This is a genomic window from Nocardia anaemiae NBRC 100462 (assembly GCF_001612725.1).
GTDB classification, from domain to species: domain Bacteria; phylum Actinomycetota; class Actinomycetes; order Mycobacteriales; family Mycobacteriaceae; genus Nocardia; species Nocardia anaemiae.
On record NZ_BDAZ01000056.1, the window covers coordinates 1 to 56,538 of the forward strand.

Genomic DNA, 56,538 nt, shown 5'->3' on the forward strand with positions numbered 1-56,538 from the left:
CTGAACGCGCAGCCCGCCGGGAGCCCGAGTTTCCGCAGAAGTGTTGCGGCAGGACAGAATCCGATGACGCTGGCCTGGAGTTGGTTGGCTCCCGCGAACGCGGTCAGCAGGAGGAACCAGGGCGAGATCAGCACCGCGAGTGTCAGGCCGAGCAGGGTGATGGTGCCTGCGAGGGCGAGCACGGCTCGATCGATATTCATGTGGGACACACCTACTTTCCGAGGATTCGGAGCAGCCAGCTGCTTCGTTCGACATCCGGATGGCCTGGACACCATTGATCGGCGGGGACTGTGGCCTTGAACTGGGCGATGTGTTGTCCACAGCCGGACCAGGTGGTTTTGGCGCAAGTTTTGCATCGGATGAGTCGGCACACCGATGGCTCCTCTTTCCTCGAATCAGGCGGGGTTCTCGCCCGCGTCGACGGCCGCGGCGAATTCGGAGAAGGCCTCGTAGGCGCGGGCACCGTGGATGGTCGCTGGTCCCCCGTGCATCAGGAAGGTGACGCCGATGGCCTCGGCGGCCTCCTGCCGGGTCGCCCCGGCGCGTGCTGCGGCTTGGCCGTGCGAAGCGATGCAGCCGTCGCAGCCTTCGACGACGCCGATCGCGAAGGCGATGAGTTCCTTGGTTTTGCGGTCGAGTGCGCCGGAGGCGAACGCGGCCTTGCTCAGTTCGCCGAAGCCTTGGTACACCTCGGGGATGGCCTTGCGCAGGTCGCGGTGCAGTGGAGTCAGTTCGCGGAGCACTTGTTTGCCGTGGCTGATGGTGTGTTCGGTCGTTGTCATCGGATTCCTTTCGATTCAGCCGTGCGAGAAGTGGATGGTGGGCAGGATTCGGCGCAGCCAGGCGGGCGTGGCCCAAGCGGCGCGCCCGGCCAGCCGGAGCGTCACCGGCAGCAGGACCAGCCGGACGAGGAAGGCGTCGAGCAGGACAGCGACGCCGAGGATCACGCCCATCTCCTTGGGGGGCAGCGGGCCAGAGAGGGCGAAGGTGAAGAACACCGCGACCATGACGCCACCGGCGGCGAAGATGACCCGCCCGGAGTGTGCGACAGCGCCGATCATGGCCTCGCGGGGATCGCCGGAGCGTTCCCAGTGCTCCTTGGCCGAGGCGAGCAGGAAGACGGTGTAGTCCATGGCGATCGCGAAGATCATCGCGAAAAAGAACACCGGCGCCCAGGCGTCCAGGAAGCCCTGGTGCTCGAAGCCGAGTATGCCGGATCCGATTCCGTCCTGGAACACCAGCCGGGCGATGCCGAAGGCGGCGGCAGTGGAGAGCAGGCTGGTCAAGGTACCGAGCAGCGCGATCAGTGGTGCCTGCAATGCGAACAGCAGCAGCGCGAATCCCAGGACGAGCACCACGCCGATCACGATCGGGGTGGAGCGATCCAGTTGGTGCTTCAGGTCGATGTTCTCCACGGCCGCCCCGCCGACCTGTGCGGATGTCGGTAGCTCGGCCCGCAGGCGAGCCACGGTGGCGGTGAGCGCCGGGTCGGACGGGTCGACCGTTGGGACCGCCTCGATCATGCGGTAGTCGCTGCCGTCGGCGGCGGGCATAATCGGCATCACTGCACCGATATCCTTGTCGGCCGCCAGTATTCGGCTCGTGGCCTGGGCATCCTGTGAGTTGGTCACCACCTGCAGCATGCCCGGCGCGCCGGGTCCGAAGGCCTGCTGTACCAGCGAGTACCCGACCCGGGCGCTCGCCTTGTCGGGCAGTACCTTGATCGACGGCATCGCTGTCTTCAACCCGACGATCGGCGCGGCCAGCGCCACCAGCACGATCAGCGATCCCAGACCCCACACGACCGGTCGGCGCCATAGCCGTTCGCCCCAGCGGGCGAAGGCGGGCGACCGGTGCTCACCGGTGTGCACCCAGGGCAGCGATAGCTTGTTGATCCGACTTCCCAGCTTGAACAGCACGACCGGCAGCAGGGTCAGGGTCGCGGCGAGGACGAAGACGACCGAGAGCATGATGCCGCCAGCCATGGACCGGAATGACGGCGAGGGCACGAGCATCACCGCCGACAGCGACACCAGGACGGTGGCGCCGGACAGTAGTACCGCCTTGCCGGCGGTGTCCATGGTTTCCGCGACGGCTTCGCGTGGTGACTCGTGCCGGGCCATCAGCGCCGCACGGAACCGGACCACCAGGAAGAGTGCGTAGTCGATACCGAGCGCGAGTGAGAACATCATCGCGAAGTTCATCGCCCAGATGGATACCGGCACGAAGTGGTTGATCAGCACGAGTGAGCCGGCCGAGGCCATCAGTCCGGCGAGGGTCAGCAGCAGGGGGAGACCGGCGGCGACCAGCGCCCCGAACGCCAGCACCAGGATCGCCAAAGTGACCGGCCACGAGAACATTTCGGACTTCATCATCGCGTCGAGGTTGGCCGCGTTGAAGTCCGACCACAACAGTGACGATCCGGTCGGATTTACCTGCACCGTGTCGGTCGACAACCCCTGCAACCGGCCCTTCAGATCGGTTGCGGCCCGCACCATCTCGTTGGTATCGGCGCCCGCACCGGCGAGCACTACTGCCGTGCGATGGTCCGGCGACAGGCTCGTGCCGGGCGTGGGCGGAATCACCTGTGCGATCCGCGAGTCGCTTTGGACCACCCGCGTGACCGCTGCGATTACCGCCTGGCCGTCACCGGTGTCGAGCGGACCGGCGGTACTGTGCACCACCACTTGGATCGCGTGACTGGCGTTACCGCCGAAGTGGTCCTGCGCCAACTTCCGTACGGCGACCGACTGCGAGCCCTCGGCCTGCCAACCTGCCCCCGACAGGTTCTTCTCCACCATGGGCGCGAAGGCGCCCAAGCTGATCACCAGTAGCACCCATGCCGCTGTAACTAGCCTCCGATGGTCGATCACCCATGTTCCGAGCCGTCCTAACGGACCGAACCGCCCTGCTGACACGGGCGTTGTACCGCCGGTTTCCTTCACCGTCTGTACCACGTCTCGCCGCCTTCCTTCATATCCCCCCGGGGGGATGTTTCCACCGACGATAGCATCCCCCCAGGGGGATATACACTGGCGAGTGACGAAGCCGCCGACCACGGCAGGCTGGATCGGTGCGCACGCCGGGCGCAGCCGATCGGCGCTAGTGAAGGAGACCGCAATGCAGCTGGAACCCGAGGCCGTGAAGGCCGTGACCCTCCGCATGAAGCGAGCCCACGGGCATCTGGCAAGCGTCATCCGCATGCTGGAAGAAGGCGCGGAATGCGAGGACGTCATCACCCAGCTCGCGGCCGTCAACAAGGCTCTCAGCCGCAGCGGCTACGCACTTGTCGCCACTGGACTACAGCAGTGCCTCACCACCGGCGGCCCCGACAGCGTCGACACCAAGAAGATGGAGAAACTCTTCCTCTCCCTGGCCTGAACTGTCGGCAACCGCTTCCGCGCTCCGGCCGACTTCTTCGATCGCCCTCGGCGTCTGGCCTTTGCCGCGGAGGCCGAGAAGCACCCGCGCGAGTCCGTCCCGGAATGGCTCCGGCGCCGCCTGGCCACGGACTAACGGGACAGGGTCGTGGCAGATCAGCCAGCCACTGGTCGCGTCGAGGCGGTTCGACCCGACGCAGTCTGCTCTTCGCGCACGAGGGCATGGTCGGGGCGCGGCACCTGGAGGGCCAGACCGAGCAGGCGTCGTGCCTCACGCTCGTCACGAACGCCGTGGTCACGTGGACGACCGAGTACTACGGCCTGGCCGTCGAGCAGATGCGCGCGGCCGGGCGCCGCATCGACGACGAGGTTCTGGCCCACATTTCCCCGGCCCATTCGGAGAACATCCAATTTCTTCGGCGCGCTCGAGGTCGGCATCGACGGCGAGCTGGCCCAGCTCGGCCCGACCGGGTACCGGCCGTTGCGGGTGCGCGACACGCTCTTCTGACGCCAGCTCCTTCGCTGGCATCACCCGCTTGAACCGAGGACTTGCTCCGAATCCGAAGCCAGGTTAGCTTCATGGTGTCGCGAAAAACGATGTCCTGCGGCGTTGCTCGCCGGACATCGCGCACACATCGATGCAGGACGGTTCCGATCGGTGAGCGTCTCCGTGCCGAGATCGGGCGTCCCGCCCGCTCCCGGTGTCGACCGCAACCGAGGAGCGCACCATGCAGAAGACCGTCACCATCGTCGGAGCGGGACTGGGCGGGCTGACGCTCGCCCGGGTGCTCCAAGCCCACGGCGTCGCCGCTACGATCTACGAGGGTGAGGCGTCGGCGACGGCGCGCGCCCAGGGTGGCCTGCTCGACATCCACGAAGAGACCGGGCAGGTCGCGCTCCGCGCGGCGGGCTTGTATGACGAGTTCCGCGCCCTGGTCCGGCCAGGCGAGGACGCCAAGCGCGTCGTCGACCGCCACGGCACGATCCTGCTCGACCGGCCCACGGACCCCCGTTCGGCCCGTCCCGAGGTGGATCGCGGCGAACTCCGGCGCCTGCTCATCGACTCGCTCGCCCCCGGGACCATCCAGTGGGGCCACAAGCTCACCGCGCTCCGGCACTACCCGACGGGCGGCTTCGACCTCACCTTCACGGCGGGTTCCACCGTACGCGCCGACGTCGTCGTCGGCGCGGACGGCGCCTGGTCGAAGGTCCGGCCGCTGCTCACCCAGGCCGAGCCGCGCTACAGCGGCACCTGCTTCGTCGAGATCGCCCTCGCCTCGGGCGGCCGGGACCACCGGGCGAGCGTGGCCACGATCGGCAGCGGCACACTGATGGCGGTCGCGCCGGGCCAGGGCATCATCGTCCACCGCGACGCGGACGGCGGTGTGCGCGGTTACGTAGCGCTGAACAAGCCCGAGGAGTGGATGCGGTCGATCGACTTCGGTGACCCGACCGCCGGTCTCCGCCGCCTCGCCCACGAGTTCGATGGCTGGTCGCCGCTGCTCACCGCGTTCGTGACAGGCAGCGACGCGGAGCCGTGGCTCCGGCCGATCCACGCACTCCCTGTCGGGCTCAGCTGGGACCGGGTGCCGGGCGTGACGCTCGTCGGCGACGCCGCGCACCTGATGTCGCCCTTCGCCGGCGAAGGCGCCAACCTCGCCATGTACGACGGCGCCGACCTGGCGCGCGAGCTGGCCGGGCACCCCGACGTCGAGACTGCGCTCGCCGCCTACGAGAAGCGGCTTTTCCCCCGCAGCCGCGAGGTCGCCGCCCACTCGGCGCACAATCTCGAGACCTTCTTCGGGCAGGAGGCGCCGAACAGCGTGGTCACGCTGTTCGGTCGCTCTTGAGGGCGGATCCGGGACCTGCGCTCACAAGCAGGGCTCGGCGACCACCGCCAACTGAACTTGAATCCGATTTGTCGTCAAACGGTCGTTTGCCGACTGGCAGTCCCAGGTCGTCACTGGTTCCGGCCGCGCAGACCCATCCGGAGTACACGGCTACGAATTCGATCGGTAATCCGCATGACCCGCACCGGCGAGTGGTGCTCAGGATGGGCCGCTGCCCACGAGTCCGGCAGCAGGATGACGGTACGGTGCAATGCCGATGTTGGCGTCGGATAGTAGTTCGGCCAGGCCGACATCCAGGTGTTCGGCGGTCCTCCGCAGACCGATCGCTACCGTTCGCGCGGGGGTGTCCGCGCTGCTTTCTAGTCGGATCGGGGCGATGGCCATTCCATCGATATCGATGCGACAGATGTATGCGGAATCCTCCGCCGACTGGTCTGGGCAGGGCCTCCCGATCGTGACGAGGACCCGCTTGCCACCAACGGCGAGGGTTCTGGTGGCCAAGACCGAACCGCTCCCGGATGTCATAGCGCCACACTATGGCCGTCCGGTGGATTGCCAGCTATTCGACAGCGTGGCGACACGCCCGAGCCCGATCAGCGCCTAGTGCTGGGCCTGGTTCCGCGATCCAGGCGCTCATCCCCATGGCTTGGCCCGACGGAGGCGGCATCGAATTAGATGTCCAAGGCCAACTCGTACCAGTCGCGGTGTCCTCGACGCAGATCTACATCAGGCGCGACCGGCCGGGACCGCAGTGGGACTCATCTGCCACGCCTGTGCCAGCGCGTCCTTCAATTGGCGCTTCTGCCCGCGCACACTGACGCTATCGGTCCGCCGTGGGGCCAGGGCCTCGTCGAGCATCTGCAGGAACCGTCGACGGGTCGCGCCGAAGGTCACCAGCAGCTCCGCGGCGGTGGCGCCACCGAACGGAGCCCATCGGATCGCGAAGGTGATCAGGGATTTCGCCGCTGTATCGAGGGCCTTCGAGCTCGCCATGAGTTCACACTGGCGCAGCGATGTCCGCACCCACCACGCGTCGAAGCGATGCTCGACCTCGCGACGATGTGTCGAGCGCACCTCGATCGAAACATTCCTGTGCTGTGGCGCGGGCGTGACGTCGCCATCCGAATCGGACTCCGTCGGGCAGACAGTGAACACCGGAAAACGATCCACCCGAGGATGGGGCTCGAATCGCACCCGGACCGGCTGATCCGAAATTGGTGTCACGTCCCCTTCGATCGTCGCGTACACCCACGGACCCTCGTCGAGTTCCACGATGGCGATCGTCAGCGGCACCACTTGGGCGTGCGGGCGGCCCACATTCCGGTGTACGAGCCGCCACGACACGACCGAACCGAGACCCGACGATGGCGACCATTCCAGATCCCAGGACCGACACGACGAACATTCGGCGGTCAGCGGGGGGAACAACTTGTTACAGGGCCCGCAGCGCCGAATCATCATGGTGTTTTCGGTGCCGACGGGTTTGTGGTTGCTGGACTCGTATCTGTGCTCGGACATGGGAACCTCGGTGTGATAGCCATGAATGCTGTCCCCACCAAGCGTCTAGTCCGCGGCGTCGGAATACCACGGTAGAACTACCCTGGGTATACCCATTTTTGCCGGGAGGGCCGTACCCATGGATATCGTTCGCCCTGCTCGAGCGGCTATCGCAGGCGGTGCGTGCGCGCGGTCCATGCGGCTATCTGGGCCCGGGACGAGTAGCCGAGTTTGCAGAGGATGTTTTCCAGATGCCGGTCGATGGTGCGCGGCGACAGCACCAGCCGTGCGGCGATCTGTCGGTTGCTCAGACCCTGCGTGACGAGCTCGGCCACCTGCCGCTCACGGGCGGTGAGCATGGTGTCCTCCTGCGCGTCCGGCTCCTGGACGGTCTGGCTCGGGTCGAGTGCGTAGTTGATCGCCTGCGCGAGGTCCAGCGCCGCGCCGCGCGCTCTTTCCGCGCGCTGGTCCGTCGGCCGCAGCGATTGGGCGAGGGTGCGCTCGCACGCCGAGTGCTGTGCACCGAAGTGCGGTCCGAACGCCGCGAGCGATCCGCCGATCCGCCGCCACACCGATTCGATCGCACCCATCAGTCGCGCCGCTTGCCGGTATTCGCCGCGAGCGGCGGCGATCCAGGCCAGCACCTCCATGATCAGCGGCGCGCCCACATGGTCATTGAATTCGCGCTGGATCTCGAGTGCGGCGCGTTCCGATTCGGTCGCGCTGTCGTATTCACCACAGACATACTGGTGGTAGCCGAGGGCCCAGAGTGCAAGCGATTTGGTATACCGCTCGCCCCGCTGGTCGGACAGCTCGATGCCCTGACGGGCCGTCGCGCCCGCGCTGCGGTCACTGGCGTGCGCTTGGGCACTGGCGAGCTGGAACAGGGTCATGCGGACCACTTCGTCATCGTCGGCGTAGTCATCGAGGGTCTGCTCGAAGGCGGCGATGGCCGGTGCGAGATTTCCGCGGAACAATTCCGCTGTGCCGCGCAGGGAGCTCACCCAGGCCAGTGCGTGGCGGTCACCCACTGCCGGCGCGCCCGCCGCGCATTCGTCGAGTGCCTCGTTGGCTGCCTCGTATTCGCCCTGTAGAAATCGCACCCACCCCGCGACCCATAGCGCGGAGACCCGCCCCGGACAGGTGTCGTCCGTGACGCGCAGTGCCTTATCGATCCACCGCCGTCCCTCACCGAGGTATCCGTCGGCGGTCCAGTGATAGCGCAGGGCGGTGACAAGTGCCAGCGCTTCGTGGCAGGCGCTCGGCGTGCTCGTCGCCCAGTCCAGGGCTGCCTGCAGATTGTCGCGTTCGGCACGCAACTCGGCCAGCCCGGCGGCTTGGCTAGGGCCGCTCCAGGCTTCGGCGATCTGCTCGGCGAGTGCGAGGTAGTAGTCGCAATGTCGCTTGCACAGGGCGCCGGTCTCGTCGCGTTCGGCCAGTCGTTGCCAACCGTATTCCCGGATCGTTTCCAGCATCCGATACCGCGGCGGGCCGCCGGTCGGTACCGGGGCCAGGATCGATTGCGCGACCAAGTGATCGACCAGATCCAGAATTTGTTCACGGGGCAGATCGGGACCAGCGCATACGCCCTCGGCCGCGCCGAGGGTGAAGCCGCCGGTGAAGACCGATAGCCGCTCCCACAGCAGCCTTTCGGTCGGGCGGCACAGCTCATAGCTCCAGTCGATCAGTGCCCGCAGCGTTCGCTGCCGTGGCACAGCTGCTCGGATAGACCCGGCCAACAGCATGAACCGGTCCTCGAGTCGGTCAAGGACCGCCGGTAGCGACAGCGACCGCAGCCGGGATGCGGCGAGTTCGATGGCGAGCGGAATCCCGTCCAGACGCTCGCAGACCCGCACCAGCACATCCGCATCACGTTCGGTCAGCGTCAAGTCCGGGCGCACTGCCCGAGCGCGCTCTACCAGCATCGTCGGCGCATCGTAGGCGGCCAGCGCGCCGAGTGTCACCGGATCGTACGGGCTCGGCATCGACAGCGTCGGAACCGTGTACACATGCTCGCCCGCGACGCCGAGCAACTCGCGACTTGTGGTCAGAATCCGGAGCCCGGCACAGGATCGCAGCAGCAGATTGCACAGTGCACTGCACGCGTCGAGCAGGTGTTCGCAGTTGTCCAGCACTATCAACGCCTGCAGATCGGCCAAGTGCTCGACGAGCTTTTCCTCGATGGACTGGTTCGACACGTCGACGATCGCCAGGGTGGTTAGCACCGTTTGAGCCACCAGATCGGGATCGCCGACGGCGGACAGGTCCACCAGCCAAACCCCATCCGGGAACGATCGGCCGGAAGCGGCCGCGACCTCGCTGGCGAGCCGAGTCTTTCCGACACCGCCCACACCGGTGAGCGTGACCAACCGTGCCGACGCGAGCAGTTCTCGGACCTCGCGGATCTCCCGTTGCCGTCCGACGAAACTTGTCACCGCGAATGGCAGGTTACCGACCACGCGAGTGGGCCCACTTCGCCCCATGAGACCTAATCTAACCGTGCCAGGGGCTGCGCGAGGGCCCTGTTTGCGAAGGTCGTCCACCAAGCGACTGCTACCCGCCCGTCCCGACACGCCGGGCGCGGTTTGCGGCCCGAGCGTGCGCGAGCTGCGTATTTGGGTGGTCGAGTGGGTGTTTCTACCCATGTCTGCGCGTGCCGGATCTGTGAGGCTCAGCCAAGCAGTTGCGAGCAGGAGGTCGACCTTGACATCTCACCGAGCGTGCCCGATCGATGAGGGTCGCGAAAGGCACGAGCTACATCCACGACAACCGGGGGTCGGCAATGGATAACGTATGTCGAACCGAAGCCGACGGTCTGCGCGTGACGTGGCGGTTGATCCAGAATCGGCTGATCTCGATTCTCGCCGTGCACGACGCATCCGATGCCTCGCCGGTTCTCTCCTTCGGACCCGCCACTTATCCGGATCTCGTGCAAGCACGAGAACTGCATCCGGGACTGACCGAGCTGTGGGACGCGGTGCGCCGCGACTTCTGGAACACCCTTATTCCGCCTCGTCGGAATAAGGCCAGACAATGGCAACGGTCGTGACGGCTGTTGCGCGCCCCGAACCCTCCTCGCCGTTCATCGAAACATCCAACCAGGCAAGTATCGGAACTCGGATCGCCCATCCGCTGCTGCGCGGCACAGTCGGGCTCGGGTTGGCTGCCCTGGCGTGGATCGCCGACTGCGATCAGCTCGATCATCTGCTCTTACTCTGCCGTCTCCTCGAAATACCGGCTGCCGCGCTCGTCCCCCCGAACGGCACTCGACGCTGGTCTGTTCGGATGCGAAACTTCCGCGCCGAATGGTTGTGGCACAACGAAATTGCCGACCCGCGGCAACGCCAAGATTCGGCACTGCTGTACTTCCACGGCGGCGGCTATTTCTGTTGCGGCCTGAACACCCACCGACGTCTGGTCGCCAAGATCGGACGTGCCAGCGGGATGCCCGCATTCAATGTCGACTACCGACAGTTACCCGGCGCGCATTTCACCGACAGTCTCGACGACGCCGTCCAGTCCTATGAATACCTGCTCGAGCAGGGATTCCGACCCGAGCGCATCGTCGTCTCCGGTGACTCGGCAGGCGGCGGGCTCGCCTTCCGGCTGGCGCTGGCGACCAGGGAGCGTGGCTTGCCGATGCCTGGTGGTATCTCCGCGATCGCACCCTGGGCCGACTTCGACTCGACGACTCGCAACGCCCACCCCAACCGGCACAGCGATTCCTACATCCCCGCTCGGGGCATCGAAATGATCACGCGGCGCGGCGTTGCCCGCGACGGCGAACTCGACCCGGCATGGTCGCCGGTCAATCACGACTTCACCGGTCTACCACCGGTCCTGATCCAGGTCGGCTCCACCGAATGCCTACTGCCCGACGCCGAGATGCTGGCGCTACGTTGCGTCGAAGCGGACGTCCCGGTTCGGCTGCAGGTCTGGGATCGCGCGCCGCATGTGCACCACATGGCCTCGGATCTGCTCTCCGATGCCCGAGCCGCGATTCGCGACCTGGGTCGGTTTCACCGCGAGGTGATCGCCGACTCCTGAGACACGGTCCAGCGAACAGTCCCACAGGGCTCGATCCAGCAATTACCGTGCTGTCATGACGAACCCGGAAGAGTCGAGTGCTCGTCGATCGCGGGTGCGGGTCTGGCTCGCACCGGCGATTGTGGTGTCGCTGCTGATGGCCTTGCTGGCCACCATGTATCTCGCGTATGTGGTCGATCCGGCGAAGCATCTGCACGGCTTTCCGATCGCGCTGGTCGATCAGGACAGCGGGGATGTGATCGGCGGTAAGCCGACCAATGTGGGCAAGCAGATCAGTGATGCGCTGGTGCGGCAGACTCCGAGCGACAAGATCGATCTGCGGGTGCTCGGCATCAGCGAAGCTCAGCAGCAACTGAATTCGGGCAATGTGTACGGCGCGATCGTCATTCCGAGCGACTTCACCAAGCGGCTCGGCATTTTCGCCGCGGCCAGCGTGGTGCCCGGCGATGTCACCCAGCCGATCATCACGGTGTACACCAATCCGCGTACCGGGTCGTTCTCGCCGCAGGTGGTGCAGACGGTGGCCGGGAACGCACTCACGCAGGCGAATCAGACGGTCGGCAAACAGCTCACCGAAACCGTGCAGACCCAGCTGCAATCGTCTGGATCGGCGCCGGAATTGGTCGGCCTGAGTCGTCTTATGCTGGCCAAGCCGATCGATGTGGTCCTCACTCCGTTCCATCCACTGCCATCGGGTACGGGCGGCGGTCTGACGGCCTTCTTCTACACGATGATGGTGCTGTTGGCCGGATTCACCGGCGCCATGGTGATCAATGGCATGGTCGATTCATCGCTCGGTTTCGCACCGACCGAATTCGGTCCCTGGTATGTGCACTATCCGCCGACGCCGATTTCCCGATTGGGAACGCTGCTGCTGAAGTGGGGCGTGATCACCGGTACCGCACCGGTTGTGGCCGGGATATTCATGGCGGTCGGGCATTGGCTCGGTATGCCTATCGAGCGGCCGCTGCTGCTGTTCCTCTACAGCACCTTGGCGATCATCGCGGTCGGCGTCACGGCGCTGTCGATCGTGTCGGCGCTGGGCACCGCCGGTCTGCTGGTCAACCTGATCCTGTTCATCGTGCTCGGCCTACCCTCCTCCGGCGGCACCATTCCGATCGAAGCGATCCCGAAATCCGTTGCCTGGCTTGCCGATTTCGAACCGATGCATCAGGTGTACCTCGGTATCAGGGCCATCCTGTACTTCGATGCCGACGGTTCCGCCGGGCTGAGCCGTGCGATCTGGATGACGCTGCTCGGCTTGGTCATCGGACTTGTCCTCGGCGGCGTCGTCACTCGGTACTACGACCGGAAGGAACTGCACCGCGCACCGGCACCGAGCTGATGATCGTCAGTACCAGTGGTGTTGCTGCCAGAATGCCCAGGCGCCGTCCGGGCTGCCGTAGCGCGCGTTCATGTAGTCGTAGGTCCAGCGGATTTGGGTGAGCGGGTTGAAGCGCCAGTCGGCGCCGTGGGTTTGCATCTTTTCGGCGGGCAGTGCTTGACCGAGGCCGTAAGCGCCGCTTTCCGGGTTGATGGCGAAGACGTCCCAGCCGCTTTCGTGGGTGATGACGGCGTCGAAGGCCGGGAACTGGTGGAGTGGGACCACTGTCAGGGCCAAGGCTCTGGTGCCCAAGCGGATCAGCGAGAGCGTGAGTCCGGCAGGGGTTGCGCCCGTGTCGTATTGGCCGGCCGCGGGCGTGACGGCGTCGTCGGTGTCTTCGGCGGACGTAGCGGCGTTGTCGGTGCCTTCTTCGACGGACGTCGCAGGCAGGTCATTAAGTCCGTCGGCGGACGTGGTGCCGCTCTCGCTCAGACCATCTGCCGAAGTAGGTGGATCGGCGAATGGAGAGATGCTGTCATTCCGCCCGTCGGCGGGCATAGTGCCGCTCTCGCCCAGACCATCCGCGGATGTCGCGGCACCGTTGTTCGGAGCATCGGCTGACGTGGTGTCGTTCAATCCGTCGGTGGCGGCAGTGTCACTCTCGCCCAGACCGTCAGCGAACGTCGCACCGTCGTTCGGAGCATTGGCGAACGTGACGACGTTGTCGCCCAACCCCTCGGCAACGGCTGGACCGGCACAAACCATTAGTGCACCGACCGCGATGGCGGCCGCGACAACGCGCAGCATCGATTCCGCTCCTTAGATGTGTTTGCCTTCCGTATCGATGGGTGTCATGGGCTCGCGTGGATCAGCTTGTTCGAATGGTCAAACCCGGATTGTCTTGCAGCACAGCGCTGATCGGCTGGCCGAGGAGCAGCGGGACGTGGCCGCAGCCGAGATCGAACGAGGAGCTCGCGGTGACGATTGCGCTGCTGAGGCCGAGTGCCTTGGTGCCCGCGACGATCGGTCCGCCGCTGTCGCCACGCTGGCCGCACAGTGCGGCATAGAACATATTCTCGATCTTGACCGGTTGGTCGCCGTGGCCGGGGACACCGCGCAGAAGGCCCCGCTGCCCCGCCACCAGCACTGTCCCGCAGGAGTATCCGGACGTGAAGCCGGTTTTGCAGACGGCCGCTCCGACCACTGGTTCGGTGGTTCCGTCGATGCGCAGGACATCCGCACCAGCGGCTCGCGACTGTCCCGTACTGCTTGCGGGCGTATTCACGTCGGGCGCCTGCGCCGGTGCATCCATTTTCTGGGTGGACACCAGGTTGTTGCGGAAGCGCGGCGCGAACTTCTCGTTGATACGCACGATCGCATAGTCCTTCGGCGCGAACTGGGAGACCGCGAATTCACCGATCTCGGTGCCGAGCTGCCCATTCTTGAATTCGTAGACCCGTTGCGGCTCAGTGGTTTTCGTCGACGGCTCGACGAGGTTGTTCGGGTCGCAGTGCCCGGCGGTGATATTCAGGGTTTCGCCGCGTGCGTCGGTGGCGTTGAAGCCGAACGAGCACCTGTGCGCCTTTCCGTCGACCTTCATGCCGAAGGGCTGGCCACCGATGATGTCTCCATCGGCCTCGATACCCGCGATCGCCTGGATGCCGACGGCGGAGTCCTCGGGTCGGGCCTCCGGCAGTACCGCCGTCACCGACTGGATCGGTCCGACATCGGTCGGCAACTGCACGTCATCGGCGAGGCGAACGGCGAAACTATTGGTCACCACGTCGATGCCGTAACCGACGATCGACTCGACGACGGTGCTCGGCTGTTCGGATAGCCAACGTTCGAAGGCGATGCGGCGGGCATCGAGGGTGTGCTCACTGTTGGCCACTGTTTCCACCGTGAATCCGGCCTTCTCGGCGGCGGATCTGGCGTCCGCGGCGCGCTCGCCCTCGGTGAAGGAGACGATGGGGCGGTCGTCGTTCATCCGGATTCCGGCGAATATGTCCGGGTACGCGGCACGGGCCTGCGGTGCGAATTCGGCCAGCCGCCGGGCGCTTTCGGCGCGTGCGAGATATTCGTGGGCACTGATGCCGAGGTCGCTCTCGACGGCCGCGATCAGTCCGGGCGGCAGCGGGGCGCTGGCGGGCCGCGGCGCGGCCGCGGCCGGATACGCGATCGAGCCCGCCATGGCCAATGCCGCACAGCAGCCGAGCGCCGACCGCCGTCCGCGAATACCCGACACCATCGAGCCGCCTCCTGACTACGCGCCGAATTACTCGATGACGCTATGTCACATGCGTCACAAAACGGACTATTTGGATCCGTAGCGTGTCGGTGTCCGCGCTGGTCAGCGGCCGATGGCTGCGCCGGGCAACTACGCACCGCTACGTCAAGCCGAGTCCGTGCGCGAGCACCGGCCAGGATTGCTTCAATTCGTCTTCCCAATAACCCCAGGAGTGCGTGCCCTGATCGAAGTTATAGGTGGCCGGAATACCGAGCGATATCAGCTTCGCCTGCAAATTCCTCATGCAGTAATTGGCGGCTGCCTCGATCGCGCCGCCGAGCAGCACCTGATTTGTCAGTCCATCGATGCCGGGTTCGACATGCGCTCCGTTCAGCGTGTCATATTTTCCGGGCAGGCCATTGCCCGAAGAAAGATAGAGATCGATGCCGCGCAATTTATCGGCGTGCAGGAATGGATCGTTTTCCATCCATTCGGGCGAACCGACCGGGCCCCACATGTTTTCGGCGTTTCCGCCGCCCCAGGCGATCACGAGCTCGCGGAACCCGGAACCGATCGGATCGCTCGTCTGCGCGCATCCGCTGAATGCTGCGGCCGCCCGGTAGAGGTCGGGTCTGGCGATGGGCAGTGCCAATACCGTGGCGGTGGAAGCGGAAATTCCCGCGATCGCATTGATGCCATTGGTGCCCAGTGCGGAATTGATCAGCGGTGGCAATTCGTCGGTCAGGTAGGTCTTCCATTTATTGCGACCAAGTACCGGATCGTCCTCGCGCCAGTCGGTGTAATAGCTGAACCTGCCACCGATCGGCTGGACCAGGTTGACATTCTTATCCGACATGAACTGCCGCGCGTCGCTCTGTGCCTGCCACGACGCGTCGTCCTGGCCGCCGCCCGCGCCGTTCAGCAGATACAAAGTCGGTCGGGGAACCGAGCCGTCCGCGGGACGTTGGATCTCCACCGGGAATTCGGCGTCCATCGCCGCGGAATAAACCTGAAGTCGGATATTTCGCTCGTCGATGTACTCGACGTCGGTTATGTGCGAACCATCCTCCGATACCGTGTCCGTGGAAATCGTCGCGGACGTGGTGACCTGGTCGGCAAATGCCGTGGGCGCACCTAGCGCCGTGCCGACGAGCATCCCCACCAACGCGATGCCGACTACCGATCTGGATACCCCTCTGATTTCACCCCTGTTCATACCCAAGCTTTTAGCATCGAGATTCCGTCCGGTCCCGCACCGACACGTTGCCGACCGGTCCGAATCCAGGTACGGCCGCGATGGACCGGCGATAATATGTCAAGCGCGCCACATCGCCCGGATGGCTGGTTGTGTGCGTGGCATTGGGAAGCACCACCTCTGTGTCGGTGCCGCATCAAGAGTCGGCGACGCGGACCGCGTGACCAGCTCTTCCACGAGTGGTCGGGGACCTGGTGGCTGGAGAAATGCCATGACCCAAACAATGAGTTCCGACTTCCGAGCACTGCGATCCGCGATGGGCGGGCCGGTATTCGCTCCTGCCGATGCGGGTTATGACCATGCCCGCGCCATCTGGAACGGGGCCATCGATCGGCGGCCCGCGGTGATCGCGCAGTGCCTGTCCCCCGAGGACGTGGCCGCGGCCTTGGCTTTCGCCAGGGAGCACGATCTCGAGGTGGCCGTGCGTGGCGGTGCGCACGCCTACAGCGGCACGGCGGTCTGCGACGGCGGCATCATGATCAATCTCGGCGTGATGAACACCGTGGTGGTGGATCCGGCGACCAGTAGTGCCCGGGTCGGTGGCGGCGCGACCATGGCGGATATGGACGCCGCGACCCAGGCGTTCGGACTGGCCGTGCCCGGCGGGGTGATCAGCGATACCGGGGTCGGCGGTCTCACTCTCGGCGGTGGCATGGGTTGGCTGACCCGGGTCGCCGGGCTCTCGATCGACAATCTCCTCTCGGCGCAGGTCGTACTTGCCGACAGCCACATCGTGCGGGCATCCGCCAGCGAGAATTCGGACCTGTTCTGGGCGCTGCGCGGTGGTGGTGGGAACTTCGGGGTCGTCACCGAATTCGAATATCGCGCACATCAAATCGGGCCCGAAGTGCACGTCGGGATCTTCTTCTGGCCGCTGACGGATGGGCCCGCGGCACTACGGCTGATTCGTGAGTTCATCCCGACGATGCCGCCCAGGTCGGGTGTGTTGGTCTGCGTCGGGTTATCCGCCCCGCCGGAGCATTTCGTGCCGGATCAGTACCACTTCGTGCCGGGTCATGCCCTTATCGTCGCCGGTTACGGCACCGCCGAAGAACATGCCGAGATGGTGGCGCCGATCCGCGATGCGCTCACCCCGCTCTTCGAATTCATTACCCCGGCGCCCTTTACCGGATTGCAGTCGATGCTCGATGCGGCGCTGCCGTGGGGCATCCACGGGTATGAGAAGGCGCTCGATCTCGACGACTTCTCCGATGAAGTGATCGCGGTGCTGGCCGAGCAGGCCGGAAAGAAGACATCGCCGCTGTCGTTCATGCCGATCTTCGCACTCGACGGCGCCTTCACCGCTGTCGGCGAGGAGGACACCGCTTTCGGCGGCGCGCGCTCGGCACACTACGTCTGCAATATCGAAGCCGCGGCCCCTGATGCCGAGATTTTGGCCGCCGACCGGGCGTGGGTGCGCTCGACCTGGGAAGCGCTGTGCCCCTTCGCCTCCAACCAGGGCGGGTACGTCAACTTCATGGCGGAAGCGGGTGAGGACCGGGTTCGCGCGTCTTATGGGCCCGCCAAATACGCGAAACTGGCCGATATCAAGACCGAATACGACCCCGAGAACGTCTTCCACCGCAACGCCAATATCAAGCCGGGCTGATCCGGCGGGGAGTTTGGCCCGGGGTGCTCGGGCAATTACCGGTGAAGTCACCGCTGCTGACCGGTGACCTTCGGGGGCGACGAGAAGGGAGCCGGACGATGGGTTTTGCCGAGCAACAGCAGGATGTCCCAGGTGTGCAGACGCTGATGAAACCGGTGCCGGACTGCGGTGAACGCAGTTATCGCGGCAGCGGCAAGTTGACCGGGAAGGCGGCGGTCATCACCGGCGCGGACAGCGGCATCGGCCGGGCGGTGGCGATCGCATTCGCCCGTGAAGGCGCCGACGTCGTGATTTCGTACCTCAACGAGCATGACGACGCGCGCGAGGTCGCCGAATTCGTCCGGGAGGCCGGGCGCCGCGTCGTCACGATCGCGGGAGACGTATCCGAGCCCGAACACTGCCGAGCGGTGATCGATGCCGCGGTCGCGGAATTCGGGAAGGTGGATGTCCTGGTGAGCAACGCCGCGTATCAGATGACCCACCAGACGGTGGAGGAGGTCAGCGACGAGGAATTCGACTACACCTTCCGCGTGAACGTGAGCGCCTACTTCGCCCTGGTGAAGGCCGCATTGCCGCATATGGCGCCGGGATCGTCGATCATCGGCAGTTCCTCGGTGAATTCCGATATGCCCTCGCCGACACTGGCGCCCTACGCCGCGACCAAGGCCGCCATCGCGAATCTGTCGGCCAGTCTGGCACAGCTGTTGGGCCCCAAGGGAATTCGGGTGAACAGTGTGGCGCCGGGCCCGATCTGGACGCCGTTGATCCCGTCGACGATGCCGCCGGAGAAGGTGGCGAACTTCGGTGACGACACCCCACTCGGCCGGGCCGGACAGCCCGCCGAACTCGCCCCGACCTATGTGCTGCTCGCCAGCGACGACGGAAGCTACATCTCCGGAGCGCGCATCGCGGTCACCGGTGGTCGTCCGATTCTGTGAGCTCGATGCGGGCGGCAGCGGTTTTGAACAGCGGTTGTTTGGAGGCGGGATCCCATTCGGTGCGGGTCAATTCGTTTGCGGCGCGGTCATGTTCGTTGCCCGAGGTGTCCCAGTATCCGTAATGGAACGGAACGAAAATGACGCCAGGCCGGATTTCGGTCCGGCGGGCGCGGGCCACGATGCTTCCGCGTGGCGTGGTGATGCGCACCAGGTCCGAGTCGTCGATGTCGGCGGCTTTGGCATCGGCCGCGGATATTTCGACCCAGACCTCGGGTGCGGCCTGCTGCAATTGTGGGGTGCGGCCGGTCTTGGTGCGGGTGTGGAAGTGATAGATGGTGCGTCCGGTGATCAGGGCGAGCGGATATTCCGGTGAGGGCGCTTCCGGGGGCGGCTGATACGGGGCCGGTTTGATCATGGCCTTGCCGTCGGGGTTGAAGTCCCGGTATCGGTCTTCATCCCACGGATCACCGCTGACCAGGTCTTTCCCGTAGTTCTCGCAGTAATCCGGTGCCGCGTAGAAGCGCCCGTCCTGGTAGAGGCGTTCGGTGCCGTCGGGTCGATCGGGCGGGCACGGCCACTGGATGCCGCCGTCGCGTAACCGCTGGTAGCTGATGCCGCGGTAGTCGCAGGGACGGCCCGCGCCGCACTGTTGCCAGGCGCGGAACGCCGATTCCGGGTCGTGCCACGGCGGCAGGGGTGCGTCGTCGCGGTCGCGCAGGTCCATTCGGCGGGCGAAATCGAGGAAGATCTCCAGATCCGATTTGGCCATCCCGGGCGGCTGCACCGCTTGCTCGCTGATGTGGACGGTGCGGTCGGCATTGGTGAACGTCCCGGTCTTCTCACCCCAGGCAGCCGCGGGCAGCACCACATCGGCGAGTTCGGTTGTCTCGGTAGGGAAGATATCCTGAACGATCACAAAGAGGTTGTCCTGCACGAAGATTCGTCGAATACGTTCCAGTTGAGGCAGGGAAACAACCGGATTCGTCGCCGAGATCCACAGCATCCGCAGATCTCCGGTCTCGGCGAGCCGGATCATCTGCATCGCATCGGTCGGTGGACCGTCGTGGGAGAGCCGGTCGGTATCGACATTCCACAGCCGCGCGAGTTCGGCGATGTGCTTTTCGTTGGCCCAATTGCGGAATCCGGCGATATCGCCGTCGGCGCCGCATTCGCGGGTGTTCTGGGCGGTGGGCTGGCCGTTCATCTGCAGCACACCGCAGCCCGGCCTGCCGAGCATGCCACGCAGCAGGTGAATGTTGTTGACCTGCACGGCGGCCGCGGTGGCCTGGTGGGATTGGTAGAAGCCCTGCAGCACGGTCGAGACCAGGTGTTCGGCGGTACCGAGCAGGTGTGCCGCGCGGCGTAGATCGTCCGCATCGATGCCGCACACCTCGGCGGCGCGCTGCGGTGTCCAGTCGGATACGGCCGCGGCGAGATCGTCGAAGCCGACCGTATGTGCCGAAATGTAGTCGCCGTCGATCCAGTCGTTGGCGATGAGTTCGTGCAGCAGCGCATTCATCACCACGACATTGGTGCCGGGCAGCGGTGCGAGATGGACGGTGGCATGTTGGGCGACGGGCGTCGGTCGGGGATCGACGCAGATCAAGGCGGGCGGCTGCGGACCGGCGAGGCGATCCAGCATTCGCGACCACAGCACGCCCTGCGTCTCGGCGACATTGTGGCCGTAGAGCGCGATCACATCGGCGTGGTCGATATCGGTGTAGGAGCCGGGCTGACCGTCACAGCCGAAGGATTGCTTCAGGCTCTCGGCGGCCGTCGCGGTGCACAGGCGGGTATTGCCGTCCAGGTGATTGGTGCCGATGCCGCCGCGGGCGATCACCGCGAGGGTGTAGTACTCCTCCAGGAACAATTGGCCACTGGTATAGAAGCTGATCGATTCCGGGCCGTGCGCGTCGAGCAATTCCCTTGTGCGCGAGACGATTCGGTCCATCGCGGTGTCCCAATCACACGGCCGCAACCGGCCCTCGACCCGGATCAGCGGGGTGGTGAGCCGATCTTGGGCCGCGGTGGCCTGCCAGCCGAACAGATCCTTCGGATCGAGCCGTCCACGGTTGACCCGGTCGCCGCCGCGCCCGCGCACACCGACGATCCGGCCATCGCGCACCGCGATATCGAAGGCGTCGCCATTGGAATGCAATACCGAAGCCGACGGCACCCACCGGTCCACATCCGCCTCGTGAACGCCGTCGGCCAGCTCCATATCGACCCGCAGCGGCCAGACATCGCCGCGCCGATACGGCGTGCGCGCACCCCACGGCTGCGTGATCCGATCACCCTCCGATTCGGTCGTCATGTGGCGCGGATACCCGAGGCCGCCGCATTCAACCTGGTCGGCGGTCATCGAGAACAACAGGCCGAGCGGTGTTCCAGGAATTTTCTGCTGGGGCCGGGCGCCGTTGACCAGCCCCAGCAGCGGGTCAGCCCGCGGCGGCGGTGCGGGGATCGGCGCGCTGGACCACGTCGGCGAGCAGGGCGTTGAAGCGGTCGGCGGCCTCGATATTGCCGAGGTGGCCGGTGGGCCAGACCTGGTAATCGGCGAGATGGCCCGCTTCGGACAGGGCCGCGACGATCGGGCGGGACATGCGCTCGGGCAGCAGGTGATCCTCGGCGCCCGCGATGACGGTGGTCGGCACCGTCAGGTGCTTCGCGGCATCGCCCAGGTCCAGGCCCGCGAGGGCGGCGGCGTGCAGGCCCCGGGTGAGCGGACGACACGAGCGGACGATGCCGAGCGCGAAGTCCACTTCGTCGCGGGTGGCGGGCTTGGACATCACCCGGGCCTTGAAGACCGCGCTGACCGGCCAGCCGCCCGGCAGTGGAATCGGCGCGGCGAGTGCGGTTTCCGCGATGACTAGCGGCAGGCGGACGCTGGCCCCGAGGACCGTCAGCGGTCGATTGGCCACCATGAGCGGCTTGTTGAACAACGGAAGCAGATCGGTTTCGTAGCGGATGTCGCTGGCCGCTGTGTTGGCCATGACGACGGCGGCGGCCCGCCGAGTGACCTGCTCCGGGTAGCGAGATGCCCACGCCTGCAAGGTGATTCCACCCATGCTGTGTCCGACGAGGACGGCGCGCTTGCCGGGCGGGACAGCGGCCTCGAGCACGGCTTCGAGGTCGTCGGCCAATGTCTGCGCGCCAGGACCGGTGCTGCCGAGGGTGCTCTCGCCGTGGCCGCGCTGATCGTAGGCGAGCACGCGGTAGCGGTCGGCGAAGGCGTTGATCTGCGGATTCCAGTACTCGATGCAGCAGCTCCAGCCGTGGATCAAGACGATGACTTCGCCGTCGGCGGGACCGTAGGCATGAACCCTCAGCTTCGCCCCGTCCCGGGTGGTGACCGGGATGATCTCGGGTGTGGCGGCGGGCTTGTTGAGCGACGCGGTCCGGTAGGTCCGGGACCGAAGTCCGGCACGGTAGGCGGCGGTCAACGGTTCGTCCCCGCGCACTTCAGCCAGCGTCCTCATCGACTTGACCAGCATTTGAGCACTCCTTTGTGTCAGCCGCCACAGTACAGTGCAAGCTGAGTGCTTGCTACTGCTAGCGCTCCCAGTGGCGGTAATCCTGGCTCTGTCGGGTGGATACCCGAAATTAGGTCGGCCAATAGTCCGTCATGAAGAAACACGAGTACGAGCCGCTTCTTCTTGGATATCGCCCGCGCCCGAGCCGCCCGTTACCCGGACGCACACCGCGTCTTGCCCCCAATCCGCTTGTCTCGCCCACTACCGCGGTCCGACCCTGGAATTGGGCAGTTCTGGGCTCCACATCCGAGGCGGAGCATGCAGGTGTGCGCGCACTGAACCCGAATCCGTCGAGCCGGGCGCCACTCGCGGCGTCCACGCCGCGAATCCTGCTCTAGCTGCGGAAATCCCGGACAGAGTCGATCATGTCGGTGGCTGCTGCAATGATTTCGCCCATGGCTACCGATGCGGTCCGATTGTCGGCGCCGATCCCGGTACTGCGCATATTCGATATCGCCAAGGCGTATGAGTTCTACCGCGACTACCTGGGCTTCACTGTGGACTGGGAACATCGGTTCGGCGCGGACTTTCCGTTGTACGCGCAGTTGTCGCGTTCGTCGGCGACGGTGCATTTGAGTGAGCATCACGGTGACGGCACCCCTGGATCGGTGGTGTGGATCGCGGTGGACGACATCAAAGCGCTGCATGCCGAGTTGGCGGGCAAGGACTATCGGTATGCGAAGCCGGGGTGTCCGGAGGATGGGCCGGGCGGGCCGGGGTTCGAAGTGGCCGATCCGTTCGGCAATGCGTTGCGGTTCGCCCAACCCGACTAGCTGTGGCGGCGGCGGTGCGCTCGCGGCTACCGTTGATCCTTGTGGAGATAAGGCACCCGGCACCGGTCGCGCCCCAGGCGCATCCGGCACCGCAGACCGAACCGCCCGCGGAGCCGAGGCGCACCGGGCTGCGCGCCATGGGGTGGCCGCTGGTGGCGGCGGGCGTCGGCGTCGGAGCCGCGCTGCTGCTGCATTTCCGCGATCCGCACGGCGAAGGTTCCTATGGAATCTGTCCGGTCTACGCGCTGACGGGATTGTATTGCCCTGGCTGCGGCGGCATGCGCGGCATGAACAATCTGACCGACGGCCGAATCCTCGATGCGATACACAGCAATCTGCTCGTGCTGCCGCTGGTGTTGGCCTTCGTGCTGTGGATCGGCGACTGGTCGATCCGGGCCTGGCGTGGTGAGCGAATGCGACTACCCCGGCTGAGCCGGACCACGATGTGGGTGTTCTTCGCGCTGCTCATCGGCTATTCGGTGCTGCGAAATACGCCGTGGGGGACCTGGCTCACACCGGTCTAGCCGTTTTTCAGGCAGGCTTCATATATGAGCGATTCGTTGAAGGCACGTGTGCGGGCGAAACTATTGCGCCAGCTCGAAGAGGACGGCATCCGCGACCAAGAGCAGGACGACCCGCGCGAGATCTCGGTCGGGGCCGATCTCGACGCACTCGACAGCGTCACCGAAGACGATCCGCTGGTCGAAGAACTCGCGGCGCGCTACCTGGTCTTCTAACGCGGGGTGGTGCTGGCCTGTCCGCCGGACGGCGGCAATTGCGGCAGCGGCTCGGAGAGCAACCACGCATCCCACAGCGACCGCAGCGGTACCAGACTGTAATGTCCGGCCAGATCGGTGAAATCCTCGGTGCTCACCGATCCGTGCTGATAGCGAATCGTCCACTCGCGCAATAGGTCCCAGAAGGCCAGCGCACCGAGCTCCAACCGCAACGCGTGCAGGGTGAGTGCGCCGCGCTTATAGACGCGATCGTCGAACATGCGCTGCGGGCCCGGATCACCGACGACGATGTCCTGCGGCTCCCTGGACAGATTGTGTCGGGCCGCGCGCGCCAGCTGATCGGCGGTCGGCCCGCCCGCGGCCTCCGACCAGATCCATTCGGCATAGCAGGCGAAGCCCTCGTGCAGCCAGATATCGCGCCACTGCCGGATGGTGAGGCTATTGCCGAACCACTGGTGCGCGAGTTCATGTGCGACAAGGCGTTCCGCGCCGCGGCGGCCGTCGCAGTGGTTGGCGCCGAAGACGGAAATGCCCTGGGCCTCGATCGGGATCTCCAGGTCGTCATCGGTGATCACCACGGTGTAGCCCTCGAACGGATACGGGCCGAACTTCTCGGTGAACAGCTCCATCATCTTCGGCTGGCGTTCGAAGTCGTGTTCGAAATTCGCGCGCAGCCGCGGCGGGAGCACGGCCTGCATCGGCACCGAACCGCGCGTGCCGCCGATGCGGTGTTTGCGGTAGGGCCCGATCTGGATGGTGGCCAGATAGCTCGACATCGGTTCGGACTGTTCGTAGACCCAGGTGGTCTGGCTGGCCTTGGTCTGCTTGCGCAGCAGGGTGCCGTTGGCCAGCGCGTAGTACGGGGTGTCGGTGGTGATCGAAATCCGGTAGCTGGCTTTGGAACTCGGGTGATCGTCACAGGGGAACCAGGACGCGGCGCCATTGGGCTGACTGGCGACCAGCGCGCCCTCGGTCAGTTCCTCCCAGCCGACCTCACCCCAGGGCCCGCGCACCGGCTTCGGTACGCCCGCGTACTGGATGACCAGGCCGAGCACTCCGCCCGCCGGAATCCGCTGCTGCGGGGTGATCACGAGTTTGCCGTGCTGATGGGTGTATTTCGCGGCCTTGCTCCCATTGACGAAGACCTTGCCGACGGTGAGCGACTGGGACAGGTCGAGTGCGAAACGCTCCCGCACGGCGGTGGTCACCGCGGTGATCTCGGCGCGGCCCGCCAGCCGGTTGCTGGCGACCTTGTAGGTCAGTTCGAGTTCGTACCGCGATACCCGATAGCCGCGATTTCCGTTCTGCGGTAGGTATTCGTCGATGGGCTCTTCGTAAAACTTGCCCCGCATCAGTTGGCCGCTCCGGCCTCGCTCGGCCTCGGTGCCGGACTGGACCACGGCGCGATCGGATTGCCCCACCAGCGGGTGGACGGCGGCACGGTGTCACCGCGCATGACCAGCGAGGCGGGGCCGATGGTGGCGCCCGCGCCGATGCCGGCGGCGGGCAGCGCGACGCAGTGCGGTCCGAGGGTGGCGCCCGCGTCGAGGGTCACGGTGTCCATGGCCATGATTCGATCGTGGAAGAGGTGGGTCTGTACCACGCAGCCGCGTTCCACGGTCGCGCCGTCACCGAGTGTCACCAGGTCCGCCTCCGGTAGCCAATAGGACTCGCACCATACCCCGCGGCCGATCTTCGCGCCGAGTCCACGAAGCCACAGATTCAGTACGGGGGTACCGGTCGCGGCGCGCGCGAACCACGGCGCGGCAACGGTTTCGACGAAGGTGTCGGCGACCTCGTTGCGCCACACGAACGAACTCCACAGCGGATGCTCCTCGGCGCGAATTCGCCCGACCAGTAACCACTTCGCGGCGACCGCACTCGCTCCCGCGACCGCACCGGCGGCCATCAGCACCAGACCGCAGAGCAGCCCGGCGACCAGGTATCCGGCCGATTCCGCGATCCAGGCCAGCGTGAACAGCACGCCGAGGCCGATGGCAAAGGTCACCAGTAGCGGGAGGAGTCGGCAGGTTTCCACGATGCCGCGGAACACCTTCAGCCGCAGCGGCGGGTCGAAGGTGCGTTCGGTATCGCCGGTTTCGGAGGCGCGGCGCAGTCGCACCGGTGGGCTGCCCAGCCAGGACGAACCGGCCTTGGCCTTGGACGGCGCCGCCGAAAGCACCGCTACCAGTCCGTTTTTCGGCACTCGCCGACCGGGTGCGGTCATGCCGGAATTGCCGAGGAAGGCGCGCTTGCCGACCTTCGCATCGCCGATGTGCAGCCAGCCGCCGCCGAGTTCGTAGCTGGCGATCATGGTGTCGTCGGCGAGGAACGCACCGTCGGCGACCGTGGTGAATTTCGGCAGCAGCAGCACCGTGGACGCCTCGACGCTCTTGCCGATCTTCGCGCCGAGCAGGCGCAGCCACAGCGGGGTCAGCAGGCTGGCATACAACGGGAACAGGAAGGTGCGCGCCGAATCCAGCAGCCGCTCGGTGGCCCACGCCTGCCAGCCGACCCGACTGCGAACGGGATGGTGGCCCTCGGTGAGTCCGATGCTGAGAAGCCGGACCGCTATGACCGTGGCCACCGCGTAGACGCCGAGGCTGAGCAGCGTCGCGACGGGCAGGATGGCGAAGCCCTCGCCGAGCGCACCAGCGAGTGTGCGGGCGTCGCGGATGAACCAGGCGATGAACGCGCCGCCCGCGCCGAGACCGAGAATGGGCATGGCCGCCAATGCCATCGAGGTCACGCCGAAAATCGCGACCCAGTGCGCGGCCCGCGCCGGGGTGTGATCCGGCCAACGATGCTGGGCCTTACCGACTTTCGTGGCAGGCGAACCGGCCCACTCCTGTTCGGCCTTCACCTTGCCCGATACCGACGATCCGGCCGTGACCTCGGCATTCTTACCGATTTTGCTGCCGGGCAACAGGATCGAGCGCGCACCGACCACCGCGCCCGCGCCGATGCTGATCGGGCCGATGTGCACCACATCGCCATCGATCCAGTAGCCGGACAGGTCGACCTCGGGTTCAACGCTGCAGCCGTCGCCGAGTTCGAGCATGCCGGTGACCGGCGGCAGGGTGTGCAGGTCGACGCCCGTGCCGATCTTCGCGCCGAGTGCCCGCGCGAACGGCACCATCCACGGTGCGCCGGAAAGGCTTTCGGCACCGCTGGCCTCCGAGAGCCGCACCGCCGCCCACAGTCGCAGATGCTCCGAGCCGCCGCGCGGGTAACTGCCGGGCCGCATGCCGCGCAGCAGGATCCGCGCGCCGGTCGCGCAGATCACCATCCGACCGGGCGGTGAGATGAAGATCAGGAAGGCGGCCAGCGTCCACCACCAGGACAATTGCGGCAGCCACGGCAGCGAGCCGGACCAGCCCGCGATATTGCCGACGATCGCCAACCAGGTGAGCCATTGCAGTCCGGTGAGCGTGGTGAGCGGGATGGTGGCCAGCACCTGGGTCCATTGGGCGCGCAGCGGCGTCGGGCGCACGATGCGTTCCTCGACGGCGGCGCTCGGCGCGGTCTCGTCGAGCAGTTCGGCCAGTGCGCCGAGGCGTGGATGGTCGTAGAGATCGGCGACGGTGATGCGTGGATAACGTTGGCGCAGTGCGGTGACCAGTTGCGCCGCCGACAGTGAGCCGCCGCCGAGATCGAAGAAGTCGGTATCCGGGCCGGTGATCTCCGCGCCGAGAATCGAATCCCACAGTCCGGCAATCCATTGCTCGGTTTCGGTGAGTTCGCCGGTCGCGGTTTCGGAGGTGTTCGGCAGCGGCCAGGGCAGTGCGTCGCGGTCGACCTTGCCCGACGTACGGGTGGGCAGGTCGGCGACGATGGCGAGCCGCGGGACCAGCGGTGCCGGAAGTTGTTCGGCGAGTTGGGCTCTGGCGGCCTTCAGGTCGAAATCGGGTGCCGTGCCGGTCAGGTAGCCGACCAGGATCTTATTGCCCGCCTTGGTGGTTCGGATCGCGGCCGCGGCACCGCTGACGCCGGGTAGGTGCTGTAGGGCATTGTCGAGTTCGCCGAGTTCGATGCGGCGGCCGCCGAGTTTGATCTGATCGTCGGCGCGGCCGAGGAAAACCAGGCCCGCGCTGTCCTTGCGCACCAGATCGCCGCTGCGGTAGGCGCGGTCCCAGCCGAGTGACGGTAGCGGAGCGTATTTTTCGGCATCCTTGGCCGGGTCGAGGTAGCGGGCCAGACCGACACCGCCGATCACCAGTTCACCGGATTCGCCCTCGCCCACCGGATTTCCGGCGGCGTCGACGACGGCCAGATCCCAGCCGTCCAGGGGGAGACCGATCCGGACCGGGAAGCCGCCGTCCAGCAGCGCCGCACACGCGACCACCGTTGCCTCGGTGGGGCCGTAGGTATTCCAGACCTCGCGTTCTGTATCTGATTCGCGGCGTTCGCGGTGCCCTACGTGGTCACGCTCCGCTTCCTCCTCCTGGCCCGTCGCTCGCGCCGCGGGGCTTCCGGCAAGGCGTTCGGCGAGTTCGGGCGGCACCGCCTCGCCGCCGAAGATCAGCAGCCGGACCGGCTCGAGCGCCTCGGCGGGCCAGGTCGCGGCCAGGGTGGGAACCGTCGAGACGATGCTGATTTCGTGCCGGACCAGCCAGGGACCGAGATCCGCACCGGTGCGGACCAGGGCGCGCGGTGCGGGCACAAGGCAGGCGCCGTTGCGCCAGGCCAGCCACATTTCCTCGCAGGAGGCGTCGAAGGCGACCGAGAGCCCGGCGAGCACCCGGTCGCCCGGACCGATCGGGGCATCCGGGAGGAACAGCCGTGCTTCCGCGTCGACGAAGGCGGCGGCATTGCGGTGGGTGACGGCGACGCCCTTCGGGGTTCCGGTGGATCCGGAGGTGAAGATGATCCAGGCGTCGTCGTCGGGAGTGGGGCGAAGGATCGAGTCGGCGGACTCGGGCCGTTCGAGGGCCGTCGGCTCGACGCCTGCCGTGGTCACGATCGCGGTGACGCGGGCCTCACCGAAGACGAGGCGGGCCCGCTCCTCCGGATCGTCGGCGTCCACCGGAACATAGGCCGCACCGGCAAAGAGAATGGCCAGAATAGTGACGTAAAGCTCATGGGTGCCGGACGGCATGCGCACGCCGACGCGGTCGCCGGGGCGCACACCCGCCGCGGTCAAGCGCACCACTCCGGCGTCGATTTCGGCCAGCAATTCGGTGTAGCCGAGCACCACGCGACCGTCATCGATCGCGGGTGCCTCCGGGTGGGCTTGCGCGGTGCTGTTCAGAATGTCGACAAGGGTCCTGGCCTGCGGTGCGAGTGCACCACGCAGCAAGGGATCGGGTGTGCGGAGCCCGTTCGTCGGGTCCGTGCCCGCCGCGGTGTCGACCTGCGGCCGCAGCATCACGTCCTGCCCACCTCTCATAGACCTGCCTAGCGCTTCCTCGTTGTTGTTTCACAGCAGGGTTACCAGTGGGCAAACGCCACGGTGACCAACCTGTCTACGGTACCTGCGGTATTGCCTCAGACCTCTTCGCCGAGCGCCTTCAACGCCAAGCGGTGCAGCGTGCGCCGCTCGTCCTCGTCGAGGCGGTGCAGCACCCGCTCGGCGGCCTTTTCGATGAGTTCGTCGGTCTTGCGACGCTCAGCGCGTCCGGACCGGGTGATGGACAGCCGGTACTTGCGTCGGTCGGTGGCATCGCGCGTGCGGATGACGAATCCCGCCTCCTCCAGGCCATCGATCAGCCGGACCACCTCGCTGCGGTCGATGCCGAGTGCGGTGGAGACCTGCTGCTGGGACAGGTCGTCGAACTCCTCCAGGCAGACCAGCACCCAGTGTTCGCGCAATGACGTGCCCATTTCGGCGTGTACGGCCTTGTGCAGCTTGCCGAGCGCGTACGTCGGGAAGCGGAGCAGGCCGCGAGGGTAAATGGGGTCGGCGGGCATTCGGTAATTGTATCTATTGTTGATGCACCAGATTGTTGATAACCTCCGCAATCTAGGTTGTCTACAAATATCGGAGGATCCATGTCGGATACTCGAACGGCCGTCGCCGCCACCGCGCCCGCACTCGAACCCATTCCCGCGCGGGTCTGGCGGGTGGCCGGTGTGGTGGTCTTCGGCGCGGTCATGAGCATGTTGGACACGTCGCTGGTGAATATCGGGCTGAACTCCATCGCGACGGATCTCGGTGCGGCACTGGACAGTGCCCAGTGGATCGCGAGCGGCTATCTGCTCGCACTCGCCGTCACACTGCCGCTGTGCGGTTGGCTCGGGCGGCAATTCGGCACGGACCGAGTCTGGTTGACCGCGCTCGCCGGATTCACAGTGACCTCCGCACTGTGTGCGCTAGCCCCGAATATCGGCTGGCTCATCGGATTTCGGATCGCGCAGGGTCTGGCGGCGGGGCTATTGGTGCCCGCCGGGCAGACCCTGCTCGGACAGGCCGCCGGTCCGCAGCGGTTGGGTCGGGTGATGAGTGTCGTCGGCATCGCGGTGGTCGCCGCGCCCGCGATCGGGCCGACCATCGGCGGCGTCATGCTGGCGAATATGGACTGGGAGTGGTTGTTCCTGATCAATATCCCGTTCGGGCTGGTCGCCTTCGTCCTCGGGCGTCGGGTGCTGCCGCGGGCGGAGGCGACGGGCAACGGTGGTCGATTCGATGCCATCGGGTTCGCGTTGATCGGGGTCGGGCTGTCGGCGCTGGTCTATGGACTCGGTGAATTCGGCAGTCGTGGTGCGATTTCCGCGCCGACGGTGTGGGTATCGGTATTGGTCGGAGTGTTCGCGCTCGGCCTGTTCGTGGCACGGTCGGTGCGCGGTGGTGGCCTGCTCGATGTCGGACTGTTCCGGCATCCGGTATTCGCGACGGCGAATGCGGCGAACCTCTTCGCCGGTGCGTCGCTGTTCGGGTCGATGCTGTTGCTGCCGCTGTACTTTCAGGTGCTGCATCGGGAAGGCCTCATCGCGACGGGGCTGCTGCTCATGTCCTTCGGGATCGGTGGGGTCATCGCGCTGCCCGTCGGCGGCCGGTTGACCGATCGGTACGGCGGTGGTGTGGTCGCCGTGGTCGGCAGTGCGGTGACGGTCGCGGCCACGGTGCCGTTCGCGCTCGCTGATGCCGCCATGAATCCTGTTGTGGTACAGGTACTTCTGTTGATCCGCGGGGTCGCGACCGGATTGACCGGGGTACCGATCGTTGCGGCGGCCTACGCATCGGTGCGGCCGGAGCAGCTGCCGGATGCGGCGTCGTTCGTGAATATTCTGCAGCGGGTCGGCGGGTCGATCGGAGCGGCACTGCTCGCGGTGGTGCTATATCGCGCGGCCGCTGCCGGATTGCCGGTGGATGCCGGATTCCGGCAGGCGTTCTGGTGGCTCACCGCCGCGTCGGTGGTCTCATTGGTCGCGTCACTAGTGCTGTGGCGCAAGGAGATTCAGCCGAATTTGTGATGCTTGCGCCTGGTCGGTGGTTACCGACCAGGCGCATCATTACGCGGCCGAGGCGGCGGTGCCGATGCCGAGTGCGGCGAGGATGGCCGCGCTGATCTGTTCGAGCCGATCGCGAACCCGGGGGCGGCGCAACATCGCAACGGCCCGGGAGGCCAGCAGGGCGAGCAGAATCATCTCGACGGCGGCAATGGAGCATTCGATGGCACCGAGCGCGAGGGTGTTCAGGAAGGTGACATCGGTGAGGAATTGCGGCAGCACCGCCAGGTAGAACAGTCCGACCTTCGGGTTGAACATGCATGACACCACGCCCGCGGCGAATGCCGAGCGAATCGAGGTCGGGGCCTGCGTGGCCGACTGTTCGGACGTCGCGGCGGTGCCCCGTTTGCGATGATCGATCAGCGCGCGAATTCCCAAGTACACCAAATAGATTCCGCCGATGACCTTGAGCGTCCGGTAGGCTGTCGCGGACTGTTCCAACAGGGCGGCGACGCCCGCCGCGACCACCGCGGCCCACACGATCCCGCCCAACGCCGAGCCGATCGCCGCGGCGATGCCGGGTCGCGCGTCCACGATCGAGAATCGCAGCACCAGGAACGAATCCGGGCCGGGCGTAACCGACAGCAGAATGCACAGGCCGACAAAGCTGAGCAGCAGGGAAAGCGTCACCTATCGATCAGACCGCACATCGCTCGGCATTGCAAGGTTATTTAATCGGCTGCATGTATATGCATTTCAGGGAGGTTGACAGAGCGGTGGGGCGTCTGCCACTCTCGGTTCAGGTCATGAGTACCAGCATCAAGCCCCGGCTAGCTGGTCGGCAACCCTCCTCCGCGGTGGGGTGCTCCGGGTGACGACCAGGCCGCAGCCCGACCGGATGCGGCAAGCGCGGACTCGGAAGATCACCAGATTTCGGGTCCCATAGCCGATGGGATTTTGTGATGACCGCTGCAATCGATCAGAGCTGTGCCGCCCTCGCCCGGGTCTCCGGCGACGACCTCCAGGTGCCGCTCGTCCAGGGTGGAACAACCACCTACACGAACTTCGACTATGCCGCTAGCGCACCGGCATTGGCGCAGGTCACCGACCGGGTGCAGCAATTGCTGCCGTACTACGCGAGTGTGCACCGCGGTGCCGGTTACGCCTCGCGGATCTCCACCGAGTGCTACGAGGCCGCGCGCGGTTCGGTCAGCCGCTTCCTCGACGCCGCCGACGATCAGGTCGTGGTGTTCACCCGCAACACCACCGATTCGTTGAATCTGCTCGCCGCCTGTGTGCCCGGCGACACTGTGGTGCTGGATATCGAACATCATGCGAACTTCCTGCCGTGGACCCGGCACGGCCGCCGCGTCGTCAAGGCCGCGGCGACCGTCGAGGAGACGATCCGTCAGCTGGTCGCCGAATTGTGCAGTAAGCCAGCCGCATTGCTCGCCGTCACCGGTGCGTCCAATGTGACCGGTGAGGTGCTGCCGCTCGAGCGCCTGGCCACCATCGCGCACCAGTGCGGTGCCCGCATCCTGGTCGATGCCGCGCAGTTGGCGCCGCATCGTCGAATCAGTCTGCGCGCCATCGGTATCGACTATCTCGCCTGCTCCGGCCACAAGCTCTACGCGCCGTTCGGAGCGGGAGTGCTTGTCGGACACCGGGATTGGCTCGATGCGGCCGAACCGTATCTGTCGGGCGGCGGGGCGGTTCGCGAGGTCACCACCACCAATGCGGAATGGGCAGCGGCGCCGCAGCGGCACGAGGCCGGTTCGCCGAATGTCCTCGGTGCGGCCGCACTCGCCGCCGCATGTGACGCACTGTGTGCGATCGATCCGAAAACCCTTGCCGCGCATGAGCAAACGCTCGCCGATCGACTGCGCGCCGGGCTGTCCGAGATTCCGGGCGTCAACCTGCTGCGCATCTGGGACGACAGTCCGGACACCGTCGGCATTGTCGCCTTCACCCTGGATGGATTCGTCCCCGGCCACGTCGCCGCCTACCTCTCCGCCGAACACGGGATCGGCATTCGCGACGGCCGCTTCTGCGCCCACCCGCTGCTCGCCCGCCTCGGTCTCGACGGCGCACTGCGCGCCAGCATCGGCCTCGGCAACAGCTCCGCCGACGTAGACCGCCTGGTCGCGGCCATCGCCACCCTGGTCGACAAGGGCGCTTCGTGGAATTACGCCAGCACCGACGGACTTTGGAACCCGACCCCCGAAACCCGCCCCTTCACCCACCCCGACTCCGCCGACGGCGCGGCACCCTGCTCGATCGGCTAGCCGGAGCCGCCCTGGGCCGCTGTGCACCGATTGGGCCGGCCTGCATCGTTGAGTTGCTGTTGCATCGTTGGTCGCCGCGCACCAGTGGGGCCGTGCATCGTTCGGGCCGCTGTGCACCTCTGGGACGGTGTGCAATTGCTGAGCCATCGCGCACGGTTCGGGGTGCCGAGCACTGATTGTGTTGCTGCTGCACACCGATTGCGCTGCGGCGTACTGATTGTGTTGCGGCGCATCGAGTGTGTTGCGGCGCACCGATTGTGCTGCGGCGTACTGATTGTGTTGGCGCGCACCGGCTCATTGTCGCGGACGCCGTGACCACGACCGATGGGGACTTCGAGTCGGCCGTCGAGAAGATCACCGGCCTGCTCGACGAGAACGGCAATGGGTAGCCGCATGGGTTTGCAGATACCAGCGGCGCTGGAGCCGGTGGCGGCGGTCGTCGTCTATCGCTGGCCGAAGGCGGATGAGACCAAGCTGTTCAGTTTGGGCAATAAGGCCGAAATGATGGCGAACACGCTGGAGAAGTACTCCGGCAAGATCGATACCAAATTCCGAGAGGCCCTTGGCTATATCGAGGGCGAGACCCACGATGCGATCGAGCGTTATCGGCAGCAGACGATGCACGCGATCGAGACGCTCACCGATCTGCTCCGCGATATCGCCCTGGCGCTACGGATCTACGCATCGCTGATTCTGGCCATCAAGCTGTACATCATCTCGATGCTGATCTACACCGCCATCCAGCTGGCCGCGGCAGCCGCGGCGGCGGTGCCGACCCTCGGCGCGAGTACGGCCGAGGCGGCGGCGATGCAGGTCGCGATTCGCACCGCCATCACGCAGGCGCTGCAAGCTGATCCAGCAGATCCTCACCCAGACCGTCATCAAGGCCGCCACCGGCGCATCGACCAACGCCGCAATGGAATTATAGCGTTGCCGCGCAGGCGAATCCGGCCCGCGCTCAGTCTTCGAGCGAGGTCGGGCGGTAGTAGCGGCCGCGGTAGTAGAGCAGTGGTGCGGCGCTGGGCTGTTCGTCGGTGTTGTCGTGAACCCGGGTGACCAGACCGACGACGAGGGTGTGGTCACCGATGGGGATCAACTGTTGGATGGTGGCGCGGATCCAGATGGGCGTGCCGTGCAGCACAGGCTCGCCGGTGTCCAGGGTGGTCCACAGGGAGCGATCGCTGAAGCGTTGATCGGCGGTCCGCGCGAAGCGCTTGGCCAGATCGTGCTGATGTTCGCCGAGGAAATGCACCACCACCGAGTCCGCCGCCTGCAATGCCGTCAGGCTCGACGAGGTGTGGGCGATATTGAAGGAGACCAGCGGAGGTTCCAGGGACAGCGATGCGAAGGAGGTCGCGGTAAAGCCGACCGGGCCTTTCGCGGAGCCCAGCGTGACAACGGTGACGCCCGCCGGATAGTGCCCCATGGAGGCCCGGTACAGCTCGGCGGTGATACCGCTCAGATCATCGGGAATCTGGAGGTCCGTGGCGGGGGGTTGCGCTTCGGTCACAGCTGCGCCTCGCTAGCGCTCAGCTTCGCTGCGACCGGTGGTGCTGTGTTGATGGTTCGCGAGCTCACATGACGAAACTACGCCGGGTATCCGAATCGGGTTCAATCCACATCGATCGGGAGCCCGGCGGTGATCCGCACGAGTTCGCGAAACGAGGTGCGGAACACGGTATTCGGATGTCCACCCGCGGCCCAGACCTCCCGGTGCGTGGACAGCGCGTTATCCACCCAGGTCGGCAGGTTGGTGGGATGGCCGACCGGTGCGATGCCGCCGATCGGCTGCCCTGTCACCTCCTGCACCATCTCTGCGGGTGCGCGGGTGAGCTTGCCTTCCAGCCGTTCGCTGGTGCGCCCGAGGTCGACCTGGTGTGCGCCGGAAACCAGCAGCAGCACCGGATCGTCGTCCAAGAGGAACACCAGTGATTTCGTGATGGCGCCCACATCGACCCCGAGTGCCCGTGCGGCATCGGCGGCGGTGGGCGTGGGGGCGGGCTGAGTGACGATGACACCGTGGTGGCCGCGGGCGATCAGGGTATCTGCGACCCGACATGCGACTGGTGGAAGCGACCTGCGCATGGAACCAGAGTAGAGCGATTGCGGGCCGTGTGCCGGTCGAGTTCTCAGTCAGTGGTCGGAGGGCTGGACGGGAGAACCGGTGCGGCGCACCGGCTTTGCACAGCATTTGCGCGCGGCACGGACTGGTCGGCTGGCTGGCGCACTTCTGCTTTACGCTATACGAATGACTGATTGGCAGGCTTTCACCGTTGAAACCAAGGATCACATTGCGCAGGTCACGCTGACCGGCCCCGGCAAGGGCAATGCCATGGGTCCGGACTTTTGGCGGGAGTTGCCGGAGATCTTCCGGGGATTGGACGCCGATCCCGAGGTTCGTGCGATTGTGATCACCGGTTCCGGGAAACATTTCTCCTACGGACTCGACCTGCCCGCGATGGCCGGGACCTTCGGTCCGCTGATGGCGGATAGGGCGCTGGCCGCGCCGCGCACCGACTTCCTCTACGAGGTGCGCCGGATGCAGGCCGCGGTGACCGCGGTGGCCGACTGCCGCAAGCCGGTCATCGCCGCGGTCTCCGGCTGGTGCATCGGTGGCGGGCTGGATCTGATCGCCGCCGCCGATATCCGCTACGCGAGCGCGGACGCGAAGTTCAGTCTGCGCGAGGCGAAGGTCGCGATCGTCGCTGATATCGGTTCGCTGCACCGCCTGCCCGGCATTATCGGCGAGGGACATCTGCGCGAACTCGCCTACACCGGAAAGGACATCGACGCGGCGCGTGCCGAGAAGATCGGCCTGGTCAATGACGTATTCGCCGATCAGGACGCGGTATTGGACGCGGCGCACGCCGTCGCGCGCGAGATCGCCGCGAATCCGCCGCTGGTGGTGCAGGGTGCGAAGGATGTGCTCGAGCAGCGCACCAAGGATCAGGTGGCCGCCGGACTGCGCTACGTCTCCGCGTGGAACTCCGCATTTCTGCCGTCCGAGGATCTGACCGAAGCCATCCAGTCGGTGTTCGAGAAGCGCGCCCCGGAGTTCAAGGGTCGGTAAAGGCCGCATATTCACTTGCCCTATCCGTTGGCTCGCGCACATACTTGTATCACGCAACTAATTGATTGGCGCAAGTAAAGGTGGGGCGAGTGGATGAGGATGGGCTCTCGGTCGAGGCGATAGCGATTCAGCTCACCCGGCTGCAACGAATCCGGGAGCGGACCGCGGCGCAAATGCGGAGCAAGGACGGCGTGGATCCCGCCGCGTTCGCGATTCTGTTCCGGCTGCTCTGTGACGGGCCGATGCGCTCCGGCGCACTCGCCGAGGCGGTGCATTCGGATGCCTCGACGGTCAGTCGGCATATCGCCCATCTCGTCGACCGGCGTTTGGTGGAACGGCAGGCCGATCGCAGCGACGGTCGGGCCACCGTGCTCGTCGTCACCGAGCGGGGTCGTGAGGTGGCCGAGCGGATCCGCAGGCGCAGGCACGAGAACCTGACTCGGGTCATGGCGGCCTGGACGTCGCAGGACCGGGCCGCATTCGCCGAACTGCTGCGGCAATTCGTCGACGACTACGAGCGGGCCAAGCCCGCCATGATCGCCGCCATCCGCAAGGACCAACACCTATTCGACCTCGAGACGGAGAACGAGTCGTGACCGCACCGGCCACCGTGGCGGAGCCCACGGGTTTCACCCACAGACAGATCCTGACCATCATGAGTGGTCTGCTGCTCGGCATGCTGCTCGCGGCGCTGGACCAGACGATCGTCTCGACCGCGATCCGCACCATCGCCGATGATCTCGACGGCTATTCGATGCAGGCCTGGGCGACCACCGCCTACCTGATCACCGCGACACTCGCGACGCCGCTGTACGGCAAGTTGTCCGATATGTTCGGCCGCAAGCCGTTTTTCATGGCGGCGATCTCGATCTTCGTGGTCGGTTCGCTGCTGTGCACGATGGCGCAGTCGATGTACGAGCTCGCGGCGTTTCGCGCCTTCCAGGGACTCGGCGCGGGTGGGCTGATGTCGCTGGCGCTGACCATCCTCGGCGATATCGTCAGCCCGCGCGAACGCGCCAAGTACCAGGGCTACTTCCTCGCGGTATTCGGCACCTCCAGTGTGATCGGCCCGGTGCTCGGCGGTGTATTCGCCGGTCAGGACACCATCCTCGGGGTCAGCGGCTGGCGCTGGGTCTTCCTGGTGAATGTGCCGATCGGGCTGATCGCGCTCGGCGTCGTCTCGAAGGTGCTCAAGCTGCCGAAGCGGCCGCACTCCACCGATCGGGTCGACTGGTGGGGCGTCCTAGTGCTCGCGATCGGGCTGGTGCCGCTACTCATTGTCGCCGAGCAGGGGCGCGAATGGGGTTGGGGCAGTGGGCGTTCCATTCTCTGCTATGTGATCGGCGTGCTCGGTGTCATCGGGTTCGTGCTGGTCGAGAAGGCGATGCGGGATAAGGCGCTGATTCCGCTGCGGATGTTCGCCAATAAGACCTTCGCGCTCGGCGTGGTGATCTCGGTCGTGGTCGGCTCGGCGATGTTCGGCGGTATTTCGCTGCTGCCGCAGTATCTGCAGGTGGTGCGCGGATCCAGTCCGACACTCGCGGGTCTGCAGATGCTGCCGATGGTGCTCGGGATGATGACCGGCTCGGTCGTATCCGGCCAGCTGATCTCACGCACCGGTCGCTACCGGATCTTCCCGCTCATCGGCGCGACCATGTTGACGCTCGGCCTGTTCCTGCTGCACTTCGTGAATGCCGACAGCCCGCTGTGGCTCGCGATGATCTTCATGGCAGCCACCGGATTCGGACTCGGCAATCTCATGCAGCCGCTCACCATCGCGGTACAGAATGCGTTGCCGCCCAAGGACATGGGCGTCTCCACCGCCGCGGCCACCTTCTTCCGGCAGATCGGCGGCACGATGGGTGTCGCGGTATTCCTCTCGATCCTCTTCGCGCAGTTGACGCCGAATATCTCCACCGAGATGAAGTCCGCGGCCACCGACCCGGCATTCCAGCACGCCGTAGTCGAGGCCGCGCACAGCAGCAATCCCGCCGATGCCGCGCTAGCGAAAGGCCTTCTCGCGCAGGACACTTCAGCGGCCGGTGGGGTGCTGAAGGACAGTTCGATCGTGCAACAGCTCAGTCCGGAACTGGCCCGACCGTTCAAGGTCGGTTTCGCGGAATCCATGTCGACGGTATTCCTGTCGGTGACCGGCATCGCCCTGCTGGCACTGATTCTGGTGCTGTTCTGGAAGGAAGTGCCGCTGCGGACGGTCGGCGGCATCGAGGCGGCCAAGGGCGATGCGGCAGCCAATGGATCCGATGTTCTCGAGCGCACCGGGTTGTTGACCGCAGGTGGCGAGGCACTGGGTCCGCCCGAGGATGCGGTGAGTTCGACCAACGGTGCCGGATCGAGAACCAGCGGTTCTGCCTGAATCTGGCCGCGCGCCCGTTCCCCGCAGTCGTCGGGGCCGGGCGCAACTCGTTTCACGGTTCTGAGTGGCGGTATTCGCCGGGGACGTTGTGGATGGTGCGTGACCTCGACGGGCGCATGACGCTCAGGCTCAGGGACACGATCACTTGCAGTGACACCCAGGCAGCGGCACCGTTGACGGTCAGGGCACTGCGTTGCTCCGCTGCTGACAACTCATGCCTGCAGATCTCTGGAGACCTGCCCGTGCTCGCGACCTGACTTGCAGCACATCGACTTCCGAGCTCCAGGTGCCGTCGGCGACTCCATTGGCGTTGTCGCATATCCCGTGAGCGCCTCGCAGAAGCTATAGCTTCTGCGAGGCGCTCACGGGATATGCGATAGCTGTTGTGCGGCGTGGGGATCGGGCTAGCTTCGATGCGGGTGGCGGGTGCGGAGGTATTCGTCGTGTTCGCGGTCTTCGCGGTGGTAGCGCTGGGTGAGGGTGGTCAGGCGGTGGATTTCGGCGGCCATGGAATGGGGTTCGATGGGTTTGGCGATGATGGGGTCGCCGGTTTTCACGTAGTAGCGGCCGTCGGGGTAGTCCATCCACCAGAAACCGCGGGCGGGGGTCGGGCGGGCGTCGAGAGCCGGGCCCGGGCAGATGGTTATCTCGCCGAAGGCGGAGCGGGGGCGCTGGAAGATGCGGTCCAGTTGGTCGATGGGGCCGAGGTCGTGGGCACGCCGGATGTGGCGGTCACGTTCGGCGGCGATTTCCGCGCGGCGGATCTCCAGCGGTGGGTGGGTGCCGGGTCCGCACGCGGGTAGGGCGGTTACCGCGTACCGGGCGACTTGTTCTGCGGTGCAATAGGTCAGGAGAACATCGCCGCCGGTGTCGGGATGCGGGCCGGGGAACTGGTGCAGGACGGCCCCGGCCTGAGCGCGGACCGCACCATGGAACCGATATATGTGCGATAGATCGGCACCGCCGAAACCCTTGGACTCCACCCGGACATCCGGCTCGAGCAGCACCTCGATGGCATGTTCGAGCTCGGGCGAATACTTGGCGAGCAAGGAACTGACAGCAGCCTCCCGATGACGCTTCAGCTCATCGAAGTCAGCGATGTCGGTGCGATAGTGCAGCGGATAGGGAAGGCGGTCGCGACCGTATGCGGCCCAAAGCATTTCGAACTCGAGCCCGCTGAGCCTGTTCCTACCCGCCCCGTACCCACTGCTGCCCGCTATCCCGCTGTCATTAGTCACTCCGCCACCTTCAACCGATTGCCATTCCGTGCGCTTACCCACTCCGCCGTTTCCACCGCCCGGCCTCGCTCGGGTTAGTAGCGGGATTCACTGTCGTGGTCTGCGCCGATTACCGGGGGGACGGTTTTGGGTCGGGAGTTCAGGCCGGTGAGTTCTTCGCCGTGTTCGGCGGTGATGAGGTAGTCGGGGACGGCCTTTTTGCGGTCGTCGTCGTTGGACTTGTTCTGGCCTGGGGCGCCCATGCCCGACATGCCGGAGCGGCCTGATGTTGCGGTGCTCTGGCGGGTTGTGGCGGCGGCTGTGGTCGTTGCCGTTGCTGGTGTGCCGGAGACGGTGCGGCCGGGGCTGCCCTGGGTGGTTCCGGGGGCGCCAGTGCTGGTTGGGCGGCCGGTGGTTCCGATGCCGGGGGTGTTGAGGGTCGGGGTGGACGTGCTCGTGGTTGCGGTGGTGGGGGAAGTGGGTTGTGTTGTCGCGGTTGCGCTTTGGGGGTTGGTGCTGGCGGCGGTGGTGGCATCCGGTGTTGTCGACGACGGGTTTGTGGATTGCTCGGTGCCCGTCGGCTGGCCCGAATCCTGGCCCTGGTTGCCCGAACCGTCCGAGCCGCTGCCATCGGAACCCGAGGAACCGCCATCGGAACCCGAAGGTCCGTGTGTACCACCGGAATCCCCGCCTGGTGAGACCGGGCCGGGACCGTCGGCGATCGTCGGCGCGGTGGGCATGTAGGGGACGCCGACATCGGTCTGTCCCGCGACTTGGCCGTAGACCGTGCGCAGGATTCTGCGCCCCTCTTGCTCGGCCTCGGTGCTGGTGTATTCGTCGGTCTTCATGACGCCGTCTTTGGGCAGCGTCTTTCCGGCGATATCCGGGCGCTCGGTCAGGCCGGGCATCAATGCCTGGGTCTGCTCCAGGCCGGTCTTCATTTCCGCGAGCTTGAGACTGGTCAGGGTGGCTGCTTGCGCCAGCGGAACGGACTTGTCGTAGTAGTTGTGCACTGCGGTGGTGGCTGCCTGCGCCGCAGCACCGGTCCATCCGGTGTGGCCGTTCTGGCCGGTGATGGTGCGATCGAATTCGCGCTTGAAGACCTCGAAAGTGCCGGTCAGCTCGGCACCGATATTCGCCCACATGGTGACCGCGTCATCGACGAGTTTCGGCTTCATCGCCGAGACAGCGGTCTGCATTTGCTCGAGAGTGAGGTGGTCGTAGCTGTCCGGAGTCGTGATGTGCGGCGGTTGCGTCTCGCCATCGAAACCGTTGTAGCCCGACTCGGTCTTGTAGATCCAGTCGCGGTCCCGGTTCCACTGTTCCTGTGCCTCGATCACCCGGCGTTGGTAGTCCTCGTACGTCATTCCGGAGTCACCTGCTCGAACTGGGAGGCACGGTCTTGGTCTAGGGCGATGAAGTTCGCGATCGCTTGTGCCACAACCTGTTTCACGGTGTTGACGGAATCGATGTGTTGCTTGATCACGACATCCAGTGAGCGGTCGTTTCCCGAGGCGGTCTCGGAGAACTTCTTTTCGAGGATTTTGCCGGAGTTGAATGTGCCGAAACCTGTTATGTTGCCGACGCTGCCGATCTTGTCGAGCACTGTGTTGAGCCTGTCGATTTGGTCGTCGCAGACCTTGTCCAAGCCCTTTCCAACCTCGGGGTCTAGCGACAGCTCACCGGCGTTTGCCTTGTCGAGCAGTCGTTTCCATTCACTCGGATCAACACCGTTGATCATTCCCCCTCCATCAGTGTTCAGGCAGGTACTGGGCCAAGGCTTCAGTGAGGCGACGCACCTCGGCACACGGTTCACCAGCTTGGGGACCGCTAGTCCCGTATCGGTTCATTACCTTGAATTCGACCATTCCATGCGGCACCTCAACTCCGAGCCAGCAGGTCAGCTCATACGTGGCGCCAGGCGGGCGGAACTGGAGTGCCCTGTGGGAAGCGACAGTCGTCCAGAGATAGTCCACATAGTCGGATCTCTGGCTGGTCTCCTCCAGCGTGTGTTCCGACGACAAGATTCCGAAGTTGTACGTTTTCGGCGCCGATAGCCAACCGCAAACCTTCCAGCCTGTCGGATCGACTCCGGCGACGGTGGTGTCCTTGCTGGCGGTGTTCAGCCCGAGTGCAGATATCGCGGAGTCGGGAATGTCGCAGGGATTCCAGATCGCTGCTTCGGGATCTTTCGAGGTAGTGGCTGCTGCCGTAGTACTTGCCGATGCTTTCGTACTGCTAGGCGTCGGCGTGCCATCCACTGAGTCGTTGTTGCATCCGGCAAGCGCTAGCACCGCGCCAAGGATCAGGGCCGCAGCGCGCGGCATCTTCGCTGTACCGACCATCCGCGAACCCCTTCGCTGCCACCCGTACCGAGGGGTCATACGCATCCCCCGCTGCTCCGCAACCCTACCGTCTGGAGCTGGCGACCGGCAACGACACCAGACAATGGTCAGACGCCGAAAGAGCCTCCCGCACTCACTCTTGTGCGGGAGGCTTCGTATCGATCACTCAGGAGTGGTTGAACTTCCCATCGGCAACGGCGCTGGTGAAGGCATCCCATTCACCGCCGTCGAAAACCAGTGCACGGCCGCCCGGATTCTTCGAGTCCCGCACGCCGACCACGCCGCTGGGCAGAAACGCCACCTCGACACAGTCTTTCGTCGCGGAACTCCGAACGCTCTTGAACCAGCGAGCCTCGGATAGTTCGTCGTCATGCTTGCCGGTCACGCGGCGTACTCCCTTGCTAGCTGCCGAAGCAGACTCCTGCTCGCTGTCTCATCCAACGCGGCGCGTTTGATGACCTCATGAGCCACATCGTAGCGCTGGACGTGACTGGGTGACTCCAAATATAAGTCGCCCGTGAAGTTTTCAAGGTAGACAACGGGCGGCTCGATCGGCTTCTTATTCTTGTCCAACCGGAAGTTGACGATCGTGAATAGCCCGATCGGGTCGCCCAGTGGGATGCCAGCGGAGAACGGGAGCACCCGCAGCGTGATGTTCGGCAGAGTCGACATGTCAGCCAGATGTCGCAGCTGTCCGCCCATGACCCGACGGCCGCCGACCATCCGGCGCAGCGCGCACTCGAGGAGTACCGCATTCAATTCGACTGGTTGCCGCTTCCTGGTGAGGATCTTCTGACGGCGCTGTTTCACTTCAACCCGCCGTTCGATTTCCGCGCCAGAAATACCGGGAAGTGCTGAACGGAGAAGGGCCCGAGAGTAGTCCGGGGTTTGTAGTAACCCCAACACAACGTCCGGCGCATACGAAGTCAACCGCCGCGCCGCAGCCTCCAGACCCACGTACACATCGAAGTCTTCCGGAATCAACTTCCCATACTCATGCCACCAACACTTCCCCGACGCCTGCTGCGCCAACCCCAGCAACCCCGCCGTCACCACCTCCTCCGCGTCATACACCGCACACAGCTCTCGAATATCCAGCAGCCGTATGCGATTCGCCTGACCGGTCTCCAACCGCTGCAAGGTCGTCTTACCGCGTTCGATCAACTGCGCCGCCTCGGGCATTGTCATCCCGGCCTGTAAGCGCAGGTCACGCAGATGGCGTCCCAGTTGTCGTCGCGGCACCGTACTTCCAGAATCCGTCATGGCCCCCTACCTCAGTGTTTCGGAAACGAGTGTGATGTGTCCGTGGATGTACCGATCCGCGGACACGGAACTTGTCCTCGCCTTTCGGCGCGATTCGAATGCAGACCCCATGAAGACGCTGACTCCTCCGCCTGTCGCGTGCTGTGCTGTTGCCGCGCCCGGTCGGAGAGCCGTAGGAAACTCGAGAAACCTATTGGATCACAACGGATTGCCGCTTATCCGCAGATTCGGCCGGGCGCTTTCGAATTCACCGACGAGAATCGAGGAATCCGATGGATCACCGGAGACGGCGACTCGGCCGGACGCATCCGCACGCACCCAGCCCGAACCCCATCGGCGATGTCGTGGTCGTCGACGCGATCCGGCCGCATGCGCGCCGAGGGTGTTCGTGCTGATCGAACCGCTGCCGACCAAGGGGGAAGTGCTGCGCGCCTGCCGCGGCGTCGAGCACGCCGCGCACCCGCTCCTACACGCGGCCTACGAACTAACCTGCCTGCACGAGAGTCGCCTCGCCGACGGCGGCCGCACCGATGACATCGATTGCCGGAGAGCGAAATTGGTGCGCCACATCAATCATTGGGTCAATGCGCAACTGGCGCCCGCACATGGCGGCGCATCGGTGCACACCGAAACCCTCGGCGCGGTGCTGGACCGCCTCGCCCAATACACCGCCACCGCCTACGCAGCCCTGGCCAGCGCCACGGACGACGCGCTCGGCGACGCCTGGGAGGCACTGGCCGAATTGGCCATCGGCTACGAGGATTTGGCGCACGACCTCGCCGCGGGCCGTCGCCGCCTCCCCGGCGCCCCCTGAACCCGCCCGCCCCGCCTTGAAGTCCCTCGGCTGTCAAGGAGTATGCCCCGGTGCTCTGAAAGTCCTGGTTGGATGCGGTTGTCGAGTGCCGTGCCCTGCTGCTCCCGAACATCCTGGTGGGCTGCGGTTGCCGAGCGCATGCCCTACTGCTCCCGAACACCCGATGGAGTTCAGCTGTCCAGCTGCGCATTCCGAACCAACAGTTACTCGATCCTGCCCGATCGCCGCCCCCACACGACAACGCGACTCTTCAAGATCACAATGTGCTGGTGGCGGTAAATGTCGAGAGCCCGTCTCCAAGAACGCATTCTCGGCGGCTATTTGAGTTGTGGTGGCGAGAGTCGTTCGGGCGCAACGGGAAGGGTGGGGTAGGTGATGTTGCCCAAGGGGGTGATTGGTCGAGCCCTAGGGGTGGCTGTTCGGGCGGTGAATTGTCCTTAACGTAAGCGAGGTAATCAATCAACATCGCTTTCAGGAGCAGTGAAATGCGGATCAAGTCCTTTATCGCGGCCGGTCTTCTCGCCACCGCCGCCGTCGCCGGGGTGTCGACGGCAGCAACCGCGTCTGCGGCCACGGGCTACTACTACGGCACCTATGCCACCTCTGCGGCGTGTGCCGCGGACGGCGCCTCGCCCAGCACCGGCGGCTACTACTACGAGTGCGTCGAAACCTATAGCGGCTGGGATCTTTACATCTACTACTGAGCCGATCCGTCGATAACCGAAATCAGCGGCGGCGCAGAGTAATCGAAAAGCGGGAAGTCCGAACAACAACGGACTTCCCGCTTTTCGTTGTTCGCGCGCCGACGTCCGGGCCGCTGCCGTTAATGCCAGCCGCCAGGGCCTGCCGAAACCGAGTTTCGCCAACGGAAACCGGCACGCGCCGGAACTCAGAATTTGATGCGCTCCAGCCAGGTCGTGAGTATGGAGAGGTCTCCGGAGGTCTGCACGCGTGGGTTGTCGGCGGGGATTCGGCGCACCAGCAGGAGGAACAGATCCACGGCGGTGCCCTGAACCGTCAACGATGCCGGTGCCTGGCTGTCACTCCAGGTGATCGTGTCCCCGGAACGCAGAATCGCCCAGGTGTCATCGGTATCGATGGTGCGCAACCGCAGGCTGGCGCCTTCGTCGAGTGGTGTCTCGAATCGTGGTCCCTTCTCGACGATTTCGAGGAACTCCGACAGGCCGTCAGCGGCGATCTCGGGGGCAATGTCCAGCTCGCGGTCGAGAGCGAGCAGGGCATCGGCGCGGTGGACGCTCGCCTCGTGCAGGCGTCGGCGTACCCACCATTCGGCAGGACGCGCGGAGCCGAACGGCGTCCAGACCGGCACGTCGGAGCCCATGAGGTCGACGCTGTCGATCACCGCTCGGGCACCGGCCCGCAGCCACCGGTCGGCCTCCTCGAGTTCGCGTGGGCGGCGGACATCGGGAACTAGCTCGAATTCCAGGAATTCGGTGGCTCGCTCGGCGATCATCGCTGCGGCCCAACGGTTTCCACCGCCGACGTGGGCGATCAGATTCGCCAGGTTCCAGTCCGGGCAAGTCGGTATCGGTGTCTTCGGATCGGCGGACAGGTACAGCTCAGCGAGCTGATCGGTCTCGCTCAGCAATGCTTTGCGTAGCGCCGATGTATCGAGAGATATCACGAATTCGACGCTAACCCGACTTGATTCGATGGGCGTCGCAATTCGGGTCAATCATGACGGCGGTCACCGGTCCTGCCGAAAGCCCTTCGAACGGATCGAGCACAGTTGGCAGCGTCGGGTCGCTCCCCGAGGCATTCTGCACACCTTTAGTTACCTTCGCGCGCCTTGCTGCAAAAGTGCGCGATAGCGACAAGAGTGCCCCGAAGTGCCATGAGTGCAGGTGTGCAGGGTGGCGAAGGTGGCATTGCCCCAGGTGGTGGTTGTTCGACCCCTAGGGTCGGCTGTGCTGAACGTTTGCTGTTTCTACCGTTAGCGGGGTAATCAACCAACTCTCGCTTTCAGGAGCAGTGGAATGCGAATCAAAACTCTCATCGCGGGCGGTCTTCTTGCTGCCGCCGCTGTCGCTGGGGTGTCGACGGCAGCGACCGCGTCGGCCTCCACGGGCTACTACTACGGCACTTACGCGACCCGCGCCGCGTGTGCCGCCGACGGTGCCTCGCCCAAGACGGGCGGCAACTACTGGCAGTGCGTCCAGACTTACAGCGGCTGGGATCTCTACCTCTACAACTGATCCGCAATAGCAAAAGCGGGAAGTCCGAACCGGACTTCCCGCTTTCGTTTGGGGCGAATCATCCACCGCCCCAATAGAACTCAGTGGCCGCCTTTTTCCTGCAGCCGCTTGATCGAGGCCTCCACCTCGGCCTCGGCCTCGGCGCGACCGACCCACTCCGAGCCCTTGACGTACTTGCCCGGCTCCAGATCCTTGTAGCGCTCGAAGAAGTGCTTGATCGCGGCCAGTTCGAATTCCGGCACATCGGCCAGATCCTGGATGTGGTCCCAGCGCTTATCGCCCGCGGGCACGCACAGGACCTTGTCGTCGCCGCCCGCCTCGTCGACCATCTTGTACATCGCGACCGGACGCACCTCGATCAGGCAGCCCGGAAACACCGACTCCGGCAGCAGGACCAGCGCGTCCAGCGGGTCGCCGTCCTCGCCGAGGGTGTTCTCGATGTAGCCGTAGTCGGCCGGGTAGACCATGGACGTGTAGAGGAAGCGGTCGAGCCGGACCCGACCGGTCTCGTGATCGACCTCGTACTTGTTCCGAGAACCCTTGGGGATCTCAATGGTGACGTCGAACTCCACGCCATCTCCTTCTGATGCCTCTGTGTGACTGTCGTCGGAACGCCGACTCGACAGGTGTTCGGGGGGAACGGTGTCGGAACGAGGATAGTGTGGTCGGCGGGCACTCGGGTGCGGTAGGTGGGTGGACCCGGCGGCCGTGTGACAGTCGGGCGATACGAGACGGAGAGACGGCGGGCACGTGGTGGGTGGCAGCAATGCGTATAACGGTGGCTCGACCACCAAGCGACGCCGCATTATCTGGATCTTCGTCGCGTTCATGCTGGCCCTGCTGCTCGGCGGCGGGGCAGGCGTGCTGATCGCGGTCAAGCCGTGGACCGAGGGATTCCGGCACGGCGGGCTCACCATCGCGGCACCGCCCGCGCCGGTCACACCGGTACCGCAGGTCGCGCCCGCGCCCTCGAATGCGTCCGCGCCGACTCCGGCCGGTATCGCCGCCGCGCTCGCACACGTGGTCACCAATCCCGACCTCGGCGCATTCGCCGGTGAGGTCACCGATGCGGCCTCCGCGACGGTGCTGTGGAGCGCCGAATCCGATAAGCCGATGATTCCGTCGTCCACCGCCAAGATCCTCACCACCGCGGCCGCCCTGCTCACCCTGCCCGCGGATCATCGGGTGAGCACCCGCGTCGTCACCGGAACCGCGCCCAATGAACTGGTGCTGGTCGGCGGCGGCGATCCGACGCTGACCGCGCAGCCCGACGGCAAGGGGTATTACCCGAACGGGCCGCGCCTGTCGGATCTGGTGTCACAGATCAAGGCGTCCGGACGTCAGGTCGACACCATCGTGGTGGACACCTCCGCGTATTCCGGCCCACCCATGGCCCCCGGCTGGGATCCGGTCGATATCGGCGAGGGTTCGATCGCGCCGATGGATCCGGTGATGCTCGACGGCGGGCGTCTCGATCCGCTGGTCGAGTACTCGCCGCGCACCCCGACTCCGGCGCTGGCCACCGGACAGCGCCTGGCCACCGAACTCGGACTCGATCCCGCCAAGGTGCGGATCGGCAATGCCGCCGCCGGTGCGACGGAGGTGGCGAGCGTGCAATCCGCGCCGCTGCGGGACCGGCTGCGCGACACCATGGTCTACTCCGACAATGTGCTCGCCGAGGCCATCGGGCGCGAGATCGCGATCGCGTCCGGTAATGAGGCATCGTTCACCGGGGCCGTCGCCGCCCTCGAAACCGCGCTCGGCAAGGGCGGATTCGATCTCACCGGCCTTTCGATGCGCGACAACAGCGGCCTGTCGACCGAGGATCGGGTGCCCGCCCGGCTGCTCGACAAGATCATCGCGACCGCGGCCAAGCCGAGCGGAGCCAATGCCGTGCAGCCGAGCAACACTAAGGCCAAGCCGGAAACCGACCGCATCGCGACCACCCTGGCGCCGTTGCTCGACGATCTGCCGATCGCGGGTGCGACAGGCTCGCTGAGCAGCCGTTATGTCGCGCAGAACCGCGGCGGCGCGGGATGGGTGCGGGCCAAGACCGGAACTCTGTCGGTGGCGAGCACGTTGGTCGGGTATGTGCTGGATAGCGACGGCCGGGTATTGACCTTCGCATTGATGTCGAACGATCGGCCACCGGAGCTCAGCCGACCCGCATTGGACGCCATCGCAGGCACGCTGCGCAACTGTGGATGCTCGTGACGGGTGGTTGACCATGTTCGAAGGCACTGATGAAACGGGCGCTGCGCCCGCCGTGAATTCGGCTGCGGACGCTCCGGCCGAGCGCAGACGCTCCGGATTTTCCGGTGCCGTCGATTGGCGCCTTGCCGCGCGCACCGGCGCCGCGCTGGTGCCGTCCGGACCGCGGACCTCGCGGTATTCGGCCGAACAAGTAGTGAGTGAGCTGGCCGAGGCATCGGTGCGGGCGGAGGGACCGGTTCGTGAGGTGAGCGGTCTGCTCGACGACCAGCCGGTGCCATCGGCCCTGATCGTCGACCGGCCCGGCTGGATCAATGCGGCCGCCGATTCCATGGCCCAGTTGACCGGCACCGGACCGACATCGGACAAGGGCCTGCTCGCGGGCAAACCCGCGGGTGTGCAGGCGGGCGCGATGCTGGCGTTCCTGTCCACCGCGATCCTCGGCCAGTACGACCCGTTCACCGGACCCGATGGGACGCTGCTGCTGGTCGCGCCGAACATCATGGCCGTCGAGCGCGCACTCGGCGTCTCGCCGACCGACTTCCGCTTCTGGGTCTGCCTGCACGAGGTGACCCACCGGGTGCAGTTCTCCTCCGCGCCGTGGCTGGCCGATTACATGCGCGCCAATGTCGACATCCTCGGGGAGGTCGGCGATGAACCGCTCGCCGAAATGCTCGGCCGCCTCGTCGAGGAGGTGCGCGACCGCCGCCGCGGCACCGGCACCGATGACCCGAATTCCCGCGGCGTCGTCGGTCTACTGCGCGCCACCCAGGCCCCACCGCAACGCGAGGCGCTGGACCGCCTGCTGATGCTCGGCACCCTGCTGGAAGGCCACGCCGACCACGTCATGGACGCCGTCGGCCCCACCGTCATCCCCACCGTCGAACAAATCCGAGCCGCCTTCGACAAGCGCCGCAAACGCCCCACCAACCCACTCCAACGCCTCCTGCGCGCGCTGCTCGGGGTGGACGCCAAGGTCGCCCAATACGTCCGCGGCAAGAAATTCGTAGACGCCGTGGTGGCCCAAGTCGGCATGACCCAGTTCAACACCATCTGGACTAACGCCGAAACCCTGCCTCTCGCAACGGAAATCGAGGCTCCCGAGCGTTGGGTGGCCCGCGTTCTCGGGTAGTTTCGCGGTGGGTTGCCCAGGGGGTAGAGGCCGTCGAGTGCTGGGTGGTCCGTGTTCTCGGGTGGTTCGTGGTGGGTTGCCCAGGGGGTAGAGGCCGTCGAGTGCTGGGTGGTCCGTGTTCTCGGGTGGTTCGTGGTGGGTTGCCCAGGGGTAGAGGCCGTCGAGTGCTGGGTGGCCCGTGTTCTCGGGTGGTTTGTGGAGGGTTGCCCAGGGGTAGAGGCCGTCGAGTGCTGGGTGGCCCGTGTTCTCGGGTGGTTCGTGGCGGGTTGCCCGGGGGCAGAGGCCACCGAGTGCTTGGTCCCCCGTCTCATGTGGTCCGAGGTGGGACATCGATTGCCTTTGCGTTCGCCAGCGGAATCGAGGCTCATGTGTGTCGGGAGGTCCGCGTTCTCGGGTGGTTCGCGGCAGAGCTTCGATCGTCTACCGCGTTTGCCAGTGGAAATCGAGGCCTCTGAGCGCTGGACCGCCTGCTTTCTCGGGTGATTCGCGGCGGTTCTCGATTGTCTTTTGCATTTGCCAGCGGAATTGATTCTTGCGCTGGATCGGCCGCACTCCCAGGTACTTCGCGGGGGATGCCGATCCTCTATTGCGTTGCATCCGAGGGTATTTCGCCCCACACCAGCACCGCCCCATGCGACGCCCTCCGCTTGCGGTGCTCTCCGCCTGCCTTGACGAAGCGTCGCATATCCAGTGAGTACCTCGCACAAGCTATAGCCTGTGCGAGGTACTCACTGGATATGCGACAGCCCGGGGACGGTCAGGCGGCTGCGCCGGGGCCGGATAGGTGGTCGATGTCGTTGGCGTGCATTGGGTTGCCGCAGTGGGTGCAGCGTAGGTCGACGGTGCTGATTTCGCCGCAGGCGTGGTGGCGGTAGAGCACCGGTGGACCGGCCTCGCCCGCGAGCCATTTGTCGCCCCAGGTGGTCATGACCATGAGTAGGTCGACCAGTTCGGTGCCCTTCTCCGTCAGGACGTACTCGTAGCGCGGTCGCTGGTCGTAGGGGCGGCGGGCGAGCACGCCCTGGTCGACGAGGTGGTTCAGGCGTTCGGTCAGGACCTTGCGCGAGATACCGAGGTCGGCCTGGAGTTGATCGAATCGGTTGAGTCCGACCCATACGTCACGCAGGATCAGCGGTGACCAGGGTTCCCCGATGACGTCGAGGGTGCGTGCGATCGAGCACGCCATTTTGCTGAAGTCCGTGCGCTGCATGAAGCCAGTTTAGCAACCTGAGTTCCCTTAGGGAACTTTGACTGTTATGGTCGTAGCGTCTCTCGAAGGAACTCAGAAAGGTACGCAGATGGGCAAGGTCATCAGCGCTCACGCGGTGTCGGTCGACGGTTACATCACCGGTCGCAATCCCGGCGCCGGGCGCGGCCTCGGCGACGCGACGATGCTCTTCGACTGGTATTTCAATGGCGATACCCCGAGCCAGGTGTTCGACGGATTCGGCCTGAGCGAGCCCAGCGCCCGGGTCTTCGACACCCTCGCCGCACGTTCGGGCGCGATCGTGGCGGGCCGCAACACCTACGAGGACTCCGACCATTTCGGCGGCGGCAGCCCGCACCCGAAGGCCCGGCTGTTCGTGCTCAGTCACCGACCGGCGCCGCAGCTGACCGACCGGCAGACCCTGGTCACCACCGGCATCGAGGACGCGATCGCGGCCGCCCGCGCGGCCGCCGGTGGCAAGGACGTCGGCCTCATGGGCGGCGGCGTCCTGACCGAGGCATTGCGGGCGGGGCTCGTCGACGAGGTGATCCTGCACCAGGTGCCGATCCTGCTCGGCGGCGGCCGCCCCTTCTTCCAGTCGCTGCCCGAGCACGTGCGCCTCATCGAGGCCGTCCCGGCGCCCGGCGTCACACATCTGCACTACCAGGTCGAGCGATGACCTCCGACCAGCCCGTCCAGAACCCACACCAGGAGATGACCCCAATGCTCGACCCCGATGTCCGCCGCGTACTCGACGGCACCTCGATCGCCCACCTCGCCACCGTCCTCCCCGACGGCGGACCGCATTCCGTCCCGGTCTGGGTCGGCACGCACGGCGACCACATCGTGATCCTCACCGGGCCGGGCAGCCGCAAGGCCCGCAACCTGCGCCGCGACCCGCGGGTCGCACTCTCCCTGACACCAGTGGACAACCCGTTCGAGCCGGTCATTGTGCGCGGCCGCGTCATCGAGTGGCTCGAGGGCGATGCGGCCTGGACGATCATCGATCAAATTGCCGAAAAATACATCGGTCAGCCGTACACCCGAGACCAAGAACGCGTCATCGCGGTCATCGAACCCGAGCAGCAGACGGTAGGTGTGTCCTGAGCTGGCCGATGGCGTACCGCGTCGCGCGGCTCAGTCGCAGTCGCTGCCGTTGACGCGCGGTACTCGTAGGCGGGTGCGCAGCTGTTCCACATGGTCGCTGTTCAACCTGATAGTGCTTTGTGGCTCAAAGGAATCCACGCGCCGCCGGTGCTGTCTTCGAGGCGCCGGAGCACGGATACCGGTGACCTGCGGCTACCGCGGCAAAGAGCCGTGCGGCCCGAATCGCGTAGTCTCCGGATATGAGCCGTACGGCGGGAGCGATGCCCGGGAATTCGCGGCGGCTGCCCGAGACCGAGGCGGTGCTCGAGGTGCGGCGGGCAGTGCGGGGGTGGTTGGCCGATTACGCGACGGATGATGTGACGGTCGCGCTGTCCGGGGGCGCGGATTCGCTGGCGTTGACCGCCGCTGCCGTTGTGGAGGCGGGTCGGGTCGACGCGCTGATCGTCGATCATCAGTTGCAAAAGGGATCGGACAAGGTGGCGGCCGAGGCGGCCGCTACGGCGCTTGCGCTCGGATGTCGGTCGGCGCATGTCTTGCCGGTCGAGGTCGGCAACGACGGGGGGTTGGAGGCGGCCGCGCGGTCGGCTCGGTATGCGGCGCTCGACGGGGCCCGCGACGGGTTGCCGGTGCTGCTCGGGCACACGCTCGACGATCAGGCCGAGACGGTGCTGTTGGGGTTGGGGCGGGGGTCGGGTGGGCGCTCGATTCAGGGGATGGCGGCGTTCGCGGATCCGTGGGGGCGACCGCTCTTGGCGGTGCGGCGGGCGGTGACGAGGCAGTTGTGTGTCGATATCGGGTTGACGCCATTCGATGATCCGCATAATTCGGCGGCGGAGTTCACCAGGGTGCGGCTGCGGAACGAGGTGCTGCCGTTGCTGGAGGAGGTGCTCGGGGGCGGGGTCGCGGCGGCGTTGGCGCGCACGGCCGAGCAGTTGCGCGACGACAGTGCGGTACTGGACGCACTGGCCGATGAGCTACTGCGTGCCGCGAGTGATGGCCGAACCCTTTCGATAGAGACCCTCGCCACTTCCCCCGCAGCCTTGCGTCGCCGCGCGATCCGTGCATGGTTGCTGGCCGGTGGCGCTAAAGCCCTGACCAACAAGCATTTACAGGCGGTTGACGAATTGGTTACCGCATGGCGCGGGCAGGGCGGCGTCGCGGTGGGCGGCGGAACACCGGGGCGCAGGTTGGTCGCCGCGCGCGAACATGGCAGGCTGACTTTGCTTCTGCACAACACCGGAAGGGAAACCAACTGACGTGTACGAGGGCGATATCGCGTCGGTGCTGATCACCGAGGAACAGATCGAGGCCAAGACCCAGGAGCTGGCCGAGCTGATTGCCAAGCGTTATCCGGCCGACGCCCCCGAGGGCGATCTGTTGCTGGTCGGCGTGCTCAAGGGCGCGATTTTCTTCATGACCGATCTCGCCAAGGCGCTGCCGATTCCCACTCAGATGGAATTCATGGCGGTCTCCTCCTACGGCTCGTCCACCTCGTCCTCCGGTGTCGTGCGCATCATGAAGGACTTGGACAAGGACATCGCGGGCCGCAATGTGCTGATCGTCGAGGACATCATCGACTCCGGTCTCACGCTGTCGTGGCTCAAGCGCAATCTGTCCACCCGCAATCCGGCCTCGCTCGAGGTCGTCACCCTGCTACGCAAGCCGGACGCGCTACGCACCCACGTGGAAGTCGCGCACGTCGGCTTCGATATTCCGAACGAATTCGTCGTCGGCTACGGCCTCGACTACGCCGAGCGCTACCGCGACCTGCCCTATATCGGCACACTCGACCCGAAGGTCTACGGCGGCGCGTAATCAGGGCAACATCGCGAATATCGTTGCGGGCGAACCGGATCCACCGCTGTAGAGCGCAGCGCCGACCAGCACCCAGGCGCCGGTGGCGGGCAGTTCGGCGAGATTCGCCAGACATTCCAAGCTGATCCGATGTTCGCGATACAGCAGCTTCGACACCTCATAGGTGTCGTCGGTGCCCAGATCGGGTCCGAACGTATCGATGCCGAGCGCGCCACGCCGCCCCAGCCGCCCGGTCCGCAAAAGCCATTTCACCGTCTCGACCGCGAATCCCGGTTGATGATCGGCACTTTCGCCGGTTCCGATGAATTCCGGCGTCCCCCATTTCTCATCCCATCCGGTCCAGGCCACCACCGCCGACCCGTCGGGTATCCGGCCGTGCCGACTCTCCCACTCCCGCAGATCACCGATATCGATCGCGTAATCCCGATCGTTCGCACATTGGTCGCGCACATCGATCTTCACCGCTGGCAGCAGCAGATCGTCGAGGTCCAATTCGTCGGCGGCCAGTCCGTCGGCATGGAAGTGGATCGGTGCTCCCCAATGGGTTCCGGTGTGCTCGCCCTGCTGGATATAGCGCAGGTAATAACCGTCGTTCGCGACGGTCGCGACAATATCGGTGCGGAATTCGGGATCGCCGGGAAATAGCGGCGCGGTCGCCGGATCATGGATATGGGACAGGCTGACCAGCCGCCCGAACGGCCGCGCGCCGGTCATCGCTTCCGCTGCGGAATCGCGCGCGCCAAGGCCAGCAGATCGGCCTCGAGCATTCGGAACAACCGATAGGTGAGCACGAATGCCAGGATGCCACCCACGCTGAGCACCCGCACCGAAACGATCACCAAATCCAGATCGGCGGCATCGACGAAGGTCGCGCTGGCCACGCCGAGCAGCGGAACCGATGCGGCCACGCCCAGATAGAAGTTCCCGCGCTTGGCGAGTTTGCGCAGTTGCTCCTCGTCCTCGGCGCCGACACCGCCGCGCACGAGCAGCTGTGGATAAATCGAACGCACCGCATAAACCATGATCGGGAAGAACGGATACGCCAGCGCGATCGCGGCACACACCACCTGTGCGGCGTAGAAATGCAGAAAGGTCGCGCGCGGTAGATCGACGCCGAAGAAGACCGGCGCCAATGGCCACACCACCCCGGCGATCAGCCAGAAACCGAATGGCACCCACACCGCCCAGTCACCCATCTGCAGCGTGTCGCGCCGCGCGGCGGCCAGGGTGCGCGGGGAGTATTCCCGCCCGCGGGCCAGCCGGAATCCGATGGTCAGCGGGCGGCGGGTGAGGAAGAGCAGCAGCAATCCGGCGATCGGGAAGGCGATGAGGTTGGTGACCAGGCCGCCCGCGGCGAACCGCTGCTGGTCGGCCGCCGTCATCCGATCGATGATCAGCGAGTTGTTCAGGTTGATGTTGTAGACGCTGGCGAGCAGATTCGGCACGCCGACGCATAGCGTGAGGATCGGTATCAGCCAGCCACGTGACCGGTGCGCAAAACTCGTCGGCGCCGGGTCGACCAGCTCCCTGGCGCGCTCGTCGAGACACAGATCCAGTTGTGCGGCGAGTTCGGCACCATTGCGCCAGCGCCGTTGCGGATCCGCCCGCAGACACTCCAGCAGTACCCGCCGCAGCGCGCTCGGGGTGTCGGCGGGCAGCTCACGCAGGGTCGCCGCGGTGACGCCGCGCTCGCGCAGGGCAACCATGGTCGCGATGGTTTCGGCGCGGGCGTCGGGATCGGCGGGCATCGGCGGATCATCGAAGGGCATCACGCCGGTAAGCAGTTCCCACAGCAGCGCGCCGAGAGCGTAGATATCGCTGCTCGGGCCGGGAGGCGGTGCGGCCGGATCGAGCAGTTCGGCGAGTTGTTCCGGCGCACGGTAAGGCAGCGAATCCCGTTCGGCGGCAAGTGGATTCGACGCCGATCGAGGTGCGGCCGTGCGCGCGGCGAAATCGGCGAACTTGGGAATGCCTTCTGCGGTGAACAGCACATTCGCCGGTTTGATATCGCGGTGCAGTACGCCGTGCTGTTCGGCGTAATGGAGCGCGTCGGCCAGTCGCCTGCCGATCCAGGCCACCGTCTCCGGCCAGCTGAGTGCGGCGATTTCGGCGCGAACACTCGAATCCGACGGCCGGATCTCGCCCCTGGCCTCCATGGCGGCATCGATGGCGCGCAGCAGCAGCACCCCGCCTTCGGATTCCGGGCCGCGCCGCCGCTCGGCGAGCACCCCGGCCGCCGTGCCGCCGGGCAGGTACTGCATGTAGACCAGACGGGTCGATGCCGGGGCTTCCGGTGTCGCGGCAGTGACCAGGCGCTGATCGAAAACGCGTACCAGATGCGGATGATCCAATTGCGCCATGCTGTGCCCGCCCGCCACGCGGCCCGCCGAAAGTCGCACGGCCACAAGACGTTGCATGGAGCGCTGCCTGGCGAGGAAGACCCGGCCGAGGGTGCCGGTGCCGAGATCGGTGAGCAGATCGAAGTCATCGATCCGACGGCCCGGCGACAGACCGGCGACCAGCGCGGCGGCGCGTTCGGTATCGGCCGCGGTGTCGTCATCGTCGGCGTAGACGGCCAGCCGAGCCCGCACATCCTTGGCCAGCTCCGGATATTCGGCGAGGAAATCCGCCAGTTCCAGCGGGCCGTACCGGCGGCGGGCCAGGAATTCCTCGCAGAGCAGATCGACCAATTCCGCACTGTGCTCGACCTCGGGAAATTCCTTGCGATACTCGGCGATGCGTTTGCCGAGACCCTCCCGATCCCAGCGGTGGCGCAGATCGATGCGGACCAGATCGGTGAGCACCGCCAGACGCACCTGGGCGCCGTCGGGGATGTACTGCGCGATCGGGGGTGGTTCGTCCCGGTCGCCACGCAGGCAGTGCTGCCAATCTTCGGTAAATCTGGTTATGGGGTCGGTCTCGC

Annotated in this window: 55 protein-coding genes, 1 pseudogene and 1 riboswitch (1 of these 57 only partly in view); of the genes and pseudogenes, 27 read left to right on the top strand and 29 right to left on the bottom strand. The window is 65.7% G+C overall.

What is annotated here, in order from left to right:
* The 4 genes from NA5_RS28185 to NA5_RS28195 all read right to left on the bottom strand — a co-directional run.
* Positions 1-200: YgaP family membrane protein (locus NA5_RS28185; RefSeq protein WP_062991393.1), on the bottom strand; the 200-nt coding region annotated here is incomplete at its 3' end.
* A gap of 11 nt (positions 201-211) precedes the next feature.
* On the bottom strand, positions 212-463 hold the full coding sequence (locus tag NA5_RS43590; protein ID WP_503826379.1) for a DUF8730 family Cys-rich protein: 252 nt from the start codon (positions 461-463) through the stop codon (positions 212-214).
* Entirely contained in the window at positions 396-782 is a 387-nt protein-coding gene (locus tag NA5_RS28190) for a carboxymuconolactone decarboxylase family protein (RefSeq protein WP_062991395.1), read from the bottom strand. The genes NA5_RS43590 and NA5_RS28190 overlap by 68 nt, the downstream gene beginning before the upstream one ends.
* Positions 783-797: 15 nt before the next feature.
* On the bottom strand, positions 798-2,957 hold the full coding sequence (locus tag NA5_RS28195; protein ID WP_371856466.1) for an MMPL family transporter: 2,160 nt from the start codon (positions 2,955-2,957) through the stop codon (positions 798-800).
* Between the two features lie 163 nt (positions 2,958-3,120).
* On the opposite strand from NA5_RS28195, the gene NA5_RS28200 reads away from it, so the two are divergent.
* From NA5_RS28200 to NA5_RS28210, 3 genes and pseudogenes are all read left to right on the top strand, one after another.
* On the top strand, positions 3,121-3,381 hold the full coding sequence (locus NA5_RS28200; RefSeq protein WP_062991504.1) for a metal-sensitive transcriptional regulator: 261 nt from the start codon (positions 3,121-3,123) through the stop codon (positions 3,379-3,381).
* Between the two features lie 191 nt (positions 3,382-3,572).
* Positions 3,573-3,888, top strand: a pseudogene (locus NA5_RS39615) (Tn3 family transposase); the annotation flags it as partial.
* Between the two features lie 220 nt (positions 3,889-4,108).
* Positions 4,109-5,230 (top strand): FAD-dependent oxidoreductase, encoded by a 1,122-nt coding sequence (locus NA5_RS28210; RefSeq protein WP_062991506.1) that lies wholly within the window; start codon positions 4,109-4,111, stop codon positions 5,228-5,230.
* A 198-nt stretch (positions 5,231-5,428) separates the two neighbouring features.
* Here NA5_RS28210 and NA5_RS40710 read toward each other — a convergent pair whose 3' ends face one another.
* The 3 genes from NA5_RS40710 to NA5_RS28235 all read right to left on the bottom strand — a co-directional run bounded on the left by NA5_RS40710 (position 5,429) and on the right by NA5_RS28235 (position 9,162).
* On the bottom strand, positions 5,429-5,755 hold the full coding sequence (locus NA5_RS40710) for a hypothetical protein (protein ID WP_157110679.1): 327 nt from the start codon (positions 5,753-5,755) through the stop codon (positions 5,429-5,431).
* A 201-nt stretch (positions 5,756-5,956) separates the two neighbouring features.
* Complete coding sequence (locus NA5_RS42455) at positions 5,957-6,748, bottom strand: Zn-ribbon domain-containing OB-fold protein (protein ID WP_245672433.1); 792 nt, start codon at positions 6,746-6,748, stop codon at positions 5,957-5,959.
* A 146-nt stretch (positions 6,749-6,894) separates the two neighbouring features.
* Positions 6,895-9,162: an ATP-binding protein gene (locus NA5_RS28235; protein ID WP_063813633.1), complete on the bottom strand. Its 2,268-nt coding sequence runs from the start codon at positions 9,160-9,162 to the stop codon at positions 6,895-6,897.
* Positions 9,163-9,548: 386 nt separating this feature from the next.
* Between NA5_RS28235 and NA5_RS28240 the strand changes: the two genes are divergently transcribed.
* The 3 genes from NA5_RS28240 to NA5_RS28250 are packed head-to-tail and all read left to right on the top strand — an operon-like array spanning position 9,549 to position 12,119.
* Complete coding sequence (locus NA5_RS28240; protein WP_218020174.1) at positions 9,549-9,776, top strand: hypothetical protein; 228 nt, start codon at positions 9,549-9,551, stop codon at positions 9,774-9,776.
* Positions 9,761-10,774, top strand: a complete 1,014-nt coding sequence (locus NA5_RS28245) for an alpha/beta hydrolase (protein ID WP_062991410.1) — start codon at positions 9,761-9,763, stop codon at positions 10,772-10,774. Before NA5_RS28240 ends, NA5_RS28245 begins: the two co-directional genes overlap by 16 nt.
* 55 nt (positions 10,775-10,829) lie before the next feature.
* Complete coding sequence (locus tag NA5_RS28250; RefSeq protein WP_062991412.1) at positions 10,830-12,119, top strand: YhgE/Pip domain-containing protein; 1,290 nt, start codon at positions 10,830-10,832, stop codon at positions 12,117-12,119.
* A 6-nt stretch (positions 12,120-12,125) separates the two neighbouring features.
* Here NA5_RS28250 and NA5_RS40715 read toward each other — a convergent pair whose 3' ends face one another.
* The 3 genes from NA5_RS40715 to NA5_RS28265 all read right to left on the bottom strand — a co-directional run bounded on the left by NA5_RS40715 (position 12,126) and on the right by NA5_RS28265 (position 15,541).
* The gene (locus NA5_RS40715) at positions 12,126-12,905 is read right to left on the bottom strand and encodes an aggregation-promoting factor C-terminal-like domain-containing protein (RefSeq protein WP_218020175.1); all 780 of its coding nucleotides are present in this window, start codon (positions 12,903-12,905) and stop codon (positions 12,126-12,128) included.
* Between the two features lie 61 nt (positions 12,906-12,966).
* Positions 12,967-14,346 carry a S1 family peptidase gene (locus NA5_RS28260; RefSeq protein WP_062991414.1) on the bottom strand — a complete coding sequence of 460 codons (1,380 nt, stop codon included), beginning with the start codon at positions 14,344-14,346 and terminating at the stop codon, positions 12,967-12,969.
* A 139-nt stretch (positions 14,347-14,485) separates the two neighbouring features.
* Positions 14,486-15,541 carry an alpha/beta hydrolase gene (locus NA5_RS28265; protein WP_084484477.1) on the bottom strand — a complete coding sequence of 352 codons (1,056 nt, stop codon included), beginning with the start codon at positions 15,539-15,541 and terminating at the stop codon, positions 14,486-14,488.
* Positions 15,542-15,791: 250 nt separating this feature from the next.
* On the opposite strand from NA5_RS28265, the gene NA5_RS28270 reads away from it, so the two are divergent.
* Complete coding sequence (locus NA5_RS28270; protein WP_062991419.1) at positions 15,792-17,189, top strand: FAD-binding oxidoreductase; 1,398 nt, start codon at positions 15,792-15,794, stop codon at positions 17,187-17,189.
* A gap of 98 nt (positions 17,190-17,287) precedes the next feature.
* The gene (locus tag NA5_RS28275; RefSeq protein ID WP_062991421.1) at positions 17,288-18,127 is read left to right on the top strand and encodes a glucose 1-dehydrogenase; all 840 of its coding nucleotides are present in this window, start codon (positions 17,288-17,290) and stop codon (positions 18,125-18,127) included.
* Here the strand turns inward: NA5_RS28275 and NA5_RS28280 are convergent.
* Together NA5_RS28280 and NA5_RS28285 are read right to left on the bottom strand one after the other, a co-directional pair.
* Positions 18,102-20,441, bottom strand: a complete 2,340-nt coding sequence (locus tag NA5_RS28280; RefSeq protein WP_062991510.1) for a molybdopterin oxidoreductase family protein — start codon at positions 20,439-20,441, stop codon at positions 18,102-18,104. The genes NA5_RS28275 and NA5_RS28280 overlap by 26 nt on opposite strands.
* A 124-nt stretch (positions 20,442-20,565) precedes the next feature.
* Positions 20,566-21,621, bottom strand: coding sequence for an alpha/beta fold hydrolase (locus tag NA5_RS28285; RefSeq protein WP_062991423.1), 1,056 nt, complete (start codon positions 21,619-21,621; stop codon positions 20,566-20,568).
* A gap of 434 nt (positions 21,622-22,055) precedes the next feature.
* On the opposite strand from NA5_RS28285, the gene NA5_RS28290 reads away from it, so the two are divergent.
* Genes NA5_RS28290 through NA5_RS28300 form a run of 3 tightly spaced genes read left to right on the top strand, consistent with a single transcriptional unit; the run spans position 22,056 to position 23,170 of the window.
* Positions 22,056-22,433 carry a glyoxalase superfamily protein gene (locus NA5_RS28290; protein WP_062991512.1) on the top strand — a complete coding sequence of 126 codons (378 nt, stop codon included), beginning with the start codon at positions 22,056-22,058 and terminating at the stop codon, positions 22,431-22,433.
* A gap of 41 nt (positions 22,434-22,474) precedes the next feature.
* Positions 22,475-22,957: a DUF2752 domain-containing protein gene (locus tag NA5_RS28295; protein ID WP_245672434.1), complete on the top strand. Its 483-nt coding sequence runs from the start codon at positions 22,475-22,477 to the stop codon at positions 22,955-22,957.
* A gap of 24 nt (positions 22,958-22,981) precedes the next feature.
* Entirely contained in the window at positions 22,982-23,170 is a 189-nt protein-coding gene (locus NA5_RS28300; RefSeq protein ID WP_062991425.1) for a hypothetical protein, read from the top strand.
* Here the strand turns inward: NA5_RS28300 and NA5_RS28305 are convergent.
* From NA5_RS28305 to NA5_RS28315, 3 genes are all read right to left on the bottom strand, one after another.
* Entirely contained in the window at positions 23,167-24,522 is a 1,356-nt protein-coding gene (locus tag NA5_RS28305; RefSeq protein WP_062991516.1) for a M1 family metallopeptidase, read from the bottom strand. The two genes, NA5_RS28300 and NA5_RS28305, sit on opposite strands and share 4 nt — an antisense overlap.
* Positions 24,522-28,538, bottom strand: a complete 4,017-nt coding sequence (locus tag NA5_RS28310) for a Pls/PosA family non-ribosomal peptide synthetase (RefSeq protein WP_062991427.1) — start codon at positions 28,536-28,538, stop codon at positions 24,522-24,524. The genes NA5_RS28305 and NA5_RS28310 overlap by 1 nt, the downstream gene beginning before the upstream one ends.
* Positions 28,539-28,657: 119 nt before the next feature.
* A complete protein-coding gene (locus NA5_RS28315; protein WP_062991429.1) occupies positions 28,658-29,080 on the bottom strand; it encodes a MarR family winged helix-turn-helix transcriptional regulator in 423 nt (140 codons plus the stop codon).
* An 81-nt stretch (positions 29,081-29,161) separates the two neighbouring features.
* On the opposite strand from NA5_RS28315, the gene NA5_RS28320 reads away from it, so the two are divergent.
* Positions 29,162-30,583, top strand: a complete 1,422-nt coding sequence (locus NA5_RS28320; RefSeq protein ID WP_084484478.1) for a DHA2 family efflux MFS transporter permease subunit — start codon at positions 29,162-29,164, stop codon at positions 30,581-30,583.
* Between the two features lie 39 nt (positions 30,584-30,622).
* Here the strand turns inward: NA5_RS28320 and NA5_RS28325 are convergent, their stop codons facing one another.
* Positions 30,623-31,249: a LysE family translocator gene (locus NA5_RS28325; protein ID WP_062991433.1), complete on the bottom strand. Its 627-nt coding sequence runs from the start codon at positions 31,247-31,249 to the stop codon at positions 30,623-30,625.
* Between the two features lie 112 nt (positions 31,250-31,361).
* A riboswitch (SAM riboswitch) is annotated at positions 31,362-31,475 on the top strand.
* Between the two features lie 46 nt (positions 31,476-31,521).
* Between NA5_RS28325 and NA5_RS28330 the strand changes: the two genes are divergently transcribed.
* The 3 genes from NA5_RS28330 (at position 31,522) to NA5_RS28335 (ending at position 33,900) form a co-directional block, all read left to right on the top strand.
* Entirely contained in the window at positions 31,522-32,844 is a 1,323-nt protein-coding gene (locus NA5_RS28330; RefSeq protein WP_062991435.1) for an aminotransferase class V-fold PLP-dependent enzyme, read from the top strand.
* Between the two features lie 257 nt (positions 32,845-33,101).
* Positions 33,102-33,233: a hypothetical protein gene (locus NA5_RS42925; protein ID WP_281201764.1), complete on the top strand. Its 132-nt coding sequence runs from the start codon at positions 33,102-33,104 to the stop codon at positions 33,231-33,233.
* A gap of 4 nt (positions 33,234-33,237) precedes the next feature.
* Entirely contained in the window at positions 33,238-33,900 is a 663-nt protein-coding gene (locus NA5_RS28335; RefSeq protein WP_062991437.1) for a WXG100-like domain-containing protein, read from the top strand.
* Here the strand turns inward: NA5_RS28335 and NA5_RS28340 are convergent.
* Both NA5_RS28340 and NA5_RS28345 read right to left on the bottom strand, forming a co-directional pair.
* Complete coding sequence (locus tag NA5_RS28340) at positions 33,803-34,354, bottom strand: flavin reductase family protein (RefSeq protein ID WP_062991439.1); 552 nt, start codon at positions 34,352-34,354, stop codon at positions 33,803-33,805. The genes NA5_RS28335 and NA5_RS28340 overlap by 98 nt on opposite strands.
* A gap of 101 nt (positions 34,355-34,455) precedes the next feature.
* On the bottom strand, positions 34,456-34,929 hold the full coding sequence (locus NA5_RS28345) for a YbaK/EbsC family protein (protein WP_062991441.1): 474 nt from the start codon (positions 34,927-34,929) through the stop codon (positions 34,456-34,458).
* Between the two features lie 163 nt (positions 34,930-35,092).
* Here NA5_RS28345 and NA5_RS28350 point away from each other — a divergent pair, with 163 nt between their 5' ends.
* The 3 genes from NA5_RS28350 to NA5_RS28360 all read left to right on the top strand — a co-directional run bounded on the left by NA5_RS28350 (position 35,093) and on the right by NA5_RS28360 (position 38,288).
* Positions 35,093-35,914, top strand: coding sequence for a crotonase/enoyl-CoA hydratase family protein (locus NA5_RS28350; RefSeq protein WP_062991443.1), 822 nt, complete (start codon positions 35,093-35,095; stop codon positions 35,912-35,914).
* Positions 35,915-36,003: 89 nt separating this feature from the next.
* The gene (locus NA5_RS28355; RefSeq protein WP_063813629.1) at positions 36,004-36,510 is read left to right on the top strand and encodes a MarR family winged helix-turn-helix transcriptional regulator; all 507 of its coding nucleotides are present in this window, start codon (positions 36,004-36,006) and stop codon (positions 36,508-36,510) included.
* 59 nt (positions 36,511-36,569) lie between these two features.
* Positions 36,570-38,288, top strand: coding sequence for an MDR family MFS transporter (locus tag NA5_RS28360; RefSeq protein ID WP_084484485.1), 1,719 nt, complete (start codon positions 36,570-36,572; stop codon positions 38,286-38,288).
* A 404-nt stretch (positions 38,289-38,692) separates the two neighbouring features.
* On the opposite strand, the gene NA5_RS28365 is transcribed toward NA5_RS28360, so the two are convergent.
* From NA5_RS28365 to NA5_RS28390, 6 genes are all read right to left on the bottom strand, one after another.
* A complete protein-coding gene (locus tag NA5_RS28365; RefSeq protein ID WP_245672436.1) occupies positions 38,693-39,526 on the bottom strand; it encodes an ESX secretion-associated protein EspG in 834 nt (277 codons plus the stop codon).
* A gap of 74 nt (positions 39,527-39,600) precedes the next feature.
* A complete protein-coding gene (locus tag NA5_RS28370) occupies positions 39,601-40,872 on the bottom strand; it encodes a hypothetical protein (protein ID WP_062991451.1) in 1,272 nt (423 codons plus the stop codon).
* The gene (locus NA5_RS28375; protein ID WP_062991453.1) at positions 40,869-41,246 is read right to left on the bottom strand and encodes a hypothetical protein; all 378 of its coding nucleotides are present in this window, start codon (positions 41,244-41,246) and stop codon (positions 40,869-40,871) included. The genes NA5_RS28370 and NA5_RS28375 overlap by 4 nt, the downstream gene beginning before the upstream one ends.
* Positions 41,247-41,256: 10 nt before the next feature.
* Positions 41,257-41,850, bottom strand: coding sequence for a DUF3558 domain-containing protein (locus tag NA5_RS28380; RefSeq protein ID WP_062991455.1), 594 nt, complete (start codon positions 41,848-41,850; stop codon positions 41,257-41,259).
* A gap of 166 nt (positions 41,851-42,016) precedes the next feature.
* Positions 42,017-42,235 carry a DUF397 domain-containing protein gene (locus NA5_RS28385; RefSeq protein WP_062991457.1) on the bottom strand — a complete coding sequence of 73 codons (219 nt, stop codon included), beginning with the start codon at positions 42,233-42,235 and terminating at the stop codon, positions 42,017-42,019.
* On the bottom strand, positions 42,232-43,113 hold the full coding sequence (locus NA5_RS28390; RefSeq protein ID WP_062991459.1) for a helix-turn-helix domain-containing protein: 882 nt from the start codon (positions 43,111-43,113) through the stop codon (positions 42,232-42,234). The genes NA5_RS28385 and NA5_RS28390 overlap by 4 nt, the downstream gene beginning before the upstream one ends.
* A gap of 388 nt (positions 43,114-43,501) precedes the next feature.
* On the opposite strand from NA5_RS28390, the gene NA5_RS42460 reads away from it, so the two are divergent.
* Together NA5_RS42460 and NA5_RS28400 are read left to right on the top strand one after the other, a co-directional pair.
* Positions 43,502-43,927, top strand: coding sequence for a DUF4254 domain-containing protein (locus tag NA5_RS42460; protein ID WP_245672437.1), 426 nt, complete (start codon positions 43,502-43,504; stop codon positions 43,925-43,927).
* Positions 43,928-44,412: 485 nt separating this feature from the next.
* Positions 44,413-44,631 (top strand): hypothetical protein, encoded by a 219-nt coding sequence (locus NA5_RS28400; protein ID WP_062991462.1) that lies wholly within the window; start codon positions 44,413-44,415, stop codon positions 44,629-44,631.
* Between the two features lie 185 nt (positions 44,632-44,816).
* On the opposite strand, the gene NA5_RS28405 is transcribed toward NA5_RS28400, so the two are convergent.
* Positions 44,817-45,572: a maleylpyruvate isomerase family mycothiol-dependent enzyme gene (locus NA5_RS28405; RefSeq protein WP_157110680.1), complete on the bottom strand. Its 756-nt coding sequence runs from the start codon at positions 45,570-45,572 to the stop codon at positions 44,817-44,819.
* Between the two features lie 352 nt (positions 45,573-45,924).
* Between NA5_RS28405 and NA5_RS28410 the strand changes: the two genes are divergently transcribed.
* A complete protein-coding gene (locus NA5_RS28410) occupies positions 45,925-46,143 on the top strand; it encodes a hypothetical protein (RefSeq protein WP_062991464.1) in 219 nt (72 codons plus the stop codon).
* Positions 46,144-46,223: 80 nt separating this feature from the next.
* On the opposite strand, the gene NA5_RS28415 is transcribed toward NA5_RS28410, so the two are convergent.
* Positions 46,224-46,715, bottom strand: a complete 492-nt coding sequence (locus NA5_RS28415) for an inorganic diphosphatase (protein WP_062991466.1) — start codon at positions 46,713-46,715, stop codon at positions 46,224-46,226.
* A gap of 178 nt (positions 46,716-46,893) precedes the next feature.
* Here NA5_RS28415 and dacB point away from each other — a divergent pair, with 178 nt between their 5' ends.
* A complete protein-coding gene (gene dacB, locus NA5_RS28420) occupies positions 46,894-48,357 on the top strand; it encodes a D-alanyl-D-alanine carboxypeptidase/D-alanyl-D-alanine endopeptidase (RefSeq protein ID WP_062991468.1) in 1,464 nt (487 codons plus the stop codon).
* Positions 48,358-48,370: 13 nt separating this feature from the next.
* A complete protein-coding gene (locus tag NA5_RS28425; protein ID WP_084484490.1) occupies positions 48,371-49,486 on the top strand; it encodes an Rv3626c family coenzyme F420 biosynthesis-associated protein in 1,116 nt (371 codons plus the stop codon).
* A 757-nt stretch (positions 49,487-50,243) separates the two neighbouring features.
* Here the strand turns inward: NA5_RS28425 and NA5_RS28430 are convergent.
* Positions 50,244-50,696 (bottom strand): winged helix-turn-helix transcriptional regulator, encoded by a 453-nt coding sequence (locus NA5_RS28430; RefSeq protein WP_062991472.1) that lies wholly within the window; start codon positions 50,694-50,696, stop codon positions 50,244-50,246.
* A gap of 88 nt (positions 50,697-50,784) precedes the next feature.
* Here NA5_RS28430 and NA5_RS28435 point away from each other — a divergent pair, with 88 nt between their 5' ends.
* The 4 genes from NA5_RS28435 to hpt all read left to right on the top strand — a co-directional run bounded on the left by NA5_RS28435 (position 50,785) and on the right by hpt (position 53,615).
* Complete coding sequence (locus NA5_RS28435; RefSeq protein WP_062991474.1) at positions 50,785-51,372, top strand: dihydrofolate reductase family protein; 588 nt, start codon at positions 50,785-50,787, stop codon at positions 51,370-51,372.
* Between the two features lie 44 nt (positions 51,373-51,416).
* Complete coding sequence (locus NA5_RS28440) at positions 51,417-51,800, top strand: PPOX class F420-dependent oxidoreductase (protein WP_062991524.1); 384 nt, start codon at positions 51,417-51,419, stop codon at positions 51,798-51,800.
* A 239-nt stretch (positions 51,801-52,039) separates the two neighbouring features.
* Complete coding sequence (gene tilS / locus NA5_RS28445) at positions 52,040-53,056, top strand: tRNA lysidine(34) synthetase TilS (protein ID WP_084484479.1); 1,017 nt, start codon at positions 52,040-52,042, stop codon at positions 53,054-53,056.
* A 1-nt stretch (position 53,057) separates the two neighbouring features.
* Complete coding sequence (hpt, locus tag NA5_RS28450; RefSeq protein WP_062991478.1) at positions 53,058-53,615, top strand: hypoxanthine phosphoribosyltransferase; 558 nt, start codon at positions 53,058-53,060, stop codon at positions 53,613-53,615.
* Here hpt and NA5_RS28455 read toward each other — a convergent pair whose 3' ends face one another.
* Both NA5_RS28455 and NA5_RS28460 read right to left on the bottom strand, forming a co-directional pair.
* Entirely contained in the window at positions 53,616-54,329 is a 714-nt protein-coding gene (locus NA5_RS28455; protein ID WP_084484480.1) for a cyclase family protein, read from the bottom strand.
* A protein-coding gene (locus NA5_RS28460) for a serine/threonine-protein kinase (RefSeq protein ID WP_062991480.1) crosses the window boundary here: on the bottom strand, positions 54,326-56,538 show its 3' portion. 28 nt of this gene lie beyond the right edge of the window; only the last 2,213 of its 2,241 coding nucleotides appear in the window; the start codon falls outside the window, past its right edge; the stop codon is at positions 54,326-54,328. Before NA5_RS28460 ends, NA5_RS28455 begins: the two co-directional genes overlap by 4 nt.

Bases quoted from the DNA above. Each gene is read 5' to 3' on its own strand.
- NA5_RS28190 (WP_062991395.1), bottom strand. From the start codon at position 782: ATGACAACGACCGAACACACCATCAGCCACGGCAAACAAGTGCTCCGC.
- NA5_RS28200 (WP_062991504.1), top strand. From the start codon at position 3,121: ATGCAGCTGGAACCCGAGGCCGTGAAGGCCGTGACCCTCCGCATGAAG.
- NA5_RS28210 (WP_062991506.1), top strand. From the start codon at position 4,109: ATGCAGAAGACCGTCACCATCGTCGGAGCGGGACTGGGCGGGCTGACG.
- NA5_RS40710 (WP_157110679.1), bottom strand. From the start codon at position 5,755: ATGACATCCGGGAGCGGTTCGGTCTTGGCCACCAGAACCCTCGCCGTT.
- NA5_RS42455 (WP_245672433.1), bottom strand. From the start codon at position 6,748: ATGTCCGAGCACAGATACGAGTCCAGCAACCACAAACCCGTCGGCACC.
- NA5_RS28245 (WP_062991410.1), top strand. From the start codon at position 9,761: ATGGCAACGGTCGTGACGGCTGTTGCGCGCCCCGAACCCTCCTCGCCG.
- NA5_RS28250 (WP_062991412.1), top strand. From the start codon at position 10,830: ATGACGAACCCGGAAGAGTCGAGTGCTCGTCGATCGCGGGTGCGGGTC.
- NA5_RS40715 (WP_218020175.1), bottom strand. From the start codon at position 12,905: ATGCTGCGCGTTGTCGCGGCCGCCATCGCGGTCGGTGCACTAATGGTT.
- NA5_RS28260 (WP_062991414.1), bottom strand. From the start codon at position 14,346: ATGGTGTCGGGTATTCGCGGACGGCGGTCGGCGCTCGGCTGCTGTGCG.
- NA5_RS28265 (WP_084484477.1), bottom strand. From the start codon at position 15,541: ATGAACAGGGGTGAAATCAGAGGGGTATCCAGATCGGTAGTCGGCATC.
- NA5_RS28270 (WP_062991419.1), top strand. From the start codon at position 15,792: ATGACCCAAACAATGAGTTCCGACTTCCGAGCACTGCGATCCGCGATG.
- NA5_RS28275 (WP_062991421.1), top strand. From the start codon at position 17,288: ATGGGTTTTGCCGAGCAACAGCAGGATGTCCCAGGTGTGCAGACGCTG.
- NA5_RS28280 (WP_062991510.1), bottom strand. From the start codon at position 20,441: ATGACGACCGAATCGGAGGGTGATCGGATCACGCAGCCGTGGGGTGCG.
- NA5_RS28285 (WP_062991423.1), bottom strand. From the start codon at position 21,621: ATGCTGGTCAAGTCGATGAGGACGCTGGCTGAAGTGCGCGGGGACGAA.
- NA5_RS28290 (WP_062991512.1), top strand. From the start codon at position 22,056: ATGGCTACCGATGCGGTCCGATTGTCGGCGCCGATCCCGGTACTGCGC.
- NA5_RS28300 (WP_062991425.1), top strand. From the start codon at position 22,982: ATGAGCGATTCGTTGAAGGCACGTGTGCGGGCGAAACTATTGCGCCAG.
- NA5_RS28305 (WP_062991516.1), bottom strand. From the start codon at position 24,522: ATGCGGGGCAAGTTTTACGAAGAGCCCATCGACGAATACCTACCGCAG.
- NA5_RS28310 (WP_062991427.1), bottom strand. From the start codon at position 28,538: ATGCTGCGGCCGCAGGTCGACACCGCGGCGGGCACGGACCCGACGAAC.
- NA5_RS28315 (WP_062991429.1), bottom strand. From the start codon at position 29,080: ATGCCCGCCGACCCCATTTACCCTCGCGGCCTGCTCCGCTTCCCGACG.
- NA5_RS28320 (WP_084484478.1), top strand. From the start codon at position 29,162: ATGTCGGATACTCGAACGGCCGTCGCCGCCACCGCGCCCGCACTCGAA.
- NA5_RS28330 (WP_062991435.1), top strand. From the start codon at position 31,522: ATGACCGCTGCAATCGATCAGAGCTGTGCCGCCCTCGCCCGGGTCTCC.
- NA5_RS28335 (WP_062991437.1), top strand. From the start codon at position 33,238: ATGGGTTTGCAGATACCAGCGGCGCTGGAGCCGGTGGCGGCGGTCGTC.
- NA5_RS28345 (WP_062991441.1), bottom strand. From the start codon at position 34,929: ATGCGCAGGTCGCTTCCACCAGTCGCATGTCGGGTCGCAGATACCCTG.
- NA5_RS28350 (WP_062991443.1), top strand. From the start codon at position 35,093: ATGACTGATTGGCAGGCTTTCACCGTTGAAACCAAGGATCACATTGCG.
- NA5_RS28360 (WP_084484485.1), top strand. From the start codon at position 36,570: ATGAGTGGTCTGCTGCTCGGCATGCTGCTCGCGGCGCTGGACCAGACG.
- NA5_RS28370 (WP_062991451.1), bottom strand. From the start codon at position 40,872: ATGACGTACGAGGACTACCAACGCCGGGTGATCGAGGCACAGGAACAG.
- NA5_RS28375 (WP_062991453.1), bottom strand. From the start codon at position 41,246: ATGATCAACGGTGTTGATCCGAGTGAATGGAAACGACTGCTCGACAAG.
- NA5_RS28380 (WP_062991455.1), bottom strand. From the start codon at position 41,850: ATGGTCGGTACAGCGAAGATGCCGCGCGCTGCGGCCCTGATCCTTGGC.
- NA5_RS28390 (WP_062991459.1), bottom strand. From the start codon at position 43,113: ATGACGGATTCTGGAAGTACGGTGCCGCGACGACAACTGGGACGCCAT.
- NA5_RS28400 (WP_062991462.1), top strand. From the start codon at position 44,413: ATGCGGATCAAGTCCTTTATCGCGGCCGGTCTTCTCGCCACCGCCGCC.
- NA5_RS28410 (WP_062991464.1), top strand. From the start codon at position 45,925: ATGCGAATCAAAACTCTCATCGCGGGCGGTCTTCTTGCTGCCGCCGCT.
- NA5_RS28425 (WP_084484490.1), top strand. From the start codon at position 48,371: ATGTTCGAAGGCACTGATGAAACGGGCGCTGCGCCCGCCGTGAATTCG.
- NA5_RS28430 (WP_062991472.1), bottom strand. From the start codon at position 50,696: ATGCAGCGCACGGACTTCAGCAAAATGGCGTGCTCGATCGCACGCACC.
- NA5_RS28435 (WP_062991474.1), top strand. From the start codon at position 50,785: ATGGGCAAGGTCATCAGCGCTCACGCGGTGTCGGTCGACGGTTACATC.
- NA5_RS28440 (WP_062991524.1), top strand. From the start codon at position 51,417: ATGCTCGACCCCGATGTCCGCCGCGTACTCGACGGCACCTCGATCGCC.
- tilS (WP_084484479.1), top strand. From the start codon at position 52,040: ATGAGCCGTACGGCGGGAGCGATGCCCGGGAATTCGCGGCGGCTGCCC.
- NA5_RS28455 (WP_084484480.1), bottom strand. From the start codon at position 54,329: ATGACCGGCGCGCGGCCGTTCGGGCGGCTGGTCAGCCTGTCCCATATC.